The sequence below is a fragment of the Paraburkholderia phymatum genome, assembly GCF_038900715.1.
Classification (GTDB): Bacteria; Pseudomonadota; Gammaproteobacteria; order Burkholderiales; family Burkholderiaceae; genus Paraburkholderia; species Paraburkholderia phymatum_A.
In genome coordinates this window covers 282,526-337,683 of sequence record NZ_JAYMRZ010000007.1, presented here as the reverse complement: position 1 = coordinate 337,683, position 55,158 = coordinate 282,526, and the positions used below count along the sequence as shown (strand labels likewise).

General features: G+C 63.6%; 52 protein-coding genes and 1 pseudogene (1 of these 53 only partly in view). 36 read left to right on the top strand and 17 right to left on the bottom strand.

Annotated elements, in window-relative coordinates:
* Window positions 1-124: 124 nt before the first annotated feature.
* The 3 genes from VSR68_RS16255 to VSR68_RS16245 are packed head-to-tail and all read right to left on the bottom strand — an operon-like array spanning window position 125 to window position 3,107.
* Window positions 125-904 carry a class II aldolase/adducin family protein gene (locus VSR68_RS16255; protein WP_342940826.1) on the bottom strand — a complete coding sequence of 260 codons (780 nt, stop codon included), beginning with the start codon at window positions 902-904 and terminating at the stop codon, window positions 125-127.
* 32 nt (window positions 905-936) lie between these two features.
* Window positions 937-1,806: an amidohydrolase family protein gene (locus VSR68_RS16250; RefSeq protein ID WP_342940825.1), complete on the bottom strand. Its 870-nt coding sequence runs from the start codon at window positions 1,804-1,806 to the stop codon at window positions 937-939.
* A gap of 14 nt (window positions 1,807-1,820) precedes the next feature.
* Window positions 1,821-3,107, bottom strand: a complete 1,287-nt coding sequence (locus VSR68_RS16245) for an MFS transporter (protein ID WP_342940824.1) — start codon at window positions 3,105-3,107, stop codon at window positions 1,821-1,823.
* Between the two features lie 374 nt (window positions 3,108-3,481).
* Between VSR68_RS16245 and VSR68_RS16240 the strand changes: the two genes are divergently transcribed.
* The 10 genes from VSR68_RS16240 (at window position 3,482) to VSR68_RS16195 (ending at window position 13,865) form a co-directional block, all read left to right on the top strand.
* Window positions 3,482-4,213: an IclR family transcriptional regulator gene (locus tag VSR68_RS16240; RefSeq protein WP_342940823.1), complete on the top strand. Its 732-nt coding sequence runs from the start codon at window positions 3,482-3,484 to the stop codon at window positions 4,211-4,213.
* A 27-nt stretch (window positions 4,214-4,240) separates the two neighbouring features.
* Entirely contained in the window at window positions 4,241-5,086 is an 846-nt protein-coding gene (locus VSR68_RS16235; protein ID WP_342940822.1) for an enoyl-CoA hydratase/isomerase family protein, read from the top strand.
* 50 nt (window positions 5,087-5,136) lie between these two features.
* A complete protein-coding gene (locus tag VSR68_RS16230) occupies window positions 5,137-6,771 on the top strand; it encodes an acyl-CoA mutase large subunit family protein (protein ID WP_342940821.1) in 1,635 nt (544 codons plus the stop codon).
* Complete coding sequence (locus tag VSR68_RS16225) at window positions 6,768-7,232, top strand: cobalamin B12-binding domain-containing protein (protein ID WP_342940820.1); 465 nt, start codon at window positions 6,768-6,770, stop codon at window positions 7,230-7,232. The genes VSR68_RS16230 and VSR68_RS16225 overlap by 4 nt, the downstream gene beginning before the upstream one ends.
* Window positions 7,229-8,407 (top strand): CoA transferase, encoded by a 1,179-nt coding sequence (locus tag VSR68_RS16220; RefSeq protein WP_342940819.1) that lies wholly within the window; start codon window positions 7,229-7,231, stop codon window positions 8,405-8,407. Before VSR68_RS16225 ends, VSR68_RS16220 begins: the two co-directional genes overlap by 4 nt.
* Window positions 8,404-9,327 (top strand): GTP-binding protein, encoded by a 924-nt coding sequence (locus VSR68_RS16215; RefSeq protein WP_342940818.1) that lies wholly within the window; start codon window positions 8,404-8,406, stop codon window positions 9,325-9,327. The genes VSR68_RS16220 and VSR68_RS16215 overlap by 4 nt, the downstream gene beginning before the upstream one ends.
* A gap of 59 nt (window positions 9,328-9,386) precedes the next feature.
* Entirely contained in the window at window positions 9,387-10,406 is a 1,020-nt protein-coding gene (gene dctP / locus VSR68_RS16210) for a TRAP transporter substrate-binding protein DctP (RefSeq protein ID WP_342940817.1), read from the top strand.
* A 9-nt stretch (window positions 10,407-10,415) separates the two neighbouring features.
* Entirely contained in the window at window positions 10,416-10,964 is a 549-nt protein-coding gene (locus VSR68_RS16205) for a TRAP transporter small permease (RefSeq protein WP_342940816.1), read from the top strand.
* Window positions 10,961-12,268, top strand: a complete 1,308-nt coding sequence (locus VSR68_RS16200; protein ID WP_342940815.1) for a TRAP transporter large permease — start codon at window positions 10,961-10,963, stop codon at window positions 12,266-12,268. The genes VSR68_RS16205 and VSR68_RS16200 overlap by 4 nt, the downstream gene beginning before the upstream one ends.
* 247 nt (window positions 12,269-12,515) lie before the next feature.
* On the top strand, window positions 12,516-13,865 hold the full coding sequence (locus VSR68_RS16195; RefSeq protein ID WP_342940814.1) for an MFS transporter: 1,350 nt from the start codon (window positions 12,516-12,518) through the stop codon (window positions 13,863-13,865).
* A gap of 76 nt (window positions 13,866-13,941) precedes the next feature.
* On the opposite strand, the gene VSR68_RS16190 is transcribed toward VSR68_RS16195, so the two are convergent.
* Entirely contained in the window at window positions 13,942-14,829 is an 888-nt protein-coding gene (locus VSR68_RS16190) for a LysR family transcriptional regulator (protein WP_342940813.1), read from the bottom strand.
* Between the two features lie 181 nt (window positions 14,830-15,010).
* Here VSR68_RS16190 and VSR68_RS16185 point away from each other — a divergent pair, with 181 nt between their 5' ends.
* Entirely contained in the window at window positions 15,011-16,192 is a 1,182-nt protein-coding gene (locus VSR68_RS16185) for an MFS transporter (RefSeq protein ID WP_342940812.1), read from the top strand.
* A gap of 64 nt (window positions 16,193-16,256) precedes the next feature.
* On the opposite strand, the gene VSR68_RS16180 is transcribed toward VSR68_RS16185, so the two are convergent.
* The 4 genes from VSR68_RS16180 to VSR68_RS16165 all read right to left on the bottom strand — a co-directional run bounded on the left by VSR68_RS16180 (window position 16,257) and on the right by VSR68_RS16165 (window position 20,037).
* Window positions 16,257-16,526, bottom strand: coding sequence for a DUF1488 family protein (locus VSR68_RS16180; RefSeq protein ID WP_342940811.1), 270 nt, complete (start codon window positions 16,524-16,526; stop codon window positions 16,257-16,259).
* A 45-nt stretch (window positions 16,527-16,571) separates the two neighbouring features.
* Entirely contained in the window at window positions 16,572-16,751 is a 180-nt protein-coding gene (locus tag VSR68_RS16175) for a hypothetical protein (RefSeq protein WP_342940810.1), read from the bottom strand.
* 272 nt (window positions 16,752-17,023) lie between these two features.
* Window positions 17,024-17,263, bottom strand: coding sequence for a PfkB family carbohydrate kinase (locus tag VSR68_RS16170; RefSeq protein WP_342940809.1), 240 nt, complete (start codon window positions 17,261-17,263; stop codon window positions 17,024-17,026).
* 308 nt (window positions 17,264-17,571) lie between these two features.
* Window positions 17,572-20,037 carry a glucose/quinate/shikimate family membrane-bound PQQ-dependent dehydrogenase gene (locus VSR68_RS16165; protein WP_342940808.1) on the bottom strand — a complete coding sequence of 822 codons (2,466 nt, stop codon included), beginning with the start codon at window positions 20,035-20,037 and terminating at the stop codon, window positions 17,572-17,574.
* Between the two features lie 339 nt (window positions 20,038-20,376).
* On the opposite strand from VSR68_RS16165, the pseudogene VSR68_RS42825 reads away from it, so the two are divergent.
* The 4 genes and pseudogenes from VSR68_RS42825 to VSR68_RS16150 form a co-directional block, all read left to right on the top strand.
* A pseudogene (locus VSR68_RS42825) lies at window positions 20,377-20,748 on the top strand (glycoside hydrolase family 65 protein); the annotation flags it as partial.
* On the top strand, window positions 20,645-21,211 hold the full coding sequence (locus tag VSR68_RS16160) for a hypothetical protein (protein ID WP_342940807.1): 567 nt from the start codon (window positions 20,645-20,647) through the stop codon (window positions 21,209-21,211). The pseudogene VSR68_RS42825 and the gene VSR68_RS16160, both read left to right, overlap by 104 nt.
* A complete protein-coding gene (locus VSR68_RS16155; RefSeq protein WP_342940806.1) occupies window positions 21,154-21,384 on the top strand; it encodes a glycosyl hydrolase family 65 protein in 231 nt (76 codons plus the stop codon). The genes VSR68_RS16160 and VSR68_RS16155 overlap by 58 nt, the downstream gene beginning before the upstream one ends.
* Before the next feature lie 292 nt (window positions 21,385-21,676).
* On the top strand, window positions 21,677-21,901 hold the full coding sequence (locus tag VSR68_RS16150; protein WP_342940805.1) for a hypothetical protein: 225 nt from the start codon (window positions 21,677-21,679) through the stop codon (window positions 21,899-21,901).
* Between the two features lie 202 nt (window positions 21,902-22,103).
* Here the strand turns inward: VSR68_RS16150 and VSR68_RS16145 are convergent, their stop codons facing one another.
* On the bottom strand, window positions 22,104-22,376 hold the full coding sequence (locus VSR68_RS16145) for a hypothetical protein (RefSeq protein WP_152765604.1): 273 nt from the start codon (window positions 22,374-22,376) through the stop codon (window positions 22,104-22,106).
* 445 nt (window positions 22,377-22,821) lie between these two features.
* Here VSR68_RS16145 and mscL point away from each other — a divergent pair, with 445 nt between their 5' ends.
* From mscL to VSR68_RS16110, 7 genes are all read left to right on the top strand, one after another.
* The gene (gene mscL / locus VSR68_RS16140; protein WP_342940837.1) at window positions 22,822-23,268 is read left to right on the top strand and encodes a large conductance mechanosensitive channel protein MscL; all 447 of its coding nucleotides are present in this window, start codon (window positions 22,822-22,824) and stop codon (window positions 23,266-23,268) included.
* Window positions 23,269-23,408: 140 nt separating this feature from the next.
* A complete protein-coding gene (locus tag VSR68_RS16135) occupies window positions 23,409-23,549 on the top strand; it encodes a hypothetical protein (protein WP_342940804.1) in 141 nt (46 codons plus the stop codon).
* A gap of 546 nt (window positions 23,550-24,095) precedes the next feature.
* Window positions 24,096-24,503, top strand: coding sequence for a hypothetical protein (locus tag VSR68_RS16130; RefSeq protein WP_342940803.1), 408 nt, complete (start codon window positions 24,096-24,098; stop codon window positions 24,501-24,503).
* A gap of 70 nt (window positions 24,504-24,573) precedes the next feature.
* Window positions 24,574-25,272: a response regulator transcription factor gene (locus tag VSR68_RS16125; RefSeq protein WP_342940802.1), complete on the top strand. Its 699-nt coding sequence runs from the start codon at window positions 24,574-24,576 to the stop codon at window positions 25,270-25,272.
* 44 nt (window positions 25,273-25,316) lie between these two features.
* A complete protein-coding gene (locus tag VSR68_RS16120; RefSeq protein WP_428983519.1) occupies window positions 25,317-26,717 on the top strand; it encodes a FecR domain-containing protein in 1,401 nt (466 codons plus the stop codon).
* Window positions 26,717-29,167, top strand: a complete 2,451-nt coding sequence (locus VSR68_RS16115; protein WP_342940801.1) for a CHASE2 domain-containing protein — start codon at window positions 26,717-26,719, stop codon at window positions 29,165-29,167. Before VSR68_RS16120 ends, VSR68_RS16115 begins: the two co-directional genes overlap by 1 nt.
* A gap of 49 nt (window positions 29,168-29,216) precedes the next feature.
* Window positions 29,217-29,828: a DUF4136 domain-containing protein gene (locus VSR68_RS16110; protein WP_342940800.1), complete on the top strand. Its 612-nt coding sequence runs from the start codon at window positions 29,217-29,219 to the stop codon at window positions 29,826-29,828.
* Between the two features lie 33 nt (window positions 29,829-29,861).
* Here VSR68_RS16110 and VSR68_RS16105 read toward each other — a convergent pair whose 3' ends face one another.
* The 4 genes from VSR68_RS16105 to VSR68_RS16090 form a co-directional block, all read right to left on the bottom strand.
* The gene (locus VSR68_RS16105) at window positions 29,862-31,448 is read right to left on the bottom strand and encodes a Na+/H+ antiporter (protein WP_342940799.1); all 1,587 of its coding nucleotides are present in this window, start codon (window positions 31,446-31,448) and stop codon (window positions 29,862-29,864) included.
* A gap of 197 nt (window positions 31,449-31,645) precedes the next feature.
* The gene (locus VSR68_RS16100; protein WP_342940798.1) at window positions 31,646-32,527 is read right to left on the bottom strand and encodes a pirin family protein; all 882 of its coding nucleotides are present in this window, start codon (window positions 32,525-32,527) and stop codon (window positions 31,646-31,648) included.
* A gap of 163 nt (window positions 32,528-32,690) precedes the next feature.
* Window positions 32,691-34,577, bottom strand: a complete 1,887-nt coding sequence (locus tag VSR68_RS16095; RefSeq protein WP_342940797.1) for an amidohydrolase — start codon at window positions 34,575-34,577, stop codon at window positions 32,691-32,693.
* Entirely contained in the window at window positions 34,574-34,864 is a 291-nt protein-coding gene (locus VSR68_RS16090; RefSeq protein WP_342940796.1) for a XapX domain-containing protein, read from the bottom strand. Before VSR68_RS16090 ends, VSR68_RS16095 begins: the two co-directional genes overlap by 4 nt.
* Before the next feature lie 504 nt (window positions 34,865-35,368).
* Between VSR68_RS16090 and VSR68_RS16085 the strand changes: the two genes are divergently transcribed.
* The gene (locus VSR68_RS16085) at window positions 35,369-36,064 is read left to right on the top strand and encodes a hydrolase (RefSeq protein WP_342940795.1); all 696 of its coding nucleotides are present in this window, start codon (window positions 35,369-35,371) and stop codon (window positions 36,062-36,064) included.
* Between the two features lie 315 nt (window positions 36,065-36,379).
* Here VSR68_RS16085 and VSR68_RS16080 read toward each other — a convergent pair whose 3' ends face one another.
* Complete coding sequence (locus VSR68_RS16080) at window positions 36,380-37,300, bottom strand: LysR family transcriptional regulator (RefSeq protein WP_342940794.1); 921 nt, start codon at window positions 37,298-37,300, stop codon at window positions 36,380-36,382.
* Window positions 37,301-37,500: 200 nt separating this feature from the next.
* On the opposite strand from VSR68_RS16080, the gene VSR68_RS16075 reads away from it, so the two are divergent.
* The 9 genes from VSR68_RS16075 (at window position 37,501) to VSR68_RS16035 (ending at window position 45,170) form a co-directional block, all read left to right on the top strand.
* Complete coding sequence (locus VSR68_RS16075) at window positions 37,501-38,154, top strand: hydrolase (RefSeq protein WP_342940793.1); 654 nt, start codon at window positions 37,501-37,503, stop codon at window positions 38,152-38,154.
* A gap of 83 nt (window positions 38,155-38,237) precedes the next feature.
* Window positions 38,238-38,573, top strand: coding sequence for a XapX domain-containing protein (locus tag VSR68_RS16070; protein ID WP_342940792.1), 336 nt, complete (start codon window positions 38,238-38,240; stop codon window positions 38,571-38,573).
* Window positions 38,570-40,462 (top strand): amidohydrolase, encoded by a 1,893-nt coding sequence (locus VSR68_RS16065; protein ID WP_342940791.1) that lies wholly within the window; start codon window positions 38,570-38,572, stop codon window positions 40,460-40,462. Before VSR68_RS16070 ends, VSR68_RS16065 begins: the two co-directional genes overlap by 4 nt.
* Window position 40,463: 1 nt before the next feature.
* Window positions 40,464-40,910 carry a DoxX family protein gene (locus tag VSR68_RS16060; RefSeq protein ID WP_342940790.1) on the top strand — a complete coding sequence of 149 codons (447 nt, stop codon included), beginning with the start codon at window positions 40,464-40,466 and terminating at the stop codon, window positions 40,908-40,910.
* Window positions 40,911-40,964: 54 nt separating this feature from the next.
* Entirely contained in the window at window positions 40,965-41,843 is an 879-nt protein-coding gene (locus VSR68_RS16055; RefSeq protein WP_428983518.1) for a glyoxalase, read from the top strand.
* Window positions 41,844-41,944: 101 nt separating this feature from the next.
* Entirely contained in the window at window positions 41,945-42,652 is a 708-nt protein-coding gene (locus tag VSR68_RS16050; protein WP_342940788.1) for a YoaK family protein, read from the top strand.
* 138 nt (window positions 42,653-42,790) lie between these two features.
* Entirely contained in the window at window positions 42,791-44,260 is a 1,470-nt protein-coding gene (locus tag VSR68_RS16045; RefSeq protein ID WP_342940787.1) for an alginate export family protein, read from the top strand.
* A gap of 71 nt (window positions 44,261-44,331) precedes the next feature.
* Window positions 44,332-44,688 (top strand): BON domain-containing protein, encoded by a 357-nt coding sequence (locus VSR68_RS16040; RefSeq protein ID WP_342940786.1) that lies wholly within the window; start codon window positions 44,332-44,334, stop codon window positions 44,686-44,688.
* 41 nt (window positions 44,689-44,729) lie between these two features.
* Window positions 44,730-45,170, top strand: coding sequence for a DUF3331 domain-containing protein (locus tag VSR68_RS16035; RefSeq protein WP_342940785.1), 441 nt, complete (start codon window positions 44,730-44,732; stop codon window positions 45,168-45,170).
* Window positions 45,171-45,186: 16 nt separating this feature from the next.
* On the opposite strand, the gene VSR68_RS16030 is transcribed toward VSR68_RS16035, so the two are convergent.
* Entirely contained in the window at window positions 45,187-46,014 is an 828-nt protein-coding gene (locus VSR68_RS16030) for a DUF4148 domain-containing protein (protein WP_342940784.1), read from the bottom strand.
* A gap of 297 nt (window positions 46,015-46,311) precedes the next feature.
* Between VSR68_RS16030 and VSR68_RS16025 the strand changes: the two genes are divergently transcribed.
* From VSR68_RS16025 to VSR68_RS16010, 4 genes are all read left to right on the top strand, one after another.
* Window positions 46,312-47,094 (top strand): phosphocholine cytidylyltransferase family protein, encoded by a 783-nt coding sequence (locus tag VSR68_RS16025; RefSeq protein WP_342940783.1) that lies wholly within the window; start codon window positions 46,312-46,314, stop codon window positions 47,092-47,094.
* Window positions 47,095-47,221: 127 nt separating this feature from the next.
* Window positions 47,222-48,931 (top strand): phosphoenolpyruvate mutase, encoded by a 1,710-nt coding sequence (gene aepX, locus VSR68_RS16020; protein ID WP_342940782.1) that lies wholly within the window; start codon window positions 47,222-47,224, stop codon window positions 48,929-48,931.
* Window positions 48,928-50,112 (top strand): phosphonopyruvate decarboxylase, encoded by a 1,185-nt coding sequence (gene aepY / locus VSR68_RS16015; RefSeq protein ID WP_342940781.1) that lies wholly within the window; start codon window positions 48,928-48,930, stop codon window positions 50,110-50,112. Before aepX ends, aepY begins: the two co-directional genes overlap by 4 nt.
* The gene (locus VSR68_RS16010; protein ID WP_342940780.1) at window positions 50,112-51,179 is read left to right on the top strand and encodes a 2-aminoethylphosphonate aminotransferase; all 1,068 of its coding nucleotides are present in this window, start codon (window positions 50,112-50,114) and stop codon (window positions 51,177-51,179) included. Before aepY ends, VSR68_RS16010 begins: the two co-directional genes overlap by 1 nt.
* A gap of 490 nt (window positions 51,180-51,669) precedes the next feature.
* Here VSR68_RS16010 and VSR68_RS16005 read toward each other — a convergent pair whose 3' ends face one another.
* Window positions 51,670-52,899, bottom strand: coding sequence for a fimbrial protein (locus tag VSR68_RS16005; RefSeq protein WP_342940779.1), 1,230 nt, complete (start codon window positions 52,897-52,899; stop codon window positions 51,670-51,672).
* 21 nt (window positions 52,900-52,920) lie between these two features.
* Window positions 52,921-55,158: the 3' portion of a fimbria/pilus outer membrane usher protein gene (locus tag VSR68_RS16000; RefSeq protein WP_342940778.1), read on the bottom strand. 360 nt of this gene lie beyond the right edge of the window; the window shows 2,238 of its 2,598 coding nt (coding positions 361-2,598); its start codon lies off the right edge, out of view; it ends in the stop codon at window positions 52,921-52,923.

Sequence of the window (55,158 nt, the reverse complement as noted above, 5' to 3'; positions counted from 1 at the left end):
TGGCCTCCGTGCGGGAAATCGCCGGGTGTGGCGCCGTCCACACCGTGCGGCTCTGGCAGCAATGCTAACCCGCGTTTGATACCTCACGGCAGGCCAGCCTCTACCTCACGTGAAGTCATACTGCCTAGTTGCGATACGAAGGGTCACGCCGGTCGAGAAAGCGCAGCATCGCGGGCCATTCCATTTCGCCATATGGGCGGCGCGTTTCGGGCTTGTAGAGGTGCGCCGTCTTGTCGATCACACGCTGTGGCGGCAAATGAAGCTCCGTATTGCACGCCATCGCATCGACTTGCGCGCGGCACGCGTTTTCCAGCCAGTAGATCGCGTTGAAGGCTTGCGGTATCGATGCGCTTGCGACCAGCAGACCGTGATTGCGCAGGATCATCGCTTCGGCATTGCCCAGGTCTTCGGCGAGCATCTTGCGTTCTTCGAGGTCGATCGCCACGCCCTGATAGTCGTGATACGCGACGGGATTGAAGCGCATCGCCGTTTGCGTGAGCGGCAAGAGTCCGCACGATAGCGCCGACACAGCGAGTCCGCCGCGGCTATGCGTATGGATCACGCAATTCACGTCATGCCTCGCCGCATGCACTGCGCTGTGAATCACATAACCGGCTGCGTTCACGCCGTAGGCGCCATCGTTCGGATTGAAGAGTACGTTGCCGTCGATATCGATCGTGATGAGACTCGACGCCGTGATCTCCTCGTACATATAGCCATACGGATTGATCAGCAGGCGCGTGTCGTCGCCGGGAATGCGTGCCGTGATGTGGTTGTACACGAGATCGCTCAAGCCGAACCAGGGCATCAGCCGGTAGCATGCGGCCAGATCGACACGCGTATTCCACTCCACTTCGGAAACCATCGACTTCACGTCGGACGGCACGTTGTGTTCCATCAGCATGGTCGTCTCCAGAATTCATCGGATAGCGCGGCTCATTGCGGGTCGAACCCGTAGAGCGTGACAGGGTTGTCCACGAGGATGCGTTGCTGCGCCTGCGTCGACGGCGCCCAACGCATCAGCGCGTCGAGCAGTTCGCCGTCATCGGGCACCGTGCCTTCGAGATTCGGATGAGGCCAATCGGTGCCCCACACGCAACGTTCCGTCGCCACGCGCGCGAAGAGCGTCGCGAGCGCGTCGACATCGCGAAACGGATAGCCCTCGTTCGAGCAACGATACCCGCATAGCTTCAACCACGCACGGCCGCCGTCGAGCAGCGCGCGCAACGCCGTGACGGCGGGATGCGCGGTGCCCCACGCAGCGGGTATCTGCCCCATGTGATCGATGACGACGTCGGTGGGCAGGCGACGCAACATCGGCAGCAGATCGGGCAGGTCCGCGCCGTTCGCGTAGATCTGCGTGTGCCAGCCGAAGGGCGCGATCTTCTGCGAAAGTTGCGTCAGATGCTCGACGGGCGGACCGCCCGGCGTCAGGAGATTGACCCGCACGCCGCGCACGCCGGCTTCGTGCATCAGCCGCAACTGCGCATCGCCGATATGCGGATCGATCACGACGACCGCGCGGCTGCGCTGCGCGCCGAAGTGCGCCACGGCATCGAGCGTGCAGCGGTTGTCGGTGCCGTAGAAGCTGGGCTGCACGATGATGACGCGCTGCACGCCGAGCACGTCCTGCAGATGCTCGTACTGACGCAGCGACGCCTCGGGCGGCGTATACGCGCGGCCTTCGCTCAACGGAAAGCGCTCGAAGGGACCGGAGATATGAATATGGCAATCGCACGCGCCGGGCGGCGCCTTGTGCTCGGGCGTGCTGATCGTGGTGCGTGGTGCCTGGCAGCTTGCGGACATGTAGGGCATCGGTATCAGGAAGGGGTATAGCTCTTTGCGGCGCCGCCTTCGGACTGCCGGGACGGTTCGGCATCGTCGGGCAAGGGCCTGCCGAGCGTCTCGGGCAACAGCAGCACGGCGACGAACATGACGGCATAAGCCGCGATGCCGAACGCCGCGATCGCGTTGCCCAGTCCTATCACGCTTGTCAGCTTGCCGACGAGCGCCGGAAAGAGCGCGCCGATGCCACGGCCGAAGTTGTAGCAGAAGCCTTGCCCCGCAGCGCGGATGCGCGTCGGGAACAGCTCGGTCATGTACGGTCCCATCGGCGAGAACATCATGAACGCGCAGAGGCCGAGCGGAAAACCGAGCACGAGCATTGCGCCATTGCTGATCGGCATCAGCATGTAGGCGCCGAGTATGACTGCTGAGCCGATCGCGCTGAGCATGAAAGTCCGCTTGCGTCCGATCGAATCGGCCAGATAAGCGCCGAGGATGAAGCCGACAAACGCGCCGACGATCATCACCGTCGTATAGCCCGTCGTGCCGATCACCGAGAGGCCGCGCGTGGTCTTGAGGTATGTCGGCAGCCAGATCAGGAACGTGTACGAGCCGCCGATCGATCCCGTCGCGAGCGCGGACACCCTGAGCGTCGTCGCGAGATAGTCGGTGTGAAAGATCGCGAGCAACTGACGCAGCATTCCGCGATTGGGCCGCTCGCGTCGTCCCTTCGTGAAGACGCCCGACTCGGGTACGTGCCGGCGCACCCAGAACACCAGCAGCGCGGGCGCGAGGCCGATCCAGAAGAGCGCGCGCCACGCGAGATGCTCGGGCATGATCGAGAAGAACAGGCCGAACAGCAGCGCCGCCAGGCCCCAGCCGACGGCCCATCCGCTCTGCACGATGCCGACTGCGCGGCCGCGATAAACGCCTCGCACCGTTTCGCCGATCAGCACGGCGCCCGCCGCCCATTCGCCGCCAAAGCCGAAGCCCTGCAACGCGCGGCAGATGAACAGCTGCTCGTAGCTCTGCGTGAAGCCCGACGCGAACGTGAAGATCGCGTACCAGAGGATCGTGGCCTGCAATACGGCGACGCGGCCGAAACGGTCGGCGGCGAGCCCGCTGAGCCATCCGCCGATCGCCGATGCGAGCAGCGTCACCGTGCCGAGTACGCCGGCTTCGGCTGCCGTGATGTGCCAGCTGATCAGCAACGTCGGGATGACGAAGCTGTAGACCTGCACGTCGAGCGCATCGAGTGTCCAGCCCAGGAAACAGCCGGCCATGGTGTGCCGCTCAGTCTTGTCGAGCTCCGTCATCCACATCTCTGTCTCCTGATCGTGCGCCGGCTTGCGCCGCATCGCAAAACGTTCGTCATCCGAATCGTTTCGATGGCCTGTGCAACTTGGCGTGAGATCGCCGCTCCCGCCACGTCGACGCGTACTTTTCGCTATTTCGAAATTATTTTCGTATATTTGTATCGAAATATAGGAGTCGGTTTTTGACGTGTCAAGGAAAGCGCACGCCTCGCCGGACAGCGCCAAAGCCCTGTCGCGGCGCGTGATGCGATGTTTCGCGAGCGTCGGGAGACATTGAGAGGCACGCACCAGGGCTTTCCACTAGCACGCGACGCTGGCATAGGCGGGCGATTTCCCTATACTTGTTTTCGAAATACCAAATCATTTTTCGAACATACGAAATGAAACCAACCGATCGCGCGCTGGGAATTTTCGAAGCATTCGAGAACGAGGGGCGTCCGATGACGCTCAGCGAGCTCGCCGAAGCGGCAGGGCTGCCCGTGAGCACGAGTCACGGCATCGTCCGGGTGCTGCTCGAACGCGGCTATCTGTATCTGACGAGCCGCAGAAAGGACCTGTTTCCCACGCGCCGCCTGTATGACATGGCCGCGAAGATCATCGCGAACGATCCATACCTCGAACGCATCGAGCCTCAGCTTCAGACGCTGCGCGACGCCACGCAGGAAACCGTCATCGTCGGCAAGCGGCAGCACGATGAAATCGTCTATCTGCGCGTGCTGGAAGGGCCGCAGACGATTCGCTACAGCTCGGCGTCGGGCGCATTGAAGCCGCTGCATTCGACGTCGATCGGCAAGGCGATGCTGAGCCGGGTCGACGCAGGCGAGCTGCGGCGCTTCCTCGCGCAGGCCGTGCTGTCGAGCGTCACGGACAACACGATGACGACGGCCGATGCGCTGTTCGACGACATCGCGCTGTCGCGCGAGCAGGGCTACTTCGTGACGCGCGGCGAGAGCGTCAGCGATGTGTTCGCGGTCGCGGTGCCCGTCGAGGTGAACCGCGACGTGCTGGGCATCGCGATCGCGGGGCCGCGTCACCGGATGGAAGACCAGATCGAGCGGGTCGGCGCCGTGCTGCTCGAAGCGAAGCGCGCAATCGAAGCGGGCGGCCACTGAAGAAGCGCGCCGAGGAGACAGACAGCCATGACCGACCGGCAGGACGCCGAAGCTCATATGCAAGCGAACGCACAAGCAAACGCGCAAGCGAACGTGCTGACGGATGTGCGCGACGGCGTGCTTCACGTGACGATCAACCGCCCGGACAAGCGCAACGCGCTGAACCGGGCGACGCTCGACGCCTTGCGCGACGTTTTTGCGGATGCCGCACACGACACCGCATTGCACGCCGTCGTGCTGACGGCGGCAGGCGAGCGCAGCTTCGCGGCGGGCGGCGACTTGCGCGAGTTCGACGCGTTACGCAGCGCTGCCGATGCGGCCGCGCTGTTCGATCACGCGGCCGCCGCGCTCGACGCGATCCGCGCGGCGCCCGTGCCCGTGATCGCCGCGTTGAACGGCACGGCGCTGGGCGGCGGCGCGGAGCTGGCGATCGCATGCGACTACCGCGTCGCGGCGGCGCATGCGTGCATCGGCTTCGTGCAGGCGACGCTCGCCATTACGACGGGCTTCAGCGGTTCGGCCGATCTGTTCGCGCTGCTCGGCCCTGCGCGCGCGATGCGCGTGCTCGCCGAAGCACGTTTGATGGACGCGAAAGAATCGCTGGCGCTCGGCCTGATCGACGACGTGTGCGATCCGGCGCAGCCGCTCGCCGAACGCGTCGCGCAATTCGCGCAGCCGTTTGCCAGCCGCGCGCCGCATGTGGTTCGCGCAATGAAGCAGATCGCGGCCGCGCATCGCCTCGCCTTGGCGCAAGCGACGCGCGACGCTGAGCGCGCCGCCTTCGTCGCAACGTGGACCGCGCCCGCGCACTGGGAGCAGGCGCAAAAGTTTCTCGACCGGCAGCGCGCATCGACAACCGACCCGAAGGCGTAGCCGGTGCTGCATGCGCCGTCCCGCCATTGCATAGAAAGGAGCCTCCGAGCATGAAGTCAAGCGCAGCCGAACTCGACGAAGCGATGGCCATGCCGCATCCCGACCGCACGCCATCGGGACTGCATGTGCCCGTCGTCGTCGGTCGCGGCGAAGCAAGCGGCACGAACGTCGACGACGGAGTCGGCGCGCCGGGACAGTTTCCGTTCACGCGCGGCATCTTCGCGGACGGCTATCGCGGGCGCCTCTGGACGATGCGCCAGTATTCGGGATTCGGCACGGCCGAGGAATCGAACGAACGCTATCGCTTCCTGTTGCAGCAAGGGCAGACGGGCCTTTCCGTCGCGCTCGACCTGCCGACGCAATGCGGCCTCGACCCCGACGATCCGATGGCGCGCTCCGAGATCGGCAAGGTCGGCGTATCGCTTTCGAATCTCTCCGAGATGGAGTTGCTGTTTCAGGGCATCGACTTGAGCCGCATTTCGACATCGTTCACGATCAACGGCACGGCAGCGATGATCTACGCGATGTACGTCGCGTGCGCGGACAAGAAGGGCGTGCCGCGCGACAAGCTGACGGGCACGATCCAGAACGACATCCTGAAGGAGTACGTGGCGCGCGGCACATGGATCTTTCCCGTGCGTCCGTCGATGCGCCTGATCGCCGATTCGATCCTGTACTCGAACGAAGTGTCGCCGCGCTTCAATCCGATTTCGATTGCGGGCGCGCACATGCGCGACGCGGGCTGCACGGCCGTCGAGGAAATGGCGTACACGCTCGCCAACGGGCTTGCGTATGTCGATGCCGTTGTCGCGCGAGGCGGCGACGTTGCGAAGTTCGCGCGGCGCCTGAGCTTCTTCTTCTATGTGCACATGGACCTCTTTGAAGAGGTCGCGAAGTTTCGCGCGGGGCGGCGCGCGTGGGCGCGGCTCATCAAGGAGCGCTACGGCGTTGATGACGAGAAGGCGCAGATGTTTCGCTTCGGCGTCGTTTGCGGCGGCTCGTCGCTGACGTCCGCGCAGCCGTACAACAACGTCGTGCGCGTCGCGATCGAAGCGTGCGCGGCTGTGATGGGCGGCGCGCAATCCGTCTTCACGTGCGCCTACGACGAAGCATTCCAGATTCCAACCGAATTTTCCGCCGAGCTTGCGTTGCGCACGCAACAGATCATCGGCTACGAAAGCGGCATCGCGCGCACGGTCGATCCGCTCGGCGGCTCGTACTTCGTCGAGGAACTCACCGACCGCACGGAAGCGCGCATCCGCGAACTGATGGACGAGATCGACGCCTATGGCGGCGCGGTGAAAGCGATCGAAGACGGCTGGCTGCAACTGCGCATCGCGAAGAGCGCGTTGCAGCGCAAGCGCGAGACGGATGACCGCGAGCGGCTCGTCGTCGGGCAGAACTGTTTCCGGCGCGAGAACCAGGTCGAGCAGCCGGGCGAACTGTTCCATTTGAATCCGCAGGCGAGCGCGACCGTCGTCGAGCGTTTCGAGCGGCTGCGCGATACGCGCAATCAGACGGAAGCGCAGAAGTCGCTCGAAGCATTGAGCGCGGCGGCCGCGCGCGACGAGGGCAACCTGATGCCGTATCTCGTCGATTGCTGTCATGCGTACGCGACCGTCGGCGAAATGGTTGCGCGGTTGAAAGAGCAATGGGGCGAATTCGAGGAGCCGGTCCATCTATGAACAGCACGAGCAGCAGTTCCGCCAATCCGGCTGGCCATGCGGCCGCGACGCCCCGCAACGCGCACGCGCCGCTCAAGGGCAAGCGCATTCTCGTTGCGAAGCCGGGGCTCGACGGACACGATATCGGCGCCAAGGTGATCGCACTCGCATTCCGCGATGCCGGCGCGAGCGTGATCTACACGGGCCTGCGCAAGAGCCCCGAGTACATCGCGCGGATTGCCGTCGATGAAGACGTCGATGCAGTCGGCCTGTCCATTCTGTCGGGCAGCCACAACGAACTCGTCGCGCGCACGGTCGAGCTGCTCTCGGATCGCGGCGCGGGCGAGATCCCCGTGTTCGTCGGCGGCACGATACCCGCCGACGATCGCGCTGCGTTCCTGAAGGCGGGCATTCGAGGCGTGTTCACGAGCGACATGCCGCTCGTCGACGTGATCGACGCCGTTGCAAAGGTGCTCGGATGAACGCGCCCGGATTCGCCGTACCCGACGATCCGCCGAAGCGTGACGCGCGCGGCGGACCGCTCGCGGGCATCCGCGTGATCGAGATCGGGCACATGTTGATGGGCCCGTACTGCGGCATGCTGCTCGCCGACCTCGGCGCGGAAGTGATCAAGATCGAGCCGTCCGACGGCGACATCGGGCGCTCGATCAGTCCGCACGCGATTGGTCCGCACAACGCGTATTTCGCGAGCCTGAACCGCAACAAGCAGAGCGTCGTGCTCGATCTCGCGAGCGAGAGCGGCAAGCAGGCGCTCGCGACGATGGTGCGCGACGCACATGCGCTCGTGACGAATCTGCGGCCGTCCGCGATCCGCAAGCTCGGCCTGACCTACGACCGGCTGCGCGAGCACAACGAGCGGATCGTCTGCGTCGCGCTGACGGGTTTCGGCCTGGACAGCCCGAACGCCGAGCTGCCCGCCTACGATTACGTGATCCAGGCGCTCACGGGCATCATGCATCTGACGGGCGACCCCGATGGTCCGCCGACCAAGGCCGGCTTCTCCACCGTCGACAACTCGACGGGCATCATGGGCGCTGTCGGCTTGCTCGCGAAGATCGTCGAAGGGCGCGGCGGCCAGGTCGATATCGCGATGTTCGACGTGATGGTATCGCAGCTCAACTACGTCGCGGGTGCCGTGCTCAACGGCGGCGAGCAGCCTTCGCGGCACGCGCTGTCATCGCATCCGTACATCGTGCCGGCGCAACTGTTCAGAACGCGCGACGACTGGCTGATGCTCTTCATCACGCACGACAACTTCTGGCGCATCTTCGCGGAACGCGTCGGGCATCCCGAATGGATCACGCAAGCGGGCTTCGCGACGATGGCCGGGCGGCGCGCGCATCGCGCAACCGTGATCGATGCGCTGTCGGCGATGTTCGCGGGCGAGACCACGCAGCATTGGCTCGACAGGCTGGCGTCGTCGGGCGTGGTGGTGTCGCGGCTCGCGTCGATCGGCGAAGCGCTCGAAAGCGCGCAGGCGCAGGCGCGCGGACTCGTCGTGGAGATCGAATCCGAAGCGGGGCCGCTGAAGATGGTCGGCAACCCGATCCGTATGGACGGCGTGCGCACGTGCTACAGCCTGCCGCCGCTGCTCGGCGAGCACACGGCGGCGTGGTGCGGCGAGGTGCCGACATGAGCGGTCGGGATCGCGCATCGGCGGCGGCCAGTGTCGCGAGCAACGCACGCCGCCAGCTGGCGCGCGACCTGTCGAAGATCGCGCGCGCGAGCGTCGCCGAGTCGTTGCAGGTTCTGCGCGAGCGCGGCGCAAGGCCCGCGCGGCGCATCGGCTTTACGGGACCGCCGGGCGCGGGCAAGAGCACGCTGATCGGCCGCGTCGCGAAAGCGCGCGCCGCGCGCGGCGAGCCCATCGCGATCATCGCGATCGATCCGAGCAGCCCGGCGACCTCGGGCGCATTGCTCGGCGACCGTGTGCGGATGGACGCGGTGCTCGCCGACACCGACGTCTTTATCCGTTCGCTGCCGAGCGGCTGGTCCGCCGACGGCCTGTCCGACAACCTCGCCGACGTGCTCGCCGCCGTCGAAGGCGATGGCTTCGGCGAAATCCTGCTGGAAACGGTCGGCGTGGGGCAGGTCGAGAACGGTGCGCGCGCGCTCGTCGATACGCTCGTGCTGACGATGGGCCCGCAGTCGGGTGATCAGATTCAGGCGATGAAGGCGGGCGTGCTGGAGACAGCCGATATCGTCGTCATCAACAAGTGCGATCTGCCGGGCGCGGAGCGCATGGCGCAGGACATCCGCAACGTGCTCGAACGCAACCGCGCGAACGGACACCGCATCGCGCCCGTGCTGTTGACGCGGGCGAACGATGACGCGTCGATTGCGCAACTGTCGTCCGCGATCGACGAACACACGCAATGGCGTGCCGCACACGTGGATGCAGCCCACGCCGAAGAGTTGCGCAAGCGCTTTCACGTGCGCAGCCTGCTGACGCGCCGCGTGGCGGAACTCATCGATACATTGCCCGAGGACGCGCGGGCCGCATCGGTCGCGCAGCTTTATGCATGCATCGCGAAGCAGATAGGCGATACGGGATGATGCCGGCGTAGCAAGACATCGTTCCGCACAACGACAAACCTACATGGAAGGAGACGTGGATGAAACGACTTCGTTATCTGTTGACGACGCTGATGGCAGCCGCGGCGTGTACCGTCGCCGCGTTGCCCGTGGCGCATGCGGACGACACGATCACGCTGAAGATGGCCCACCAGTGGCCCGACGATCCGAATGACTACGTCGTGCAGACGGGCAAGAAGTTCGCGCAGGAAGTGATGCAGCGCTCGGGCGGCAAGATCCATATCGACATCTTTCCCGCCGAATCGCTGGTGAAGGCGCTGAACATGCATACGGCGCTGCGCAGCGGGAACGTCGATCTGGCGATCTATCCGTACATCTATGCAGCGGGCGCGATCCCGCAGATGAACCTGATCCTGTTGCCGGGCCTCTGGAAGACGCCCGACGACGTCTACCGCTTCCGCACGTCGGCGCCGTGGCGCGAACTCGAAGCGAAGATGGAAGCATACGGCTTCAAGACCTTGTGCTGGATACAGATATCGGGCGGCATGGCGTCGAAGGGAAAACCCGTCAACGTGCCCAACGATCTCTCGAAGACGAAGGTGCGCGGCGCCGGCAAGATGATGGAGGCGGCGTTGCAGAGCGCGGGTGCGAGCACGGTGTCGATGGCTTCGTCGGAGACGTACAACGCGATGCAACTGGGGCTGCTGGATGGCCTGTGGACGTCGTCGGGCACGTTCGGCTCGTACCGTCTCTATGAGGTGGCCAAGTACTACGACTCGCCCGAGCAATACAGCATCTATTACACGATCGAGCCGATCGCGATCAGCATGAAGACCTGGAACAAGCTGACGCCCGCGCAGCAGAAGATCATGACGGACGTCGGGCAGAGTCTCGAACAGAGCGCATTCGAAGGCGCGAAAGCCGACGACCGCCGGGTCGCGCAACTCTTTGCGAGCCACGGCGTGCAGATCCACAAGATGACGCTCGACGAATGGACGCAATGGCAGAAGCTGTTCCAGCAGGTCAGCTTCCCGAAGTTCCGCAATGAAGTGCCCGACGGCGCGCGGCTGCTCGACCAGAGCGTCGCGCTGTACAAGTAGGAGGCCGGCATGCGAGGGCCGCTCGATCGTTTCGTCCATCTGCTCGATGTCTTTTGCAAGGGCGTCGCGCTGTCGGCGGGTGTTGCCGTGATCGCGACGGTCGCGGTGATTTCATACGGCGTGATGGCGCGCGAGGTGTTGCATCTGTCGGACGTCTGGGTGACGGAAGTGACGACGTATCTGATGGCGTACATGACGTTCGTCGGCACGGCGGCGCTCGCATGGCAGTCGCGGCATCTGAAGATCGACGTGCTCGGGCATCATCTCGGCGAGGGCGGCAAGCGTGTGCTGGCGGCCTTCTCGACTATCGTGATGTCGGCTGTCGCCGTCGTGATCGCGGTGCTGGCGGCGCAGTTCTGGTGGGACGCGTACACGAGCGGCGAGCGTTCGTGGGGCATGTTCTCGCTGCCGCTGTGGATTCCCTATCTTTGCCTCGTCGCCGGCACGCTGCTGCTGACGCTCGTGCAACTGGTGCGGCTCGCGACGATCGTGTTCGCGCGCCGCGAGCTGACCCACGATCTGTCCGTCGAAGAACTCGTGCTCGGGAGAGACAAGTGACCCAGCTATTCATCGGCGCCGGCATGTTCGGCGGGCTGCTCGCGGTGCTGTCGTTCGGCGTGCCGATCGCGTTCGCGCTGTTGTTCGTCGCGCTCGTGTCGCTGTTCGTCACAGGCGGCGGGTGGGATGCGCTGAACCTGATTCCGAGCACGTACTGGGGATCGGTGGCGACATTCACGCTCACTTCCGTGCCGATGTTCATGTTCATGGGCGCGATCGTGTCGGCGTCGGGCATGGGCGCGCGGCTCTATAGCGCGCTCGCGACGATCCTCGACGGCGTGCCGGGCGGTCTCGCCGTCGCGACGACACTCGCGTGCGGCGTGATGGCGGCCGTATCGGGATCGAGTGTCGCGACGGCGGCGGCGATCGGCGGGTTCGCCGTCTCGGAGATGCGGCGGCATGGATTGCCCGCGTCACAGGCGTGCGGTTCCGTGGCGGCGGGGGGAACGCTTGGCATCCTGTTGCCGCCGAGCATCCCGCTGATCGTCTACAGCGTGATCGCCGAGCAGTCGATCGGCCGTCTGTTCGTCGCGACGCTGGTGCCGGGCGCGATCATGGCAGCGGCCTTCGGCGTCTATCAGATGGCGCTCGCGCTGCGCCGCAAGTCGCGGGGCGAACGCCGCACACGCCCGCTCGCGCCGCTCAGCGCGCGCATCGTCGCGCTGAAGGACATTGGGCCTTTCGCGCTGCTGATCCTGATCATTCTCGGCTCGCTGTATCGCGGGCTCGCCACGCCACAAGAAGCGGCGTCGCTCGGCATTATCGCGAGCCTGATTCTGGCGGGCGTCGTCTACCGCGAACTGAACTGGCGCAAGTTTCACGAGATCCTCATCAACGCGGCGCAAAGCAGCGTGATGATCCTGGCCGTGATTTCATCGGCGATCGTGTTCGGCTATGTGATGACGACGAGCCAGGTGGCCGCATCGCTGACACAGGCGGTCGCGGGCGCCCACGTCGAGCCGTGGGTGCTGTTCATCAGCATCAACCTGCTGCTGATCTTTCTCGGCTGCTTCATGGAGACCATTGCGATCATCGTCGTGACGATGCCCGTGCTCGTCCCCGTGGTGCAGGCGTATCACTGGAACCTGATCTGGTTCGGCGTCGTCGTCGTGATCAACATGGAGATGGCGCTGATCCATCCGCCCGTCGGGCTCAACCTCTTCGTCGTGCAAAGCGTGGCGCCCGACGTGCCGCTGCGGCGCATCGTGCTGGGGACGCTGCCCTATGTGTTCATCATGGCGGGCGTGCTTGCGCTGATCGGCATCTATCCGCAACTGACGACGTTGCTTTTCAATGGCGCGTGACGGGAAGCACGAGCATCGAAGCGAAGTGTTCCCGCGTGCAACTGTACGGCGATTCACGGTCGCATCTTCAGGAAGCTGTTGCTGATGAATGCTTCCGCAAGGAAATTCTTTCCGAACGTTTGCTCCCGGTACTTTGCAAGCGAGCCCAATCCTTTCAAACGGCCATAAACCGCTTTTGTGCGCGCGGCCTAAGGAGTAGTCTCGTGAAGCATTGATACCGGACCGATCAATTCGGAGGAGACAACCGATGGAGCTAGAAAACCGCACCATGCGGCGCGTGATGATGCGCCTCGTGCCATTCCTGATCGTTTGTTATTTCGTTGCCTATCTCGACCGCGTAAATGTCGGCTTTGCGGCATTGCAGATGAACAAGGCGCTGGGCTTTTCGGCAAGCCAGTTCGGTTTTGGTGCGGGCGTATTCTTCATCGCGTACTTCTTTTTCGAAGTACCGTCGAATCTTCTGCTGGAGCGGTTCGGCGCGCGGCGCTGGATCGCGCGGATCATGTTCACGTGGGGCATCCTCGCCGGCTTGATGGCCTTCATTCCGGATATTTCCCGATATACGGGAATGTCGTCGGTTCATGTGTTCTACGGGCTGCGCGTGCTGCTGGGCATTGCCGAAGCGGGATTCTTTCCCGGCATCATTTTCCTGCTGACGTTGTGGTTTCCCGCCGTGTATCGCGGGCGGGTCGTCGGCTATTTCATGGCGGCGATTCCGCTGTCGACGGTGATCGGCAGCCCGATATCGGGCGCGCTGCTGTCGCTCGATGGCCGCGGCCAGCTCGCGGGCTGGCAGTGGCTCTACCTCATCGAAGCGTTGCCTGCGCTGCTGCTCGCGTTCGTCGTGTACTTCTACCTGACGGACAAGCCGGCCGATGCACACTGGCTTTCGGTTGACGAGCGCGACTGGCTCGTCACTCGCCAGGCCGAGGAACGCAGGCAACGGGAGGCCGTGCGTGCATTCAGCGTGAAAGAGGCGCTCATCAATCCTCGCGTGCTCGCAATTGCGTTGATCTATTTCGGTGCCAATGCAACGAACTATGGCCTGAGCTTCTTTCTGCCGCAGATCGTCAAGTCGTTTGGCCTGACGAACGTGCAGACGGGTTTCGTGACATCGCTGCCTTATGTGGTCGGCGTGATCAGCATGATCGCGTGGGGCCGCCGCTCGGACCGCAAGCTGGAGCGCCGCTGGCATGTCGCGATTGCTTTGCTGGTCGCGGCGGGCGGCATTGCGGCGTCGGCCGGCCTCGACAATCCTGTGCTGAAGATGGCCGCGCTGTCGATCGCAGGGTTCGGCATCTTCGGTTGCCTGCCCGTGATCTGGACCTTGCCGGCCGCTTTCCTGTCAGGCGCGGCGGCTGCGGGCGGCATCGCTGCGATCAATTCGCTCGGCAACCTGGCGGGCTTCTTCGGACCCTACGCGATGGGCTGGATCAAGGACAGCACAGGCGGGTTCGGCGCGGGTCTGCTGTGTCTCGCGGGCGCGGGGCTGATCGGCGTGGCGGCCGTTCTGCTGCTGCATCACGATCCTTCGCTCGAAGCGGCATCGACGGACGATCTCGACGACGCCCGCCGCGCGAGCACCGTCGGATCGTAGGCGCATGGCGTGCGCGCGGCGACGGTGCAGTCGCCTCGCGCTGCCACGCGTTTTAGCGCTAGATGCGCGAAGTCCGTCAGCGGCCGGGCCATTGTTCGACGAGGTAATCGACGAACGTCCGGATCTTCGGCGATGACAGCTTCGCGCGTTCGAACAGCACATGAACAGGCGTCGCGGGCGGCGCGTATTTGTCGAGCACGGACCGCAGGCGTCCCGCCGCGATGTGCGCCGCGACCTGCCATCCGGGCGCGCGCACGATGCCCGCACCTTCGATCGACGCCGACACCAGCGCATCCAGGCTATTCATCCACAGACGCCCCGTCACACCGATGCGCGAGCGCGTCGCGCCCGACTGGAAGCGCCAGTCGACGGGGCCGGGCGCGTCCGAGAAAACGAGGCAATCGTGCTTGCGCAGATCATCGGGCGTGCGAGGCGTGCCGCGCCGCGCGAGATACGCGGGCGCCGCGCACACGACCATCTGGATGTCATCGAGCTTGCGCGCAACCAGACTCGAATCGGGCAGACGGCCCACGCGCACGGCAAGGTGCAGGCCCTCTTCGACGAGATTGACCACACGGTCGACGAGCATGAGATCGACGGCGACTTCCGGATGAAGTGCAAGAAAGCGCGGCAGCAGCGGCGCGATCACGAGCCGGCCAAGCAGATTCGGCGCGCTGATACGTAGACGCCCCGACAGCTTGCCGCGACCCGCCGACAGCGCACTGCCGAGTTCATCGACCTCGCCGAGTATCGCCTTCGCGCGGTCATACAGAATGCGTCCTTCGTCCGTCATCGCGAGATTGCGCGTGGTGCGCCGGAGCAACTGCGCGCCGAACTGCTCTTCGAGCGCAGAGATGTGCCTGCTCACCGATGTCAACGACATCGGAATCGCGCGCGCAGCGGCGGACAGGCTTCCCGCCTCCACGACCCGCACGTAGACGTTCATTGCTTCAAAGCGGTCCATGTTTCGAGCCTTCCGGATTTCGCAAGGGTGCTTGCCGACCGACAGGGATACCGGCGATTTCCGGAATAGTCTACATTCGTTGCGTGAGACGGCAAGAGCCGATGCCGGGCCTGTCGTCGATGGGATCGGGGGGGCCGATGGGGGCATGCGTCGGACTGCGTCAAAGCTTCGGAGCGCAAGGATGAAACGTTCGATCTACTGGGTGATGGCAGCTGCGGCCGGCATCGTGGTCGCGAACAACTACTACAACCAGCCGCTGCTGGCCGAATTCGCGCTTGCATTTCATGCGAGCGAGCGGCAGGCGGGAGCGGTGTCGGTGGCCGCGCAGACGGGTTACGCGCTCGGCCTGCTGCTGTTCGTGCCGCTCGGCGACAAGCTCGAGCGCCGCTCGATGCTGCGCACGTTGCTGTGCGTCGCGAGCCTCGCGCTGGTTGCCGTTGCGCTGTCTCCGACACTGAACTGGCTCGTCGCGGCCAGCTTCGTGACCGGCCTCGCGAGCGTCGCGCCGCAGTTGCTTACGCCCTTCGCGGCGCAACTGGCAGGGCCTCAGCAGCGCGGCGAAGCGGTCGGCATCGTGATGTTCGGGCTGTTGTGCGGCATCCTCGTGTCGCGCTCGATTTCCGGAACGATCGCCGGGCACTTCGGCTGGCGCACTGTCTATTGGCTCGCGGCGGCTGCGATGCTCGTCACGGCTGGCGTGCTGTCGCGCATGCTGCCGCGCGGCCAGCCGAGCTACACGGGCACCTATCGCCACCTGATGGGTTCACTATGGACGCTCCTTCGCGAAGAGCCGCTCGTGCGCCAAACGTCGGCCATCGCGGCGCTGCAGTTCGCTGCATTCAGCGCGTTCTGGGCGACGCTGGCGTTCCACTTGCGCAGCATGGATGCGAGTTACGGGAGCGAGGCGGCGGGGCTGTTCGGGCTCGTCGGCGTAGCGGGCGCGCTCGCATCGACGAGCGCCGGCAAGCTGATCGACACGCGCAATCCGCGTCTCGTTGTGCTGGCGAGCGGCGCAGTCTTCGTCGCGGCGTTCGCGATCCTCGCGCTGACGGGGTCCACCATTGCGGGACTCGTCGCCGGCGTGGTCGTTCTCGACCTGGGATTGCAGAGCGGCCATGTCGCGAACATGGCGCGCAACATGAGCATCAGAAGCGACGCCAGCAGCCGCATCAATACGCTTTATATGGCGATTCGCTTTGCGGGCGGCGCGCTCGGCTCGTCGTTGGGCATCTGGGCGTGGAGCGTATGGCGATGGCCGGGCGTCTGCGCGGTCGGACTGCTTCTCGGATGCGGATCGCTGATATTGCAGGCGGGACGGCAATCAGCGTATGAAACCGCGCATCGGCAGCGATCGCGCGGTTGATGCAGTTGATGCGGGCGGCGCGACGGCCGGCTGTGTCATGTAACGTATGTTCTCGCCGTTGGGTTCAACGACGCGCGAAATCGTCCGGCGTCAGTTCGATATGCGCGGCCCGATGTGCGAGCAGCTTGCGCTCCGCGATCGCGCGGATGCGGCCGTAGCCGTCGCGGAAGGTCTTCAACACACGCGCGTCGCTCGCCTTCGGATCGAGCCAGAAATGCGTTTCGAGCGCGGCAATGCTGATCACGCATTCGACGGTGCTGTTCTGGTGCACGAGGCCGAACGGCACGCCACGACCATTCGCGAGCACCTGCGGTTCCAGGTCAAGTGTTTCCATCGGAAGTGAGCGCATTCAAAGGCGCTTTCTGGTTGAGTGCCGGCTTCACAAATGGCTGTTCTTGATGCGCTCGACAGCCGCGAGCAGATACGGCACGTACTCTTGCGGAAACTCGTCGCGCTCGCCCAGCCGTTCGAGCACATGAACGAGCACATAAGGAAGAATGCGCCGCGCCGGTTGTTCGTCCGAATCCACTGGCAGCGGCAAATCACGAATGCTCGTCATCTGGTCACCTCTCTTCTCACGTCCTGGCGTCATTGCGCCGCGATCACCCGGCACAGCTTTTCGATCGCGGCTACGCGCCCTCAATTGTCAAACGGATTCTAGTCGCGTGGAAAGTGATTGCGGAGAAGTGGCCTGTGTCCGAAAGCGGAGTATTTCGAACATGCCTGTCGTTACTGGGTTTGACGCCGATGGATTCTCACGGCGTGCGGAGCGCGGCGGGAAAGGACAGGGACTGACAGGCCAGACATGTAACGCTGCGATGCGCTCAAATATCAACGTTCGATTCTTTCCGTGGTCAGCTTCGCAGACCATGCTTCGATTTCGTCGCGCCGTCCGTAGGCCGGTTGCGAACCCCATCGCGTGACGGCGAGATTCGCAGCGGCAGTCGCAAAGCGCAACGCAGCATCGAGCGGGCGCTGCTCGGCGAGCGCGGCAGCGAGCGCACCCGTGAACGCATCGCCTGCGCCCGTCGAATCGACGACATCCACCTCGCCGACGTTTACGGCAATCACGCCGTCATTCGAACGGCGATGCAGCCGCCATCGCGGCGCTTCACGACCGTGAGCGCGACGCCGCGATCGTGAAGGCAGCGAGCCGCGCGCACGACGCCTCACGCATCGCGAGCCGATCACGAATGCGATCGAAGCGTACCAGGCCTTCGACAAGCGCGAGTCCGGCTGGATCAAGGTCAAGCTGGAGCCTTGAGCGTTGGGCAGCACTGAGCGTTCTCCGCGCAATGCCGATCGCAGCGTTAGCGGGCTTCCTGCCGAGCCATGAAGCCCGCTAACGTCCACTCAACGCTTACGCTTGCGAACGCCCGTCACTTGTCGGGCAACGCATATGCGATCACATAGTCGCCGAGCTTCGTGCCGAACGAACCATGTCCGCCCGCGGCGATGACCACGTACTGTTTGCCGTTCATCTCGTAGGTCATCGGCGTGGCCTGTCCGCCTGCGGGCAGCCGCGCGCGCCATAGCTCTTCGCCGGTGTCCGTGCTGAACGCGCGCAGATAGTTGTCGGCCGTCGCGCCGATGAAGAACACATGGCCCGCCGTCGTGATCGGGCCGCCGAGCATCGGCATACCCATCTTGAACGGCAACGGAACGGGCGCGCTGTCGCGCACCGTGCCGATCCGCTTCTTCCACACGATCTGATTGGTCTTCAGATCGAGCGCCGCGACGTAGCCCCACGCGGGCTGCTTGCACGGCAGCCCGACGGGCGACAGGAACGGGTTCAGCGTCACGCCGAACGGCGTGCCGTATTGAGGCTGGATGCCGACCTCGGTGCCCGTACCGGCGGGACCGGCCTCCGCCGGCTCGATGGGGTTGCCTGGACCGCGCGGTATCAGCCGCGAGACGAACGGCAACGCAATCGGATTCGCGATCGCGATCTGCCGGTCCGTATCGACGGCGAGCCCGCCCCATTCGAACATGCCGAGATTGCCCGGGAACACCAGCGTTCCCTGTTCGGACGGCGGCGTGAACGTGCCTTCATAGCGCAACCGGTGAAACATCACGCGGCACGCGAGCTGGTCGTACATCGTTGCGCCCCACATGTCGGCGCCCGTCAGATTCTTCACTGGACGGAAGGTCAGTTGCGAGAACGGCTGTGTCGGCGACACGTGATCGCCCTTCGCAGCGCCTTGCGGCACGGGCTGTTCCGGCGCGGGCACGATCAGCTTGCCGGTGCGGCGATCGAGCACGAAGAGGTTGCCCGTCTTCGCCGGCACGTAGATCGCGGGCACGACGTTGCCGCTGCTGTCGGCGATATCCGCGAGGGTCGGTTGCGCGGGCACGTCCATGTCCCACAGATCGTGATGGACCGTCTGATAGAACCATGCGAGCTTGCCCGTCGATGCATGAAGCGCGAGCAGTCCGCTTGCATAGCGCTCGTTGTCGGGCGTGCGGTCGCCGCCCCAGATGTCGGGCGTCGTCACGCCCATCGGCAGATAGACGAGATCGAGCTTCGCGTCGTAGGCGGCGGGCGCCCACGAGTTCGGCGAGTTGTGCGTGAAGCTGTGCTGGTCGTCGGGAATCTCGTTCGGTGTTTTCGAGCCCGGATCGAAGGCCCATACGAGCTTGCCCGTTTCGACGTCGAAGCCGCGTATCACGCCCGAGGGTTCGCGCGTCGAATAGTTGTCGGTCACGGACCCCGCGACGACGATGATCTTGTCGGTGACGATGGGCGGCGATGTCGGCTCGTACTGGCCTGATGTGGTGACGGGCTGCAGATGCTGGAGATCGAGGTCGCCGTTGTTGCCGAAGCCGGCGCAGCGCTGACCCGTTGCCGCATCCACCTCGAACAGATGGCCGTTGTTGACAGGCAGGATGACGCGCCGCGCGCAAGCAGGCTGCGCACCTTGCGCAGCGCCGCTGCTGGCGGCAGCTGCCGTCTCGTGATACGACACGCCGCGGCAGGTCACGTGCTGGAAGCTCGGGTCGGGCTTCAGGCCAGGATCGAAGCGCCACTTTTCCTTGCCTGTCGCGGCATCGAGTGCGAACAGGATCTGGTGCGGCGAGCACAGATACAGCATGTCGCCCGCCTTGATCGGCGTCACTTCGTTTGTGATTTCGACGGGATCGTTCGGGCCTTTCTTGTCGCCTGTTTCGAAAGTCCACGCGACTTGCAGGTCCTTCACGTTGTGCTGGTCGATCTGCGTGAGCGGCGAATAGCGGGTGCCTGATTGCGTGCGGCCATACGCTGTCCAGTCATCGCGCGGGACATCCGTTTGCGCGGGCGTGGCCGCATTCGTCGTCGCATTCGTTGCAGCATTCGTCGCCGCGTTCGTTGCGATTGTGTCGTTGATCTGCTGCGGATCGTTGAACGCCGCATACGCGAGCGCGATGCCCGTGACGACGAGGCATGCGACGAGCGCGAGCGCGCCGGCTTTCGCGGACGTGCCGAACGCTTGAAAGACTAACGTCAGCAACAGCCACAGGCCGAACAGCACGAGGATGTCGGTGCGCGGCACGAGCGCCCAGAAGTCGAAGCCCGATTCGGCGATGGCCCACGCGAGCGTGCCGATCAGCAGCAGTGCGTAGAGCAGCAGCGCGAGCCCATTGCGTCGATACGCAAGCCACGCGACCACGAGCAGCACGATCCCGGCAACCACGTAGTAAGGCGACCCGCCGATCGCGACGAGCCACGCTCCGCCCGCGAGCAGATACAGCCCCGACAGCGCGGCAAAGAGCACGCTCAGCCAGCTTGCGATGTTCAATGGGGACCTGGGCTTTGACGCGTCGCCCGAAGAAGCCCTGGACGCGTCCGTTTTCTTTTCGTCGTTCATGCTGTAGCCCTCCGGATCGTCAGCGTGCCGATACGAAATGCATGTTCGGCCGATATGCGCAAAACATGCGCGCGAGAAATCTGGTCTGCAACCTCGCGGTCTAGCATCTTGCGCGCCCGGCGCGCATGCATCGCGGATCACAGGCGACGTTATAGGTAACGAAGCAGGCGACGCATGCCGGTGCGATCGATGATGGCTTGCTTTCGGGCATCGAGTCTTCGTGGTGAAGCCTGATTTTTCCTCACGCAGCGTGGGGAAAATTTTCAATCGAACGCATCGGGCGATGCGCCGGGTTCGCTGATTGCTCGCCGACCGCTCACGAATCCTGACACGCATCCGTTGCGTTTCGATGCATATGATCCGCGCGACGAACGGCGCCGCGAGTCGTTGCTCGGTCTCGGCAATGGCGTGCTGTTCGTGCGTGCAAGCGCGCCCGAACAACGCCTCGCGCGTGTGTCCGCGTACCCGACGGACTACGCGCCTAACCACGCGCCAGATGAAGCGCACGCGCACTATCCCGGCATCTATCGCGCGGGGCTCTACAACACGGTGACAGCATGCGCGAACGGCGAGACTTTGCGCGCGGCGTTTCTGCCGCGCTTGCCGGATGCGACGGTGCTTGCGGTACGGCGCAGCGGCGAGCCGTGGCTCGGTACGCACACGGCGCAACTCGTTCGCTACACGCATGCGCTCGACATGGAGACGGCGCAAGCAACGCGTACGCCGCTGCTGCGCTTCGCGGACAGCACGCCATATCGTCGATGTGATGCACGCGAAGCAGCCCGATGTCGTGATGCTGTTCTATCTGCTGGGCGAGACGAACTTGCGCGCGTTGCTCGCGCAGGCAGGCTATGCGTTCGACGCGGCCGCCGCGCGTCGCACGCTCGAGTATTACCTCGTTCGCATGACGCACGAATCGAGTCTGTCGCAGATGGTGTGCGCCGGCGCGCTCGCGCGCGGCCAGCCCGCGCGCTCGTGGCAGTACTTCTCCAATGCGCTGACAACCGATGTCACGCCGCGCGAGGGCAGCGCTCAGGAGGGATTGCATCTGGGCGCGCTGGCAGGGGCGCTCGATGTCGTCGTGCGTCATATGGCGGCGTCGACTTCGAAGACGACGTGTTGCAGTTCGATCCCGCATGGCCGCGCGAATTGCCGCCAACGCGCCTGTCGCTGATGTTCCGTCATAAGCAGTTGCAACTCGAAGGCAGCACGCAGGCCGTTGCGCTGCGCGCCACGCGCGACGACACACAAAGCATCGCTGTCGCTGCGCGTGGACGACGCTTCATACTCGCACCAGGCGCCGCGTTGACGATACGCGCGGGCAGCGGCGCCGTCGCGATCACATGACTGCACCATCGCTTCACACGATCGGCAAAAACTCATTCGACGAACAGATGCGCGGGCCACTCCGCCAGATGTTCAAAGATAGTTAAATCTGCACGATCGACGTTGATGACTGCGGGACAACGAACGAGAATGAAGACGCGGTGACCGTACCGCAAGTGGCATTGAGAGCCGCAGCCGTGGCTGCGGCTTCTTTTTTTGAGTTGTGAATGAAGAGGCCATTGGCGGCGTGTGACGGCAGCGCGTAAGTGGCATGGCTCGATGTGTGCAACGAATTCTTTTAAGGGAGCGTGATATGGGAATCCTCGACAAGGTGGGCGAAATTGCGGGCGCAGTAGCGGCAGTCGAAGCGCTCGAAAAGGTTGATCCCGATGCAGGTCTGCTGACCAAGGCGGCGGCCGCCGTGGCCGGCTTTGAAGGCGCGGGCGCGCTGGAGTCGCTGATCGAAAAGAAAAAGGATGACGCGCAAGAGGCAGCGGACGATCCGCAAACGGATGACGCTTCGGGCTCTCAGGCGTAACCGCGTACCACATGCCAGCCGGTGCGAGACGTGATCGAAGCGTCGAACTCCTCGATGTGCTGGCTGCCCTTATGAAGACTCACATCGCGGCAGAGTTGCAGCCGCGAAGTTTTTCACGATCATTCATATAGGCCGAAGAGATTTGCCTCGCAAATCCCTTTCGGCTTTCGACACATCCCCTGCATCGCAAGTCGAGATACCGCTATTGCGCGGCAGTGAGCCTGGGTCCCGGGCGCGTCGGCAGTGACACGTCCTGTTGTCCCTTGCGCTGGTCGGACACCGCCTCGATGCCCTTTCTCGTGACATCTTCGAGGAAGATCAGACGCGACCGGTAGTACTCGGCGCGCAACTGTGCGTCGAGTACCTGCTGTTCGGCACGGAACAATTCCATGCGCAGTTCATCCACCGCGCGCTCGGCCTGTTTCTCGGGCGTCGGCGCGTGGCGTGCCGCCCAGTTTGCAATCCACATCAGCATGATGAATCCCTCGCGTTATCGGACAACGTTGCGCAGGCTGCAAAGCTGTTGCACCGCTCGTTCACATACGACGATCGATTCCTGACGTCAAAAGACTACCAAAACCTGATGTGTTCGTTTTTTAAATAATGTTAGTGCAGCTTTCGCGCGGCGAGCATATGTCCGTCTTCTTCCGATATGTCATTGCATCAAAGGGGTACACCGGAGTTCTCATTCGTGTTTGTTGATCAACTTGACAATTGCTAAAAGAATTCGATTCGAGGATCTCATATAGTACCTACCGCAATTCGAATTTCTTCGAAAACGAGGGCAATCAGGGAGAACTACCAGACTGGACTATCCAGCGCCCCGATGATCGTTGAAGCGTGCGAATGACACGCCATGGTCATCAAGTTGTCACGCAGAAGTCATTGCAATGAGCTCGGAAAAAGACAAAGGAAAGTCGATGAGTATCGTTCAGGAATTCAAGGAATTTGCCCTCAAGGGCAACGTAATGGATCTTGCTGTCGGCGTCATCATTGGCGGTGCCTTTTCGGGCATCGTCAATTCGCTGGTGAAGGATCTGATCATGCCCGTGATCGGTGTCGCGACGGGCGGCCTCGACTTCTCGAACATGTTCGTACGCCTTGGCGACATACCGTCCACCTTCAAGGGCAACCCGGACTCCTATAAAGATCTGCAGGCTGCCGGCGTCGCGGCGTTTGGTTATGGCTCTTTTGTTACCGTGCTGATCAATTTCATCATCCTCGCTTTCATCATCTTCATGATGGTGAAGTTCATCAACCGTCTGCGCAGTCCGGACCCGGTCGCTGCACCCGCACCCGCCGCGCCATCCGAAGACGTGCTGCTGCTGCGTGAGATCCGCGATGCCGTAACGGGCCGCGTTTCTTGAAGGTCCACTCGAGGCGCAACTTACGGCGCAACTCGCCGCGTGCGAATTACGGCGCAACTCGCAGCGCAACTCACAGCATTACCGAGGCCTTTTCATTCGCAACGCGCGCCCATCGCACGCTGCTTTCAGGGATGGCGAAGATGAAGACCTGGAGAATCATCGGATTGTGCGGCATGGCGCTCATCGTCCTCGTCCTGTTCACGAGCATGTGCGTGATCCTGCAGGAAGGCGTGGCCGCGCGGGGCGCGGGTGGAACGCTGCCCCACGTCGTGCATCCGTAACTCATCTGCCGATCGGTTGCCGGTGCGAGCCGGCAACCATCCGGTAGCCTGCGTCCCGCGAGCGGCGAGTCGGCGGGAATGAGCGGGACCGCTGCGATCGACACGGCCGCGTCTGCTCGATTGTCAATTCATCTGGTTCGCGACCGTCGCCTTTTGTCAGTTCACGGTGACAACTGATCGCCACAACTGATGGATGGCGACAGTTCAGTGCCCACCCGACGCGATCCGCAGCGAGCGATCACGTCCCGCGACAGGCGAGCGGCAGGGCGAAAGGCGAGAGGCGGCCGAGAGGCGGGCACAAGGCGCGCCGCGCCACCGCCGACAGCGCCGCCTTGCGGGCGGCCCCGGCGGGTGAAAGCAATCGGTTAGGCGAACCGATCTAACAATCTTTAAATGATTTTATTGCGCCCTCTTTTTATACTGTGCGCAAAATTGTCAAAATCGGTCATCGCCGGATGACAATTTTTCGGGCTGCCAGGCCAGGCCAGGCCAGACCAGGCCGGCACAGAGAGGGACTCGAATCGTCGTCGTTCACCGAGGGATCGGATGTTTTTCAGACCAGGCACTACGAGGATTCCGTTCAGGACGGGCGAAGAGGCGCGCAAGGGCGGCAGCGACGGGCGGCGGATCGAGCTGGACCCGGCGAACGACTATCACGCTCGCGCGGCGATGGAAGCCTATGCGGATTCCTGTGCATTGGACATGCCGTGGCTCGCCGAGTGGCTGCGCGATTCCGCGGCCGGCGGCGATGCCGGTCTGACGAATTGCGCATCGACGGTTCGCCGTGTGTTCGACCTCGCGCAGGAGTGGGCGTCGCGCGAGCCCGACTACGCGCACGCCGCGTGGGAGCATGTGAGGATGGGTCTGGAGGCGGCGCTGGGCGCGCATCTGCGGCCGAAGGAAAGCATTGACGACAAGGTGGCGGCCCTGAGTGGCGCTGGAGCAAGGGCATGATGGACAGAGCGCGTCCCGCACGATGCGGTGCGTCCGTCTGCCCGATGAGTGATTTCGCGTGCGGGGTCTTATGAGAATTGCAGTGCTGGACGATGATGTGGCGCAAGCCGACTTCGTTTGTCAGTCGCTGGCGGTAGATGGACACGATTGCCATGCTTTCGCGGAAGGCCAGGCGCTCGTGAGGCATTTGCGCCGCCAGACATTCGATCTGCTGGTGCTCGACTGGAACGTGCCCGACATGTCGGGCGAAGAGGTGCTGCGCTGGGTGCGTCAGAGCCTGTCCGACCGTCTGCCCGTGCTGTTCATGACGAGCCGCAGCCGCGAGACGGACATCGCGGCGATGCTGAACAAGGGCGCCGACGACTATGTCGTCAAGCCCGTCGCGACGAGCGTGCTGCTCGCGCGCGTCAGATCGCTGCTGCGCCGAGCCTATCAGCTCAACCAGGCGGCGACGCGGGAAATCTTCGGTGAATTCGAATTCGAGCTCGGATCGAAGCAGGTGGTCGCGCGCGGCCGGCCCGTCACGCTCACGCAAAAGGAATTCGAACTCGCGTTGCTGCTGTTCCGGCATCTGAGCCAGCCGCTGTCGCGCGCGCACATTCTCGAAGCGATCTGGCGACAGGACATCGACATTCCGTCGCGCACGATGGACACGCACGTATCGATGCTGCGCGCAAAGCTCGGTCTTCGCCCCGAGAAGGGCTATCGGCTCACGCCCATCTATGGCTACGGCTACCGGCTCGAACGGCTCGAAAAGGGGGATGCGTGACGGTGGCCACAGCGGACATCGCATCGCGCGTGCCGTCGTCGCCGATGCCGCGCATTGCCGTCCGGATGGCGCCATTCGCGTTGCGCGGCATCGTTCCCTGCCTGATGGCGGCGCTGGCGCTGCTGCCCGCGTGCGCCGGCGCGCGGACACCGGCGAAGCGTGCGCCTGCTGCATCCACGGTCTATGTGACGCACGCCGGCGACACGCTGTACGACGTCGCCGATCGCTACCTGCGCGATCCGCGCGACTGGGTCGTGCTTCGTAAGCTCAACCACGTCGCGGACCCGCTTCATCTTCAGCCGGGCGCGAAGCTGATCCTGCCCGTCGCGTTGCTGAAGCAGGAGCCCAGGACCGCGCGCGTCGTCGCGATGAGCGGTCCCGCCGAACACGCGTTTCGTCAGAACGCATTCGTGCCCGTTACCGTCGGCATGACGCTCGTCGAAGGAGACCGCGTGCGCACGGGCCATGACGGCTTCGTCACGCTGGAACTCGACGACGGCTCGCATCTGTCGGTGCCCCAGGGCAGCACGATCGAGATCGGCACGCTGCGGCAGACCGTGCTGACGGGTTCGCAGGATCGCGTGATCGACCTGAGGCAGGGCGAGGTCGACAGCGAGGTCACGCATGCAACGAAGAAGGACGATCGCTTTCAGATCCGCTCGCCATCGGTGGTGGCGGGCGTGCGCGGCACCCGCTTTCGCGTGAGCTATGACGGCGGCGAGCAATCGACGGCTGTCGCCGTGCTCGATGGCGCCGTCGGCGTCGATGCCGCGCGCCTGCCGCCGCGTGCGCCGGGCGTGCCGCTGCAGGCGTCGACGCAACTGATCGGCGCGAAGTTCGGCAGCGTCACGCGCGCGACGGGCGGCGTCGGCGCGCCCGTGGCCCTGCTGCCGGCACCCGCGCTCGCGGAACCCGGCAAGGTGCAGGACGCGAAGGACGTCTCGTTCGATATCGTGCCGTCCGACAAAGCCCGCGCGTATCGCGTGCAGATCGCGCGCGACGCCGACCTGTTCGACCTGATCCGCGACCAGCGCGTGAACGCGCCGCACGCATCGTTCGAAGACTTGCCGGACGGCAACTACTTCGTGCGCATTGCGTCGATCGACGACATCGGCCTCGAAGGCCTGCCGCAGATCTATGCATTCGAGCGCCGCCAGTTCGCACTCGACGCGTCGGCGGGACAACGCGCCGGCAGCCGCGACTTCGAGTTCCGCTGGCTGTCGGCGAGCCGTCCTGGTGTCGAGACGCGGTTCCGCTTCGTGCTGGCCACCACCGACGATCTGCGCGAGCCGATCGTCGATCGCACGGATCTCGCTGCGGGACAGATCGTCGTGTCCGATTTGCCGCCGGGCGTCTACTACTGGACCGTGATCGCCGAGCAGTTCGAAAACGGCCGCTTCTATCAGAAGGGGAGTTCCGTCCGCTCGTTTACACTGGCCCGGTGATGACCACGGGCGGCCCGCGCATGAGCTTCGATCCGCGCATACGTCTTGGGCGGCCAGTCGGGCGCCGCTTCCTGTTCGAATGGCTGTGCATCGGCTGCCTCGGCGTCGTGGTCGTTCTGCTCGGCTCGCTCGGCAGGCTGACGGCGAGCGCCGATCACCTCGTCTATGACCGCTTTCTGCGCTGGCGCGCGCAACCCGTGCTGCCCGATATCGCCGTCATCGAAATCGACAACGCGAGCATCGCGCGGCTCGGGCGCTGGCCCTGGCCGCGCGCCGTGCATGCGCGGCTGCTGGACGAAATCGCGAAAGCGCATCCCGCTGCCGTGGTCTACGACGTGCTCTTCACCGAGCCGGCCGAAGACGATGCGCAACTCGCGCGATCGATCGCCGCGAGTCCGACGTGGCTGCCTGTTCTGCTGACACCCGAAGATGCGAGCGGCGAGCGCGTCGCGGTCAAGCCCGTCGAGCCGCTCGCCCAGGCTGCGGCGGGGCTCGGCCATATCAACCTCGAAGTGGATGGCGACGGCATCGTGCGCAGTGTCGCGCTGTTCGAAGGCGGCGCGCATATGCGCTGGCCGCAGCTGATGGTGCCCGTATGGCGCGCGATCAGGCAGGGTCAGTTGAAGCTCGCGGACGATCGCGGCGCTGCTGCGGCATCGCCGGATCGAACGAGAGTCGACGGCAATGGCGAAGGGCGCTATCTGATTCCGTTCAGCCCGCTCGCGCAGTCGTATCCGACGGTTTCGTTCGCGAGCGTGCTCGATGGCCACGTGCCGCAAGACATGCTGCGCGGAAAGATCGTCGTGATCGGCGTGACGGCATCGGGGCTCTACGACAGGTTCTCGACGCCCGTATCGGGTCGGCTCGGCCCGTTGCCGGGCGTCTATATCCACGCGAACGTGCTCGATATGCTCGTCACCGGACGCGAGATCGAGCCCGCGAGCCAGGGGCTCCTGTGCGCCGCGTCGCTCGTGCCGCTCGGCGTGCTGCTCGCGGGGCTGCTCGTGCTGTCGCCGTTGCGTTCGCTGCTGATGACGCTCGTGCTCTGCGCGGCGATGGTGGCGGGCAGCGCTGCGCTGCTGTACGGATTGCGGCTGTGGATCTCGCCCGTGCCCGCCATCGTCGGACTGATCGCCGTGTATCCGATATGGAACTGGCGTCGGCTCGAAATGACGATGTCGTATCTGCGCAAGGAACTGCAGCGTCTCGCCGACGAGCCCTATCTGCTGCCCGAGGCGCCGCATCGCAGCCGTGAGTTCGGCGGCGACGTGCTCGCACAGCACATGGCGCTGATGGCGCAGGCGGCGCGGCGCGTGCAGGACATGAAGCGCTTCGTGTGGGACAGCCTCGACAGCGTGCCGGAGCCGATCCTCGTGAGCGATGTGCGCGGCATCGTGCTGATCGCGAACCATGCGGCAAAGGCGCACTTCGCCGGGCTCGGCGCGCCGAGGCCCGAGGGGCGGCAGATGCGAGAAGTGCTCGGCAATCTCGTCTTCGTGAAGGCGATCGGTTCGAGCGCGGAGGCCGACAGCTTCGGGCACGCGCACTGGCCCGCGATACTCGACCCTGGCCGGATTGCGTTTGCCGGCATGATGGAGCAGGGCATCGAAGTGCGCGATCGCAACCAGCGCGATCACCTGTTGCGCTACGCGAGATGCACGAACGCACAGGGCGAGGCGATCGGCTGGATTGCGGGCCTCGTCGACGTGACGGCCCTGCATGCCGCCGAGCGATTGCGTGAGGACGCGCTGCGTCTGCTGTCGCATGACATGCGCTCGCCGCAGGCATCGATTCTGGCGCTCGTCGAGATCGAGCGGGCGCGCAAGCTCGAGTCGGACCGCATGCGCGATTTTCTGTGCCGCATCGAACGCTACGCGCAACGCGCGCTCACGCTGGCCGACGATTTCGTGCAGCTCGCGCGCGCCGAATCGCAGGCCTATGTGCTCGAACCCGTGAGCCTCGTCGAGCTGGTGATCGATGCAAGCGACGAGGTGTGGCCTCAGGCGCAAGCGAAGTGCATCCGCCTCGAAGCGTCATACGACGAGCAGGGCGACGGCCACTGGATCAACGCGGACCGCTCGCTGATGACGCGCGCGCTCGTGAACATCTTGAACAACGCTGTGAAATACAGTCCATCCGATACGCGCATCACGTGTACCGTCGCGCAGGAGAGCGGTGCTTCGGGCGCGTCGCCGGCGCGCGTGAGCTGTACGATCCGCGACGAGGGCTATGGCATTTCAACCGAAGATCAGGCGCATCTGTTCGAGCGTTTTCAGCGCTTTCATGAAGCCGAGCGGCCGGAAGTCGCCGGCACGGGACTCGGCATGGCCTTCGTGAAAGCGGTCGTGACGCGGCACGGCGGCGATGTATGCGTCGAGAGCGCGCCGGGCAAAGGGACGACCTTCACGATTTCCCTGCCGGTGCTCGACGAAGCCGACGCGCACGCATGAACGGCGCACGAACATGAACGGTACGCGAACTCTATTCAATCGAAGCGAGATGAAAGTGAAGAAAGTGACGTATAGCGCCGCGGTGGTCATTGCGAGTGTCGTCGGTCTCGCGGGCTGCGCCGATGTGACGACGGATGTGCGCGCAACGGGAGCACCCGTCGTGCTGCAGGGCGAGCGCACTTATTCGTTCGCGCGTGCTCCGTGGCCGCAAGCGCATCCCGCTAACGAGCAGTATGAAGCGCTGGTTCGAAGCGAACTTGCGAACTATGGGCTTGTGGATCGAACGGCGGGTCACGCGAGCTATCTCGTCTCGCTCGCATACGACACGCGGCCTGCCGCCGTCGGCGTCAGCACGGCCGAGTGCGGGAACGCATGCGATGGTGCCGAAGGCGCAGGCTTTTCGCTGTTCGGCCGCGTGTATCGGCATTCGATGACGTTGCGGCTCCTCGAAGCGACAAGCGGCAAGGAAGTCTACAAGGTCACGGCGACGAGCCGCGACCGCGATGCCGACACCGATCATCCGATTCCGTGGCTCGTGAAGAGCGCGCTCGCGCAGTTTCCGTTTGCCGAGTACGGCGCGTGGCGCGTGAAGTTGCGGCCCGGCGATGCAGCCGACAATCAGGTGCCGCGCGTGGTCACGGTGAAGCGCGTCGACCAGTGACCAATGGCGTGGCGGGGCTGGCTGCGCCGCCCGTCACGGTTCCAGCAGCCGATGCAGGCGCAGCTCTTCGAGATCGAGTTCGGCCTCCAGCCTGTGCAGCACGGAATCTTCAATCTTGCCTTCGCGATGCAGACGCAGCAGCGTTTGCCGCGAAGTCGCAACGAGATTGAGTTCGAGGCGCAGATGGCGCGCTCGCAGTTCGACGTGCTCGCTGCCTTCCGAATGCGCTTTTTCGTTGTTGCGCACTCTCACTTCGTATTCGTCGATGAGCCGTTGCACGAGGTTCTTGTCCTCGCCCCCGGCTGACTTGCTGATCTTCTTCAACTCGTTCAACGATGCGCGAAAGGTATGCGAGCGGGCTTCCAGCTCCGACATCGTCGAGCCTCGCATCGGCCGAAGACCGATGAGGCGGATCAGCACGCCGAGACTGCCGCCCTGTATCACGAGCGTCCCGAAGATCACGAGGAAGGTGCTGAACACGATGGCGTCGCGATCCGGAAACTGCTCGGGCAATGCCAGCGCCGCAGCGAGGCTGACGACGCCTCTGACGCCTGCCCAACCCAGCACGGCTATTTCGCCGGGACGCCAGGGGCGTCCTGCATTGCGACGTCCGGCCGCGATGCGCGCGGGCAGCCAGATGCCGATCGCTACCCATACGAGGCGCGACAGGATCACGGCGATGATGGCGGGCAATGCGACGCTTGCGCTCGTCGCCAGCATCGAGCGCGTGTCGCCCATCCGCTCGACGATTCCGTGCAGCGCGAGCCCGATCAGAATGAACACGAGCGCATCGAGCACGAACACGATTACTTCCCACGTCGCCGACGCCTTGATGCGTGTATGCGCATCGAACGCACGATGCTGACGCACGCCGAGCATCAGACCACACGTGACGACGGACAGCACGCCCGAGCCGCCGATCTCTTCCGCGATGCTGTAGCTGGCCCATGCCATCAGGAACGTGAGCACGATTCGAAGCATCGGATCAGGGACGCGCTTGATCAGCCACATCATGATCTGTCCACACGCGATACCGACGGCGATGCCGATGAACGTCAGCATCAGAAACACGCCCGTCGCGCGGCCTGCCGTGAATTGCCCGGTGAACGCGGCGGCAATGGACATCTGATAGAGGAGGAGACCTGTTGCGTCGTTGACGAGACTCTCGCCTTCGAGCACGGTGACGAGCCGCGATGGAAGCGGATTGCGATCGAGGATGGCTTTCGCGGCGACCGCATCCGGCGGCGAGACGATTGCGCCCAGAGCAAAGCAGGCGGGCCACGCCAATGCAGGCGCGAACGCATGCACGGTGACGGCGACCACGACCGTGGTGAACGCAACGGCTCCCAGCACGAGCGACAGGATGCTCAAGACCTCGCGACGGAAGTCCGACCACGCGGTGTAGAACGCGCTCGACATCAGCAGCGGAGGCAACACGGCTGTCAGCACCAGGTTGGGGTCCATGTCGACGGTCGTGTGCCGTCCCATCAGCGCGACGGCGACCCCGCCGAACAGCAGTACTACCGCGGGCGGAATGGCCACGCGTTCGGCAACCCATGTCAGTACGCCAGCACCGCAAACGAGCAGCAATATGTAATGGAATAGCTCGACGTTATTCATGCTGGACTTTTCCGGCAAACATTGGACGTTGTCAGAAACGGAGGCAATGTGTTCGCGCGCATCGTACTGACCGCGCGATGCGATGTTGCCGCCGATGTCTGGAATTGTTGTGTGAAGGATAGCCCGACCCTGATAGCCGACGCTACAGGGCCTGTTCATCCAGTCTGTGTCGCTTTGCGGATTTGCCGATTTGCCGCTCAGCGCGGCTTTCGTTCAGGCAGCGGTGTCCAGTCCGTTTCGCCCGGAACCGAACCGAATGTCTGTTGCGCCCATGCAGCCTTCGCTGCTTCGATCTTCTCGGGCGAACTCGATACGAAGTTCCATTCGATGTAGCGCTCACCTGGAAGATGCGCGCCGCCGAGCAGCATCACGCGCGCACCGTTCGGACTCGTCAGTCTCACGACCGCGCCAGGTTCGAGCACAGCCATCGTCGCGGGCGCGAGCGGTTCGCCGTCGATCGCCAGATCTCCGTCGACCAGATAGACACCGCGCTCTTCATGTTCGGGTTCGAGCACGAGCGTTCCGCCGACCGAAAAATCGGCGGCAACATAGAGCGTCGGCGAGAACGTCGAAACGGGCGACGTATAGCCGAATGCGCTGCCCGCAAGCACGCGCACCGTCACGCGATCGGTGTTGAACTGCGGCAGCGTCGCTGCCGCGTGGTGAGTGAAGTCGGGCTGCGCGTCCTCGTGCTCGAAGGGCAATGCGACCCACGTCTGAATGCCATGCATCGTCTGGCGCTCCGGACGATCTTCATCGGGCGTGCGTTCCGAATGCACGATGCCGCGCCCGGCTGTCATCCAGTTGACATCGCCGGGCACGATTTTTTGTTCGGAGCCGAGACTGTCGCGATGCATCAGCGAGCCTTTGAACAAAAACGTGACGGTCGCGAGCCCGATATGCGGATGCGGGCGCACGTCGACGCCCACGCCGGCCGGCAAGACGGTGGGACCCATGTGATCGAAGAAGATGAAGGGGCCCACGAGACGGGCAGCGCGCGCAGGCAGCACGCGCCGCACGACGAGATTGCCGATATCGCTTTCGCGTGGCGTGAGGATCGTTTTGATTGGAGTGGTCATGGTGCGATGAAGTCAAGCAGTAAAGCAGTAAAGCAAAGCGATGCCCGCATTCAGAACGCGGGCACGAATGTTGAAGCCGTGCATGTTGAAGAGCGTTTGATGCGATGCCGCGCGTCACGCATTCGCACGCGCGGCATCGCGCCCATATCAAACTGCCAGACGCCTAAACGGCCCAGCACGAGCAACCCAACGCGCCCCAGAAGCTCTTGAGGTCGGACGCGGGCACGCTCTTCGCCCATGCTCGCGCATGCGCGTGACCATGCACGCCACAGGCGCTCGCGCAACCGCAGGCCAGCGCGTTCTGGCTGCGCTGCAACGGCGTGCCTTGCGCCGCGCCCCATCCCGCATAGCCACCATATGCGCGCACGGGCGACCAGTCCGGCATCGCAGGCGGAATCGGCGCATCGTGATCCGCAAACGGACCGGCCGCATAGACGATCTTGCCGCCGACCACGGTCAGCACGGCGGTTGTATCGGCGATATCGGACTCGGGGCAACTCAGATAGTCGCGGTCCGGCACGATCAGGTCAGCGAGTTGTCCCGTCTGGATGCGGCCTTTCTTGCCTTCTTCATTCGAGAACCACGTGACGTTCTCGGTCCACATGCGCAGCGCAGTCTCACGATCCAGACAATTGCGTTGCGGATAGATCCGCAGTCCCGCGAGCGTCTTGCCCGTGACGAGCCATGAAAGCGCGACCCACGGGTTGTACGACGCGACACGCGTTGCATCGGTCCCCGCCGATGTCTTCACGCCTTTCTCGAGCATGCGCGCGACGGGTGGCGTCGCCTCGGCCGCTGCCGCGCCATAACGCTCGACGAAGTACTCGCCCTGATACGCCATCCGATGCTGCACGGCAATCCCGCCGCCGAGCGCCGCGATACGGTCGATCGACCGTTCGCTGATCGTCTCCGCGTGATCGAAGAACCAGTTGAGGCCCGCGAGCGGAATATCGCGGTTCACCTTTTCGAAGACATCGAGCGCGCGGCTGATCGTCTCGTCATAAGTCGCATGCATGCGCCAGGGCCAGCGGTTTTCCGCGAGCACGCGCACGACTTCTTCGAGATCGCCTTCCATCTCGGGGCTCATGTCGGGGCGCGGCTGGCGAAAGTCCTCGAAGTCCGCCGCCGAGAACACGAGCATTTCGCCCGCGCCGTTATGCCGGAAGTAATCGTTGCCCTGCTTGTATTTCGACGTGCGTGTCCAGTTCAGAAAGTCATCCTTTTCGCCTTTGGGCTTTTGCGTGAAGAGGTTATAAGCGAGCCGGATCGTCAGCAAGCCTTCGTCCGAGAGCTTCTGGATGACTTCATAGTCCTCGGGGTAATTCTGAAAGCCGCCGCCTGCATCGATCGCGCCCGTCACGCCGAGACGGTTCAGTTCGCGCATGAAGTGGCGCGTCGAGTTGATCTGATAGTCGAGCGGGAGCTTCGGCCCTTTTGCGAGCGTGGCATAGAGAATGCCGGCGTTGGGCTTCGCGAGCAGCAGGCCCGTCGGATTGCCCGCCGAGTCGCGCACGATTTCACCTCCGGGCGGCTCAGGCGTGTCTTTCGTATAGCCGACCACACGCAGTGCAGCCGCATTGAGCATTGCACGGTCGTACAGATGCAGAATGAACACGGGCGTATCGGGCGCAACGGCATTCAGTTCTTCGATCGTGGGAAGCCGCTTCTCCGCGAACTGATGTTCGGTGAAGCCGCCGACCACGCGCACCCATTGCGGCGCGGGCGTAATGGCCACCTGACGTTTGAGCATCTCCATCGCGACAGCAAGCGACGGAACGCCGTCCCAACGCAACTCCATATTGAAGTTGAGGCCGCCGCGAATAATGTGCAGATGATTGTCGATCAGCCCAGGCAAGACGCGGCGGCCCTGCAGGTCGATGACCTTCGTCGCGTTGCCGGCGAGCGGCAGGATCTCGGCGTCGTCGCCCACTGCGCTGAACACGCCTTCGCGTATCGCGACAGCCGTCGCTTCGGGATTGCTTCTGTCGAGCGTGGTAAAGCGGCCGTGATGCAGGATCAGATCAGGTGTATCGCCAGCGTGAGTGCTCATGAGCGTTTCTCCGATGAATTGGCAGCGGCAGTGCGCGACGTGTTGCCCGTCTGGCGGCCGGGCAGCGATCCGAACATATGCTGCGTGCACTTCGAGTCGGTCCACGCCGTGTGGAAGCCGCTGCCGGACAGCATCTGTTTCGCGACCGGGATGATCTGTTCGCCGCCGAGAATGCCGAGCAGGCCGACAAGGGCGACAAGTGGCGGAGCGGGTGAACGCACGTTGATGAGGCTGTAGATCACGCCAACCAGCACGCCAGCAAGCAAGGAGAAAAGATAGAGTTTCATTGGCTCGTATTCCTGTAGTTCACGCGTCGTGCGAGTGCTTCGCCAGCGCTGGGGTGATAGGAAACGGCGACAACGGGTCGCCACTCATGTTGGCGGACGGATGAAGGTGTGCGCGATGTACTGCGCGCAACACGCCGGCAGTGTGGAATGCACGATCGTCATCTGCCGGCACGCAAAAGAGTATCGGGTTTAAAGCACGATGAAAAGAGGGCATCACGTGCATGCACTTTTTGGAAATGAATCTATTCGATTTCTTTAGTGTTCTCTTTCCGTATCGCCTATAGTGCGCAAAAAGCAGAAGAACTTCCTGCGCAATTTCTTTCCTCTGTCATGTTCTTCAGGAACGTGCGAAATAGTTTTTATATCCGGCGCTCCGTGTCATACACTTCGAATCTCGTTGGCTATGTGGAAGACTACGCGGGCTGACGACAGCGATCCTGCCTTGCCTGAATCCTGGGGGCAGGGCGGTCCTTCTCTTCTATCGAAACGCGGATGGATCACACCATGAGTAATCCAAAGCTTGAAGTATTGACGCCCTCCAACTGTCAGATCATTTTCATCGATCAGCAACCGCAGATGGCATTTGGCGTCCAATCGATTGACCGCCAGGTACTGAAGAACAATGTTGTCGCGCTGGCAAAAGCGGCAAAGGTATTCAACATCCCCACCACGATCACGACGGTGGAATCCGAGAGCTTTTCTGGCTACACCTACCCTGAATTGCTGGACGTGTTCCCCGATCATCCGCTGCTCGAACGCACGTCGATGAACTCATGGGACGACCAGAAAGTGCGTGACGCACTGGCGAAGAACGGCCGCAAGAAAGTCGTCGTTTCGGGCCTGTGGACCGAGGTCTGCAACAACACGTTTGCGCTATGCGCGATGGGCGAAGGCGGATATGAGATCTACATGGTTGAAGATGCATCGGGCGGCACGTCGAAGGCCGCACACGACTTTGCGATGCAGCGCATGATCCAGGCGGGCGTGGTGCCCGTGACGTGGCAGCAGGTCTTGCTCGAATGGCAGCGCGACTGGGCGCACAAGGACACCTATGATGCCGTGATGGCGATCGTCAAGGAGCATTCGGGCGCATACGGCATGGGTGTGGATTATGCGTACACGATGGTCCATAAGGCGGCTCAGCGCGTGAAGGACAAACACGAAGTGCTCGCGCCGGTGCCGGCGCCTGTCGCGAAGTAAGCGCGCGAATCACACAACTGTGAAGTAGAGGGAAGTGGCGGGCCGCATTCGCTCGCCACTTTCTGTCTGCATGGCTGCGTGTCAATGAAGCTGCGTATCAACATCAATGCATCAATGCATCAATGCATCAATGCATCAATGCGTTTCAATGAAGCCGATGGGGCGACGCAACGATCGATTCATCACGGCGGCGTCTGATTAAAGCAGTTTCGATGAGGACGGAGGATAAGCCGGATGACTCGGCGGATCGTGTCGACGGATAAGCGCGTGCGAGGAGCGACAACTCGCGTTATCGGCTCCTGCAATCATGAGACGTCATTCTTCCGGGTACGCCCAAGGTGCGCTCGCAAGACATTCGACGAGATAGTCCAGCAGCGTCGTCACTCGCGCGGGCCTGAGAAGGCCGGGCGGTGTAATCAGGTTGAGGTGAACTCTCGCGATCTGCCAGTCGGGCAAGACTTCTTCGAGTTGGCCGCTCGACAGCGCATCCCAGACGACGAACTCCGGCTGCAATGCCAGACCCTGTCCCGCAAGCAGTGCGGGGCTGATGGCCTCCGCGTTGTTGCTGCTGATGCGCCCCTTCACTGGCACGACGTATTCCCCTTCCGACTCATGACGGAAGCGCCATTGGCCAGGCGTCGGCAGGTTCGTATAGATGAGGCACGTGTGATCCGTGAGTTCCTGCGGATGCTTCGGGCGGCCGTGTCGCGCCAGATAGTCGGGGCTTGCGACAAGCGGCCTGCGCACCGCGCACAGCTTGCGCGAGCGCAGCGAAGAGTCGGGCAGTTCGGCGATACGCAGCGCAACGTCGAAGCCTTCGGCGACGACATCGATCACCGTATCGGTGAGCGACAGGTCGATGTTGACGTGCGGATAGCGGTTGAGAAATTCGGGGATCAGCGGCGTCAGATATTTGAGGCCGAACGACATCGGCGCGGTGATGCGCACCGTGCCGTGCGGCGTGAGCGCTTGCGCGGACGCTTCGGCTTCGACGGCTTCGCCTTCGTTCAGGATGCGGGCTGCGCGTTCGAGAGCCATCACGCCTGTCGGTGTCAGTGACAGGCGGCGCGATGTCCGATACAGCAGTGCCGTGCCGAGCCGTTGTTCCAGCCGCGCAATCGCCTTCGATACCGTGGGCTGCGACATGCCGAGCGATTCGGCCGCTTTGGCAAATGAGCCGAGATCGGAAACGCGGGCGAATATCGCCCAGGCTTCAAGATCGGGTAGAGGTTGCATGAAAGAATTGGAATGGAATCTATTCATTCCATTCTATTTATTAGGTTGAGGAGGTCAAATATTATCGCTTCTCCGAAATCGACGTTGCGAAGGCGCTCATTGAAGTCGATGTGAAGTCGATGTGAAGCCGATGGCGCTCGCAGCGCGGGACGGTACTCATCACGCAACGTCACGTTTGTTGATTCAACCTGGAGAACACGATGCCTCAAGCTCAAGCCAAGCCCGGAAAACTGCTGCTTTCGCCGTCCGATCACACGCTGATCATGATCGACCATCAGTCGCAGATGGCCTTCGCGACGAAGTCGATCGATCCCGTGACGCTGCGCAATAACGCGGCGCTCGTGTCCAAGGCCGCGAAGGAGTTCGCGGTCTCGACCATTCTGACCACGGTGGCCTCGAAGACTTTCTCCGGCCCGATCTTCGACGAGATCAAGTCGGTGTTTCCGGAAGCGGACATCATCGACCGCACGTCGATGAACACATGGGAAGACCAGCGCATCGCCGATCGCGTCAACGCAATCGGCAAGCCGCGCATCGTGTTCGCGGGTCTGTGGACCAGCGTGTGCATCGTCGGCCCGGCGCTGTCGGCGCTCGATCAGGGTTTCGAAGTGTATGTGATCGCCGATGCATGCGGCGACGTGACCGACGAAGCGCATGAGCGCGCGATGGAACGCATGGTGCAGGCAGGCGCGCGTCCGATGACCTCGCTGCAATATCTGCTCGAACTGCAACGCGACTGGGCGCGCAGCGAGACGTACAACCAGACGGTGGCGACGTCGATCCAGCACGGCGGCGGCTACGGTCTCGGCCTGATCTACGCGAAGACCATGTTCGGCGGCAGCGAAGGTCACTGATCTCGCGCCGTAGTGGCAAGGCTGGCGCGCTCGCGCGCCGGCCGCTCTTTTAGATGATCCGATGATGCAAGCAAGGTGAGTCGATGAAAGCGTATGTGTTGTCACTGGGCGCCGGCATGCTGGTCGGCGTCATCTACAGCCTGTTGAATGTGCGTTCGCCGGCGCCGCCGCTCGTCGCGCTCGTGGGCCTGCTCGGCATTCTCGGTGGCGAGCAGATCGTACCCGTAGGCAAGCATCTTCTTTCGGGCTCGCCGCTGTCGACGGCATGGAACGAAGCACGCAGCGCAGCGCACGTGTTCGGCATGCTGCCGGGCCGTCATGCCGTCGGGCAGGCTGCCCGCGCGAATATCGATGGTGCAGAAGGCGCTAATCGTGCCGAAGGTGCCAATCGTGCCGATATCAAGGAAAACCGCTCATGACCGTATCTGCAACAGCCCCTGACCTCATCCTGCACAACGGCCGCTTCACGACGCTGAACCGCGCGAACCCGGGCGCGAGCGCAGTTGCGATCAAGGACGGCAAATTCGTGGCCGTCGGCGACAATGCCGACGTCATGTCGCGCGCGACTTCCGCGACGAAGGTGATCGACCTGAAGGGCCGTTCCGTGCTGCCGGGGCTCATCGACAATCACACGCACGTCGTGCGCGGCGGGCTGAACTTCAACATGGAGTTGCGCTGGGACGGCGTGCGCTCGCTCGCCGACGCGATGAACATGCTCAAGCGCCAGGTGGCCATTACGCCGCCGCCGCAATGGGTGCGCGTGGTCGGCGGCTTCACTGAGCAGCAGTTCGTCGAGAAGCGTCTTCCCACGATCGAAGAACTGAATGCGGTTGCGCCCGATACGCCCGTCTTCATCCTGCATCTCTATGACCGCGCATTGCTGAACGCCGCGGCGCTGCGTGTGGTCGGCTATACGAAGGACACGCCGGAGCCGCCGGGCGGACAGATCATGCGCGACGGCGACGGCAACCCGACGGGGCTGCTGCTGGCGAAGCCGAATGCGTCGATCCTGTACGCGACGCTCGCGAAAGGCCCGAAGCTGCCATTCGACTATCAGCTCAATTCGACGCGCCATTTCATGCGCGAGTTGAACCGGCTCGGCGTGACGGGTGTCATCGATGCAGGCGGCGGCTTCCAGAACTACCCCGAGGATTACGAAGTCATCCAGAAGCTCGCGGACGAAGGGCAGATGACCGTGCGTCTCGCGTACAACCTCTTCACGCAAAAGCCGAAGGCCGAGAAGCAGGACTTCCTGAACTGGACGAAGACTTCGAAGTACAAGCAGGGCGACGATTACTTCCGTCATAACGGCGCGGGCGAAATGCTCGTGTATTCGGCAGCGGACTTCGAAGACTTCCGCGAGCCGCGGCCCGACATGCCGTCGCAAATGGAAGACGAACTCGAAGAAGTCGTGCGCGTGCTCGCCGAAAACCGCTGGCCCTGGCGGCTTCACGCAACCTATGATGAGACCATCAGCCGCGCGCTCGATGTCTTCGAGAAGGTCAATCGGGACATTCCGCTCGACGGCATCCACTGGTTCTTCGATCACGCCGAGACGATCTCCGAGCGTTCGATGGACCGTATCGCAGCGCTTGGCGGAGGCGTGGCGGTGCAACACAGAATGGCCTACCAGGGCGAGTATTTCGTCGAACGTTATGGCGCAGCGGCAGCCGAGGCGACGCCGCCCGTCGCGCGCATGCTCGAGAAAGGCGTGCGCACATCGGCGGGCACCGATGCGACGCGTGTCGCGTCGTACAACCCGTGGGTGTCGCTTGCGTGGCTCGTGACGGGCAAGACGGTCGGCGGCCTGCGCCTCTATCCGCAGCGCAATCGCCTAGATCGCGATACCGCCTTGCGCATGTGGACCGAGAACGTCACGTGGTTCTCGAACGAAGAAGGCAAGAAAGGCCAGATCGCCGTGGGCCAGCTTGCGGATCTGATCGTTCCGGACCGCGACTTCTTCGCGTGCCCCGAAGACGACATCGCAAGCACCGTGTCGGATCTGACGATTGTCGGTGGCCGCGTCGTGTTTGGCGCGGGAGCGTTCGCCGGTCTCGACGACAATGCGCCGCCACCCGCGATGCCTGACTGGTCGCCCGTGCGCCGCTTCGGTGGCTTCGCTGCGTGGAAGGACTCGAAGGGGGAAGGCGAGGCCTTGTTGCGACAGATGGCGGCGGCATCGTGCGGCTGCTCGAACGGATGCGCGGTGCACGGCCACGATCACGCGCGCGCCTGGTCGAACAGCGCGCCCGCGTCCGACCTGCGTTCGTTCTGGGGCGCGCTCGGCTGTGCGTGCTGGGCGGTCTGAGATGAACGCGCGCGCACAGGGGAATCCGCACTGGATCGCCGCGATCCTCGCGCAGCCCTGGCTGCTGATGCTCATACGCACGGCGCTGGTGTCCGCCTATGTGATCGGCGGTCTTGCGAAACTCGCGAACTTTCATGGCGCCGTGCTCGAACAGGAGCATTTCGGGTTGCATCCGGGATGGTTGTGGGCGGCGTTTGCGATCGTCGTCGAGCTTGGCGGCTCGGCGTGCGTGATCGCGAACCGCTTCGTGTGGCTGGGCGCGGGCGCGCTCGCCGCGTTGACGGCCGTCGCGATGTTCGTCGCGAACGACTTCTGGAACCTGACGGGCGACGCGCATTTCTTTGCGTTGAACGCATTCTTCGAACACCTTGGACTCATCGCTGCGCTCGTCATGGCGACATGCCTCGCCGGCGTCCAACATTCTTCCGGCACTGCCGGTGTTCAATAAAGACCTTAGAGGACCTTCACCATCATGCGTAACCTCCGCTTCCTGATTGTGACGATGCTTGTTGCAGTCGGTCTTGCCGCATCGTCCGCTGCACCCGTTGCATACGCGAAGCCTGCTGCGGCTCCGCAGCTTTCCGTCGGACCGCAGTACGACACGACGCACGTCTACGTCGCGCCCGATGACTTCGACAGGTTCACCGACAGCTTCGTCGCGACCTTCGGCGGTCACAAGTCGCAGCAAGGCGTGTTTCAGGTGACGCCGACGCCGAGCCAGACGATGTCGCAACTCGTCTTCACACCCGTCGGCACGATCTCGGTGTTCGGCTTCAAGACGCCTGTTCCGTATCCGTTCGGCAATGAGCGCACGGGCTATCTCGTGACCGACATGGACGCAGCCGTGAAGTCGGCGAAGGCGCATGGTGCGGACGTCACGGTTGCGACGTTCCCTGATCCGATCGGACGCGATGCGATCGTCTCGTGGCCGGGCGGCGTCAACATGCAGCTCTACTGGCACACGCAGGCGCCGAAATACGATGCGCTGCAGACGGTGCCGGAGAACCGCGTGTACGTATCGCCGGAACGCGCCGATGCGCTGATCCGCAATTTCGTGGCCTTTTCGCACGGCAAGATCGTCTCCGACGATCGCAAGGCGCCGGGTGTCGAGATCGGCCGGCCCAACGATAGCTATCGTCGCGTGCGGATCGAGTCGGGCTTCGGCCGGATGACCGTGCTGGTGACGGACGGCCACTTGCCGTATCCGTACGGCCACGAGATGACGGGATACGAAGTGGCGAATCTCGGCGACACGCTGCAGAAAGCGAAGGCGGCAGGCGTCACGGTGCTGGTTGCGCCGTTCACTTCGGACAGGCGTGAAGCGGCTGTCGTGCAGTTCCCCGGCGGCTATATCGCCGAGATTCATGCAGCGGCGCAGTAACGCATGCGCGAACGCGGCATGCGTTGCGTGATGGACGCGGATACATGCGCGCGTGCATGCGCCGTTTGCTCAGGCGTCGTCCCAACGGCGGGAGAGGATCGATGAAATCCGAAGACAGCGTGCTCGCCGCTATCGCAGGCTATGTCGATACGCTTAGCTTCGTCGCGCTTTTCGGGCTGTTCACTGCGCACGTCACGGGGAACTTCGTGCTGATCGGCGCGGAGGCGGCAGGCTTCGGCCAGGGCGTGTTCATGAAGCTGATGGCGTTCCCGGCATTCGTTGCGGGCGTGGTCGTCAGCAGCCTGCTCGTGAAGAGCATGGAACCGGCGACGCCCAATCGCGCCGCGTGTCTTCTCTATGCGGTGCAAGCGGCGCTGATGCTGGTCTTTTGCGTTGCGGGTGTCGGCGTTTCGCCCGTCGTTCATTCGGACAGCACGCCCGTTATCATCTGCGGGATGGTCGGCGCGGCGGCGATGGGCGTGCAGAACGCGCACGGCCGCCTCGTCGCGCGTCCCGGCGTGCCGAACACCGTGATGACGGGCAACGTCACGCAAGCCGTGCTCGACGCGATCGACGTGCTTTCGCCGCGCGCGCCCGCCGATGTGCAGGCCGTCGCGCGAACGCGTCTGGCCAAGATGCTGCCCGCCATTCTCGCGTTCGCTGCGGGCGCGATCGCGGGCGCGCTCGCGTATCGGCATGTCGGGTTCTGGGCGCTGCTGCTGCCGTTCGTCGTGCTCGTGTGGCTCGCATTCAACGCACGCGGCGCATCCTCAACCGCTGCTACAACCGCAACAGATGCAAGAAAATAGTCGAAGCGGGTCCGGTCGGACTGCTCGTTGCGGCAGGTCGTGTTCGATTCGACGGCAACTGCGAACTGCATTTCGAAGAGGCGCTGATGAATGTCGCGGGCAAAAGTACCACACCCCTTTTCACAACACGGAGATGCTATGACGCGTGTGTGGCCCAGGCCGTTCGCAGGGACGAATGCTGTTGCGTACCTTGCTTTTTTCGTCGCTGGCCTGGCGTTGAGCGGCAGTGCGTGGGCGACGGAAGAAGCGGCACCCGCTGATACGGCACCCGCCGATACGGCATCCGCCGCGTGCACCGCGAAGCGGCCCGTCGTGCTGTTCAACCGCTGGCAGGAGGACTGGTCGGTGCTCGCGGACAAGTGCGTGCCACGTCAGCCGCTGGACAGCCTCAAATACATTCCGCTCGGCGGCGATCCGCATTCGTATCTGTCGCTCGGCGCGAATCTGCGCGAGCGCCTCGAAGTCAACGATGCGCCGCTCTTCGGCATCGGCACGGGTCATTCGGATACCTACGTGATCCAGCGCGCGCAGGTCAGCGCGGATGCGCGTATCGGTCCGTATCTCCAGTTCTTCGCGCAGCTCGAAGATGCGAGGCCGTTCGGCAAGGATACGGTGTCGCCCGTCGACAAGAATCCGCTCGACCTCGAGCAGGCCTTCGTCGCGTGGGTCAGCCCGCTGGGACCCGGCACCGTGAAGTTCCGCATCGGCCGTCAGGAGATGGCGTTCGACTTGCAGCGCTTCATTTCCGTTCGCGACGGCCCGAACGTGCGGCAGGCGTATGACGCGATCTGGGCGGATTACGAGTACGGCAAATGGCGCTTCATCGGCTATCTGACGCAGCCTGTGCAATACCGCGACGCGACGGATTTCGACGACGTGTCGAACCGGCATCTCACGTTCAGCGGCGTGCGCTTCGAGCGGCAAGGCGTCGGACCGGGTGATCTTTCAGGTTACTACTCGAAGTACAACCGCTCGAATGCACGCTTCCTCGATGCAACAGGCGACGAGCATCGCGACGTCTTCGATCTTCGATACACGGGCAAGATCGGCCGCGCCGACTGGGACGTGGAGTCGATGTATCAGTCGGGGCACGTCGGCAACAAGACGATCGGCGCGTGGGCCGTCGGCTCGCTCGCGGGCTATACGCTGGACCTTCCGTGGACGCCGCGCGTAGGCGTGCAGATCGACGCGGCATCGGGCGACCGGCATCCCGGCGACGGACGCGTCGAGACGTTCAATCCGCTGTTTCCGAACGGGTACTACTTCACGCTCGCGGGCTACACGGGCTATGCGAACCTGATCCACGTGAAGCCGTCGATCACGTTGAAGCCCACGAGCAAGGTCGCGCTGCTCGGCGCGCTCGGTTTCCAGTGGCGCGAGACGACAGCGGACGCCGTGTATCAGCAAGCCAATGCCGTCGTGCCGGGCACAGCGGGACACGGCAGCCGGTGGACGGGCATGTATGTGCAGGTGCGCGCCGACTGGACCATGGCGTCGAACCTGATCGGTTCCGTCGAAGCGGTGCACTTTCAGGTCGGCGATTCGATTCGCAATGCGGGCGGCAGTAATGCGGACTACGTGGGCGTCGAACTGAAGTACGGATGGTGAGTGCATCGGAAGCGCGGCATGCCGTGATGGCGCGTGTCGCCGGTTATCTTTGGATCGGATGGAGAACATCGATGAACGCAAAGATCGCAATGACAGGAGCTTGGGCAATCGCCGTGCTGACGCTATCGGCGAGCGTCTATGCGCAGACTGCGAACGCGCCGAATGGCGCAAGCGCCGCGGCATCCGCCGACAGCACGCAAACCGCCACGAAAGTGGACGACCGCCAACTGGAAAAGAACGTGCATCACGCGCTCGGCAAGACGAAGCATCTGACCAGCATCGGCATCAGGGTTCACGCCGACGCGGGCGTCGTCACGCTGACGGGAACGGTGCCCAACCGTGCCGCAGTGGACAGGGCGGCTAGCGCCGCAAAGGGTGTTCCGGGCGTCACGGAGGTCAGGAACAACCTGACGATTCAGAGCAATTGATGACTGCCGGATAGCGAAACGCTTCGTAGCGGAGGAATGTGATGGGCACTCTCGCGGAAGACGACATCGGGCGACGCGCGTTGCTGGACATCCTGACACCCGTTGCGCACGCATCGGAGTCGGCGACGGGCACTGCGCGCCGGAAGAAGCAACGGTTCCGTTTGAAGAAACGCCGCTTGCGGGAAGAGGGCACGCCTGACGTCGACGCGGAGCCTCGGCCGACGCGCATTTCGGTTGTCGAGCGGCTGTCATCGGAAACCGTGAGCGTTTGCTGGAGCGACGCGAGAATGGGCCGTTACTCGGAACAGACCTGGCGGCTCGGACGCGCGCGCACCGAATCGGTATGTCTGTTGACGGGCAGACAGATCCGATATGGCGACAGGATCTTTCGGCCGCGGACCGAGCAGGGCTATCTCACGTCCGATCACAACCGGATGATTCTCGCGTGTGCCGTCGACGACTTGTGCTGCGCGCAAGCATGACAGGCGCGTGCTCACGTCATCGTGTGGCGTGATACGTCGAGCTCGCCGATCCATACCGGGAAGGATTGCCGAAGCGAGGCATCGATCCGTTCGCGCGGGCGCGCTTCAGTTCGTTGACGACTTCCGCGCGCGTCTTGGGCCGTCCACTGGAGACATGCGCGGTCGAATGATGGCGCGAAGTCTGTCCGGCGTGCCGCGTTTTTACGGAAGTCTTGTCGGCCGACGCAGGCCGCTCGCGCCGCGTGCTGTGTTCCGGCCCGTCACCCGATTCACTCGATGTGCGCACGAGCGCCGACGGTTGAGCAGGCGGCTCCATTGCACGGTCTGATTTCTGGTCAACGGGACTCGGCGAAGCGTCGTGCGCGCCTTCGCTGTCTGATTTCTGGTCAACGGGACTCGGCGAAGCGTCGTGCGCGCCTTCGCTGACTGCGCCCGTAGCAACGACGGATGCCATCGCCTTCGCTTCTCTCGCCTCACGCACATTGAGTTCCTTCTGCAACTCCAATGCTTCAGGCAGACCCTTGCGAACGGAGAGCACGGCATTGAGCAACACCTTCGCGGACGTCAGATCGTTGCGGTGCAGACTCGCGCGTATGGACTGGAGGATGAATGCGATGTCGGCATCGGATGTGCCATCGGAGGTGGCCGCAAATTGCTCGGGGCGACGCGCGGATTCGTCCGCCACACTCGATGAACTTGCACTGCGCGAGGTCTCGTCGTTGCCATACACCGCCCGATAGGCAGCGAGCCTGTCGCTGTCCATCGGCAATGCAAGCGCCACCACGACCAGAACGACCATCACGACAAAGCCGGCAATGGCCATTCTGTCCGGTCGACGGATCATCGCGTCCCTCCTGACGAGTTGTGCGTCCCTGGGCCACCATTATGCTTTGCCCAGCAATGCGCGTGCCAATTCCTTAAAGCGACTGCTGCAAAGCCATCGCCGATAAAAACCTCCACATTTTTCACTCTTATTCCATCAATTGCCAAAAGCGGGTCAGTTGCTCTGCAATTCGTTCTCAGTTCCGATATAGTCGCCATTTTTGGCGATTCAGAATGCGCATGCGTACACGCGTTAAGGCCACTTTGAGCGCCGAATAAAAAAGCCAAAAGACCATTCACCCTTTTCCCTGGAACCCGAATGCGAGCGATCATTCTTGCCGCGGGCCTCGGCCTGCGACTCCAGCAACCCCCGGGGGAGCAGTTTCCAAAATGTCTGTTGCGATTCGATGGCGTCACGCTGCTCGAACGGCATCTGTCGATGCTCGAGGCGGCCGGTGTCGATGAAGTCGTGCTCGCGCTCGGTTTTCAGCCGGAACGCGTCGAAGCGGAATTGAAGCAGGCGGGCCGCAAGGTGCCCGAGATCAGGCTCAATCCGCGTTTCGATCTCGGCAGCGTGCTGACCGTACACACGGTCGCCGATGCGCTGACGCGCGGCGGCGATGTGCTGCTGATGGACGCAGATGTCCTTTACGACGAGCGCATGCTGGCCGCGCTCGTCGCCGGCGATCACGCGAACCGCCTGCTGATCGACCGCGATTACGAAGCAGGCGACGAGCCCGTGAAGCTGTGTTTGAAACACGGCGTGCCCGTCGAGTTGCGCAAGCAGCTGGCCGTCGGCCTCGAGTACGACACGATCGGCGAATCGGTCGGCTTTTTCCGCTTCACGCAAGCGGCGGCCGAGCGGTTCGCGCAGATCGTCGCGGGCTATATCGACAGCGGACGCGCAAACATGCCGCACGAAGAAGCCGTGCGCGACCTGCTGCTCGAACGCACTCACGCATTCGATACAGCCGACGTCACCGGCCTGCCCTGGATCGAAATCGACTTTCCCGACGACGTTGCGCGCGCAAGCCAGGAAGTGCTGCCTCAACTTCGGCGGCCGGCTTTGGATGGGACCCGGGCAAGCGCCGAAGCGCGCTAACGCGGGTCGACCGCTTTGCATGGCGCTGGAGTAAGTGCAAGTGAAGCACTCGCTCCAGCCGACAGCTCAAGCACTAAATCCAGCCGACAGCTAAAGCGCCAACTCAGTTCGACATTGGAGTTACACGATGAACGCACGCGAACTCTCTTTCGTCACCACGCTGTCGCGCACCGCGCGCCTGCGCCAGATGCTGACAAGCAACGAACTCGAATTCCTGATGGAAGCCCACAACGGCATCTCCGCGCGCATCGCACGCGAAGCCGGCTTCAAGGGCATCTGGGGCTCGGGCCTTGCGATCTCCGCGCAATACGGCGTGCGCGACAACAATGAAGCGAGCTGGACGCAAGTCGTCGATACGCTCGAATTCATGGCCGACGCAAGCGACCTGCCCATCCTGCTCGACGGCGACACCGGCTACGGCAACTTCAACAACGTGCGCCGCCTCGTGCGCAAGCTGGAGCAGCGCGGCATCGCGGGTGTGTGCATCGAGGACAAGCAGTTTCCGAAGACGAACAGCTTCATCAAGGGCGAAGCGCAGCCGCTCGCCGACATCGACGAGTTCTGCGGCAAGATCAAGGCGGGCAAGGATTCGCAGACGGACGAGCATTTCTCGATCGTCGCGCGCGTCGAAGCGCTGATCGCGGGCTGGAGCATGGACGAAGCGTTGAAGCGCGCGGAAGCGTATCGCCAGGCGGGCGCCGACGCGATCTTGATTCACAGCAAGCTCTCGCGTCCCGACGAAATTCTCGAGTTCGCGCGCGAGTGGGCAGGGCGCGGCCCGCTCGTCATCGTGCCGACCAAGTACTACAGCACGCCGACGGAAGTGTTCCGCAAGGCGGGCATCAGCACGGTGATCTGGGCGAACCATCAGATACGCGCGGCCACGTCGGCGATGCAGGCCGTCGTGAAGGAGATCTACGAGAGCCAGACGCTCGTGAACGTCGAAGACCGCATCGCGACCGTCAACGAGATTTTCCGTTTGCAGGACGCCGACGAGTACTCGGAAGCCGAAGAGCGCTATCTGTCGGCATCGCGCGCATCGGGCTCGGCCATCGTGCTCGCCGCGAGCCGCGGCAAGGGCCTCGAAGCGGTGACGACGGACCGTCCGAAAGTCATGCTGCCCATCGCGGGCAAGCCGCTGTTGCGCTGGCTCGTCGATGCGTTCAAGAAGCAGGGCGTCAACGACATCACCGTGGTCGGCGGCTATCGCGCCGATGCGATCGACACGGCGGGCATCAAGCTCGTCGTCAACGAGCGCCATGAAGGGACGGGCGAGCTGACGTCGCTCGCATGCGCTATCGACGGCTTGAACAACGACACCGTGATCTCGTACGGCGACCTGCTGTTCCGCAGCTACATCGTGCGCGATCTGGTCGAAAGCGAAGCGCCGTTCAGCGTGGTCGTCGATTCGTCGACGGTTGCGGAAGCGGGCGCGGCGAACCAGAGCGTGCGCGATTTCGCGTGGTGCTCGTCCTCCGACGATCGCGGCCTGTTCGGCAACAAGGTGCTGCTGCGCCGCGTGTCGAACAACGAAGCCGACGTGAAGGGCGAAGCGCCGCATGGCCGCTGGATCGGTTTGCTGAACGTGCGCGGCGAAGGACGCGAGCGCTTGCAGGCGGTGATGAACACGCTGCGCGCGCGCGCCGATTTCGATTCGCTTGACATGCCCGCGCTGCTGAACTCGCTGATCGAAGCCGGCGAAGAAATCGAAGTGCAGTACGTGCATGGCCACTGGCGCGGCGTGAACGATCTCGAAGACTTCCGTCGCGCGGGCGACTTCGCACACGAGCAGACGCCGCTCGCACAGGGCGACGCAGCGGGAGGCGCGGCGCAATGATCGAAGCTGCACAGTTCGTCGAAGCGGCGCGCGAGCGCGGCTTCGACTGGTATGCGGGCGTGCCGTGCTCGTACCTCACGCCGTTCATCAACTACGTGTTGCAAGACCCGAAGCTGCACTACGTGTCGGCGGCGAACGAGGGCGATGCCGTCGCGCTCATCGCGGGCGTCACGCTCGGCGCAAGGAATGGCCGCCGAGGCGTCACGATGATGCAGAACTCGGGCCTCGGCAACGCTGTGAGTCCGCTGACGTCGCTGACGTGGACGTTCCGTCTGCCGCAACTGCTGATCGTCACGTGGCGCGGCCAGCCGGGCGTACCCGACGAGCCGCAGCATCAACTGATGGGTCCCATCACGCCGGCGATGCTCGACACGATGGAGATTCCGTGGGAGACGTTCCCGACGGAAGCGGACGCGATCGGCCCCGCGCTCGATCGCGCGATCGCACATATGGATGCGACGGGCCGTCCGTACGCGCTCGTGATGCAGAAGGGCAGCGTCGCGCCGTATGAGCTGAAGGACGCGGGCCGCGCGTCGAAGCGCGAAAAGCGTGCGTCGCGCGACGTGTCGCGAGGCGTCTCATCCGATGCGCTGCCGACGCGCAACGAGGCGCTGCAACGCGTGATCGCGCACACGCCTTTGGATTCGACCGTCGTGCTCGCATCGACGGGTTTCTGCGGCCGCGAACTCTACGCCATCGACGACCGGCCGAACCAGTTGTACATGGTCGGCTCGATGGGCTGCCTCACGCCGTTCGCATTGGGTCTTGCGCTCGCGCGTCCCGATCTGCATGTCATCGCGCTCGATGGCGACGGCGCCGCGCTGATGCGCATGGGTGTGTTTGCGACGCTCGGCGCATACGGTCCCGCGAACCTCACGCACATTCTGCTCGACAACGGCGCACACGATTCGACGGGCGGCCAGTCGACGGTGTCGCCAGAAGTGTCGTTCGCGGGCGTCGCGGCGGCGTGCGGCTATGCATCGGCTGTCGAAGGCGATGACGTGAGCCTGATCGACGAACTGTTCGCGTCGCCGCAACTCGACGGACCGCGCTTCGTGCGCGTCGCGATTCGCCGCGGCACGCCCGATGGCTTGCCGCGCCCGACCATCACGCCACCCGATGCGAAGACGCGCCTGATGCGCCACATTGCCACTTCCGGCTCGAACGAAGGAGCACGCTGATGCTGCTGATGAACCCAGGCCCTGTCACGCTGACCGAGCGTGTGCGCAACAGCCTGCTGCAAACGGACCTGTGCCATCGCGAGAGCGAGTTCTTCGATTTGCAGGACGAAGCGCGCGCGCGTCTCGTGAAGCTATACGATCTCGACCCCGAGCAATGGAGCGCCGTGCTGATGACGGGCTCGGGCACGGCGGCCGTCGAGAGCATGATCGCGGCGCTCGTGCCGGAAGACGGCAAGCTGCTGATCGTCGAGAATGGCGTGTACGGCGAGCGCATCACGCAGATCGCGACGCAGTACCGCATCGCGCACAGCATCGTGAAGCACGAATGGATGCAGGCGCCTGATCTCTCACGCATCGCGGCTGCGCTCGACGCCGACACGTCGATCACGCATGTCGCCGTGATTCATCACGAGACGACGACGGGCCGTTTGAACGACCTGAAGGCGCTCGCCGAGGTTTGCCGCGCGCGCAACGTGAAGATGCTCGTCGATGGCGTGAGCAGCTTCGGCGCGGAAGAGATCGACTTCGCGCAAGGTTCGATCGCAGCCGTCGCGGCGACGGCGAACAAGTGCCTGCACGGCGTGCCGGGCGCGGCATTCGTGATCGTGCGGCGCGATGCGTTGGCGAGTGTCGCGAGCCGCACGTATTACCTCGGGCTTGCGCGTCTCGCGAGCTTGCAGGATCAGCGCAATACGCCGTTCACGCCGTCCGTGCATGCGTATTACGCGCTCGTCGAAGCGCTGCGCGAACTCGACGACGAAGGCGGCTGGCAGGCACGTCATGCGCGTTATGCGGCGCTCGCCGAGCAGGCGCGCGCGGGGCTTGCTGCGCGCGGGATCGACAGCGTGCTGCCGGCGCAGGCGAGTTCCGTGGTGCTGCGCGCGTATCGTCTGCCGAAGGGCATCGCGTATGAGCAGCTGCACGATGCGTTGAAGGCGCGTGGCTTCGTGATCTATGCGGGGCAGGGCGGCTTGTCGAAGGAACTGTTCCGCATCTCGACGATGGGGGCGATTCATGCGCCCGATATCGAGCGGTTGCTGGCGAGCTTTGATGAGTTGATGCGGTAGGTAGCGTTGTGTACGTTGCTACCCATGCCGAAGGGCAATACCTGCTTGCCGTGGTGTCTGTCGGATGTATCAGTTTGCGTCCGTCCTGGGACTGTCACGCAGTTGCATCCGACGAGGTTTTCGCCGGTTAGATCGAAGGACCATTCGACGAAGACTTGCTACGCGGTGCCGGCTGGCCGGCAGCTACAGATGCAGGGATGGGTGCTCTGGCGGGCCCGGCCGTACCTCCGCTGAGTGTGCCAGCATTGGCACCAGATACGCCTCGCCCGACGGGCCCCGCTGGAAAAGCGGCCCTGGCGTTCGCTGCTGGCACAATCGTGATTGGGCCGCCGGCGAACACAGGGGCAGACGCCAGGGCCGCGACGGCGGCGAGCATCAGAACACAGGTTTGGGTTTTCATCGCTAATCCTCTTCAAGTGTGCAATTCAAGGTGCGGGCATGTGCGCGCGATCGGTCCGCGTTTAGCAGATGATCGCGAGCAACCAGGCCTCTACTGATAGTTCATCGTGAAGGTCATCACCGTATTCGCCGAGCCCGCGAGTACGGGCGCCGTAGTCTGGTAGTACCGCGCCTTCAGGGGAATCGTGTAGTTGCCGCCGGCCGGGTCGTATCCGGGCAGCGTCTGCTGCGTGCCGATAGGCAGCGCATTGCCATTGGCGTCGAGCAGCTGAACGCCGACGCCACGCGCGGTCGAGGCGCTATCGAGCGCCATGACCGACTGACTGGCGTCGACGATCGTGGTCACGGCATCGATCTCGTACTTGATGCTGTTGATGCCGGCAGGGCAGTTGTTCAGGCTGATGTTGAACGACGCCGGTGCAGTCGAGATCGGCCCGACGCCGGAGAATTCGGTGTTGGCGTGCGTGCCCATCGGCACCGTGACGTCGGGCGTCGCGCAAGCCACGGGTGCGAAGGTCGGGCCGCCGACCAGCGTTACGTCGGCGAGATTCTGGGGCGGGGAGACGTAGTTGGTAAACGGAGCCGGCGCGGCGGTGACGGACACGCCCGCCTGCGCGACGACGCCCGGCAGGTTGATTGTGCCGCCCGTGACGGGTCCGATCTTGACGAACGCGAAATCCATCTTCATGCCGAAGGGCATCCCCGATTGCGCGTAGGTATGCCAGGTTACGTTATCGGCGGTATACAATTTGCTCCCGATCGCACCGCCGAGAGACCAGCTCGCGTCAACCGGATAGCCATAAGTTCTCCCGGAAAGTTCGTTCGTCCAGCCGGAATTGCCCCCTACGCTTGCCCATGACTCGTAGCCTGAACTGCCCATGACGATGCCGATTCCGGCCACATTCGTCTTGAACACGGGATACGTGACGCCGCCTTCCTTATAGGTGCCGACGGGCTGGCCCAGCAGTGAAATGAACGAAACGCCCCAGTAGTGGGTTGGCGAATCGACCACGCTTAAGGTATCGCACGTCCATACGTTTGTGCCTGTGCCTGCCGTGTAGAACTGCGTCCACGGTCCAATCCGGACGCCTGTAGCGGAGTTGTCCCGCGGCACCGGGTAGGTATCGGTAGGCAGCGTGATGACGAAGGTGCTGGGGTTCGGCCCGGCGCAGCTCGAAATGTACTGTGCCGATGCCTCACCGTGAGCCAGCGCACCCAGCCAGACGAACGCGACTATCCGCAGCCACCGCAACCAGTGCAGGGGTTCTCGTGAACGTTGAATGTCGATCGATACGTTGAATCTCATGACCTTTGCATCCATGGTGTCATATAAGAGGCGGCGTCAAAACGCGGCCTTCGCCATCTGCTCGAACCTGCATTCGGCGGGCACGCGCACGATAAGCCGGCTCTTCGCGTCGGCGAGTTTCGGCAGCGCATAGCCCAGCGTGCAGGTCTCGTTCGCACCCGTTCCCCACTTCGCCGTCAGCGTCCCGCTGTCGCTCTTCAGACCGCGCACGACGATGCGGCCGGCCTGCGCCACTGTCCCGACCATTTGACCCGTCGGGTCCATTACCTCCGCGCCGAACGGCAGCGGCTTGCCGTCAGGCATCCTGATCTGAAGCAGCGCGGCGCGGCCCGGATTGTCGGTCTCGAACTTCACCTTGACCACAGCGCCCGCTGTCGGCGCGACGTTCTGTATCGTCGACTTGAATTCGACATCGAGGGGCAGCCCCTTCGGATCGATTTCGATCTCGTTGCGCGAGAACGGCGTGAGATTGGACACCACGGCATGGCCCCAGCGGTCGACGCGCAGGCCGTTGCCGTTGAGCACGCGTGCACCCGCCGCGTCCTTCGCTTCGACGACGGCCAGGGTGTCGCCCATGCTCGCCATGAAGGCAACGCCGCCCGGGTACGCGACGCCGCCGCCCGACATGCCCGCGCCCACCTGGCTGTAGTTGCTGCCCTTGCTGACATTGCCGGTGAACGTAGCGGCCTGGGAAATGTAGCTGGCGCCCAGGCCCGCGCTGGTATTGCTGCCCATCCCGCCGCCGCCGCTGTAGCCTGCGCTCGCGGAATACGACAACGCGTTGTCCGTGCCGAGCGAACCCGATACGGATTCCTGCATATTCACGACGCCCGACGAATCCTTCGTCAGGCTGGTACTGGCGTAAGGCGCGTACGGTGATTTGCCCAGCGGGATGCCGAGCGTGAGCATCACGCGGTTGTCCCACTTCGCGCTGTTGATGTTGAGCTGGCGCGACGCCGAAATGCCGAAGTTGATGTTCCGGTAGCTGTTGCTGTAGCCGGCCTGGAACTGGGTATCGCGGCCATTGCGGTTCCAGTAGTCCTGCGTGGACCCCGACAGGTAGAAGCTGCCATAGCCGGCAGGCAGAACCTGATTGACCATCAGCTGCAAACGTCCGCGCACGGTCCCGCCCATCGCGAAGGCCATGCCTTGCCGATCGAGATCGTTCAGCGCCATTGCGTCGGACAGGCCAAGGAAGCCGCGCGTCGAGTAGCGGTAGGCCGCAAGCGTCAGATTGGTATGGGTAGGCGCGACGAGCTTGCTGTACGAAACGCGGATGCTCTGCCCGTTGCGGCCGGGTTCGTTGGCAAGGCCCGTCGTGGAATGCGTGATGTCGAGCCCGAACGCGCCGTAGGTCGTGTTCAATGCAACGCCCATCAGCGCGGAAGCGTAGTTCTGCGCCAGCAATACGCCGCCATAGCCCGTGAGCAGGTTGTTGAAACCGTGCTGGACCGTCGCCTGAAAAACGCCCGGAGCGATATGCACCGAGGGGCTGCGGTACTGACCAACGGTCACGTTGAAGCGTGTCGTTCCCGGGCGCAGCGCACTGACCATCGGCGCATACGGAACGCGTGAGATCCGCTGGCTGCCGTCGGCCTCCGTCACGATCACTTCAAGGTCGCCGCCATAGCCAGTCGGATAGAGATCGTTGATCTCGAACGCACCCGGCGACACCGTCGTTTCGTAGATGATGTTGCCGTTCTGCCGGATCTGCACGCGCGCATTGCTGTTGGCAATGCCATGAACGGTCGGTGCATAGCCGCGCTGCGACTCCGGGTACATCCGGTCGTCGCTGGCCAGTTGCACGCCGCGAAAGCCGAAGCTGTCGAACATCGAGCCGTCGGTAAACGCATCGCCGATGACGAGCTGACTCTTGAGCGGCGCTATCGAGCGCTGCACGTTCGTCTGCAGGGCCTGGTACTGCGTGCCCGCATGGTCGCTGTAGACGAGGCTGCCGTCGTGGTGAATGCGCCATGGGCCGATGTTCACGCCGGCATTCAGCCCCACATAGGCCTGCGTATAGGACACGCCCGCGCTGTCCGAGTGATAGGCGTTGGCGTTGTACTGCACGCGCGCGGCGGGCACCCCGTCGTCCCAATAGCGCGGATCGACATAGCCACGCGCTGCGCGGTTCATCGCGATCTGCGGCACGCTGATGTCGAGACGCTGCTCGCCGTTGTCGAACACGGCGGTGGCGTCGGGAATCAGCTTGGGTAGCGGCGCGCATGCGCTGCCCGCATTGTCCGCGAGAAGTGCAGTGGCCGCCGGCGACAG

Bases quoted from the DNA above. Each gene is read 5' to 3' on its own strand.
- VSR68_RS16255 (WP_342940826.1), bottom strand. From the start codon at position 904: ATGCTGATGGAACACAACGTGCCGTCCGACGTGAAGTCGATGGTTTCC.
- VSR68_RS16250 (WP_342940825.1), bottom strand. From the start codon at position 1,806: ATGTCCGCAAGCTGCCAGGCACCACGCACCACGATCAGCACGCCCGAG.
- VSR68_RS16245 (WP_342940824.1), bottom strand. From the start codon at position 3,107: ATGTGGATGACGGAGCTCGACAAGACTGAGCGGCACACCATGGCCGGC.
- VSR68_RS16240 (WP_342940823.1), top strand. From the start codon at position 3,482: ATGAAACCAACCGATCGCGCGCTGGGAATTTTCGAAGCATTCGAGAAC.
- VSR68_RS16235 (WP_342940822.1), top strand. From the start codon at position 4,241: ATGACCGACCGGCAGGACGCCGAAGCTCATATGCAAGCGAACGCACAA.
- VSR68_RS16230 (WP_342940821.1), top strand. From the start codon at position 5,137: ATGAAGTCAAGCGCAGCCGAACTCGACGAAGCGATGGCCATGCCGCAT.
- VSR68_RS16225 (WP_342940820.1), top strand. From the start codon at position 6,768: ATGAACAGCACGAGCAGCAGTTCCGCCAATCCGGCTGGCCATGCGGCC.
- VSR68_RS16220 (WP_342940819.1), top strand. From the start codon at position 7,229: ATGAACGCGCCCGGATTCGCCGTACCCGACGATCCGCCGAAGCGTGAC.
- VSR68_RS16215 (WP_342940818.1), top strand. From the start codon at position 8,404: ATGAGCGGTCGGGATCGCGCATCGGCGGCGGCCAGTGTCGCGAGCAAC.
- dctP (WP_342940817.1), top strand. From the start codon at position 9,387: ATGAAACGACTTCGTTATCTGTTGACGACGCTGATGGCAGCCGCGGCG.
- VSR68_RS16205 (WP_342940816.1), top strand. From the start codon at position 10,416: ATGCGAGGGCCGCTCGATCGTTTCGTCCATCTGCTCGATGTCTTTTGC.
- VSR68_RS16195 (WP_342940814.1), top strand. From the start codon at position 12,516: ATGGAGCTAGAAAACCGCACCATGCGGCGCGTGATGATGCGCCTCGTG.
- VSR68_RS16190 (WP_342940813.1), bottom strand. From the start codon at position 14,829: ATGGACCGCTTTGAAGCAATGAACGTCTACGTGCGGGTCGTGGAGGCG.
- VSR68_RS16185 (WP_342940812.1), top strand. From the start codon at position 15,011: ATGAAACGTTCGATCTACTGGGTGATGGCAGCTGCGGCCGGCATCGTG.
- VSR68_RS16180 (WP_342940811.1), bottom strand. From the start codon at position 16,526: ATGGAAACACTTGACCTGGAACCGCAGGTGCTCGCGAATGGTCGTGGC.
- VSR68_RS16175 (WP_342940810.1), bottom strand. From the start codon at position 16,751: ATGACGAGCATTCGTGATTTGCCGCTGCCAGTGGATTCGGACGAACAA.
- VSR68_RS16165 (WP_342940808.1), bottom strand. From the start codon at position 20,037: ATGAACGACGAAAAGAAAACGGACGCGTCCAGGGCTTCTTCGGGCGAC.
- VSR68_RS16160 (WP_342940807.1), top strand. From the start codon at position 20,645: ATGCGACGGTGCTTGCGGTACGGCGCAGCGGCGAGCCGTGGCTCGGTA.
- VSR68_RS16150 (WP_342940805.1), top strand. From the start codon at position 21,677: ATGGGAATCCTCGACAAGGTGGGCGAAATTGCGGGCGCAGTAGCGGCA.
- VSR68_RS16145 (WP_152765604.1), bottom strand. From the start codon at position 22,376: ATGCTGATGTGGATTGCAAACTGGGCGGCACGCCACGCGCCGACGCCC.
- mscL (WP_342940837.1), top strand. From the start codon at position 22,822: ATGAGTATCGTTCAGGAATTCAAGGAATTTGCCCTCAAGGGCAACGTA.
- VSR68_RS16135 (WP_342940804.1), top strand. From the start codon at position 23,409: ATGAAGACCTGGAGAATCATCGGATTGTGCGGCATGGCGCTCATCGTC.
- VSR68_RS16130 (WP_342940803.1), top strand. From the start codon at position 24,096: ATGTTTTTCAGACCAGGCACTACGAGGATTCCGTTCAGGACGGGCGAA.
- VSR68_RS16125 (WP_342940802.1), top strand. From the start codon at position 24,574: ATGAGAATTGCAGTGCTGGACGATGATGTGGCGCAAGCCGACTTCGTT.
- VSR68_RS16120 (WP_428983519.1), top strand. From the start codon at position 25,317: ATGCCGCGCATTGCCGTCCGGATGGCGCCATTCGCGTTGCGCGGCATC.
- VSR68_RS16115 (WP_342940801.1), top strand. From the start codon at position 26,717: ATGACCACGGGCGGCCCGCGCATGAGCTTCGATCCGCGCATACGTCTT.
- VSR68_RS16110 (WP_342940800.1), top strand. From the start codon at position 29,217: ATGAAAGTGAAGAAAGTGACGTATAGCGCCGCGGTGGTCATTGCGAGT.
- VSR68_RS16105 (WP_342940799.1), bottom strand. From the start codon at position 31,448: ATGAATAACGTCGAGCTATTCCATTACATATTGCTGCTCGTTTGCGGT.
- VSR68_RS16100 (WP_342940798.1), bottom strand. From the start codon at position 32,527: ATGACCACTCCAATCAAAACGATCCTCACGCCACGCGAAAGCGATATC.
- VSR68_RS16095 (WP_342940797.1), bottom strand. From the start codon at position 34,577: ATGAGCACTCACGCTGGCGATACACCTGATCTGATCCTGCATCACGGC.
- VSR68_RS16090 (WP_342940796.1), bottom strand. From the start codon at position 34,864: ATGAAACTCTATCTTTTCTCCTTGCTTGCTGGCGTGCTGGTTGGCGTG.
- VSR68_RS16085 (WP_342940795.1), top strand. From the start codon at position 35,369: ATGAGTAATCCAAAGCTTGAAGTATTGACGCCCTCCAACTGTCAGATC.
- VSR68_RS16080 (WP_342940794.1), bottom strand. From the start codon at position 37,300: ATGCAACCTCTACCCGATCTTGAAGCCTGGGCGATATTCGCCCGCGTT.
- VSR68_RS16075 (WP_342940793.1), top strand. From the start codon at position 37,501: ATGCCTCAAGCTCAAGCCAAGCCCGGAAAACTGCTGCTTTCGCCGTCC.
- VSR68_RS16070 (WP_342940792.1), top strand. From the start codon at position 38,238: ATGAAAGCGTATGTGTTGTCACTGGGCGCCGGCATGCTGGTCGGCGTC.
- VSR68_RS16065 (WP_342940791.1), top strand. From the start codon at position 38,570: ATGACCGTATCTGCAACAGCCCCTGACCTCATCCTGCACAACGGCCGC.
- VSR68_RS16060 (WP_342940790.1), top strand. From the start codon at position 40,464: ATGAACGCGCGCGCACAGGGGAATCCGCACTGGATCGCCGCGATCCTC.
- VSR68_RS16055 (WP_428983518.1), top strand. From the start codon at position 40,965: ATGCTTGTTGCAGTCGGTCTTGCCGCATCGTCCGCTGCACCCGTTGCA.
- VSR68_RS16050 (WP_342940788.1), top strand. From the start codon at position 41,945: ATGAAATCCGAAGACAGCGTGCTCGCCGCTATCGCAGGCTATGTCGAT.
- VSR68_RS16045 (WP_342940787.1), top strand. From the start codon at position 42,791: ATGACGCGTGTGTGGCCCAGGCCGTTCGCAGGGACGAATGCTGTTGCG.
- VSR68_RS16040 (WP_342940786.1), top strand. From the start codon at position 44,332: ATGAACGCAAAGATCGCAATGACAGGAGCTTGGGCAATCGCCGTGCTG.
- VSR68_RS16035 (WP_342940785.1), top strand. From the start codon at position 44,730: ATGGGCACTCTCGCGGAAGACGACATCGGGCGACGCGCGTTGCTGGAC.
- VSR68_RS16030 (WP_342940784.1), bottom strand. From the start codon at position 46,014: ATGATCCGTCGACCGGACAGAATGGCCATTGCCGGCTTTGTCGTGATG.
- VSR68_RS16025 (WP_342940783.1), top strand. From the start codon at position 46,312: ATGCGAGCGATCATTCTTGCCGCGGGCCTCGGCCTGCGACTCCAGCAA.
- aepX (WP_342940782.1), top strand. From the start codon at position 47,222: ATGAACGCACGCGAACTCTCTTTCGTCACCACGCTGTCGCGCACCGCG.
- aepY (WP_342940781.1), top strand. From the start codon at position 48,928: ATGATCGAAGCTGCACAGTTCGTCGAAGCGGCGCGCGAGCGCGGCTTC.
- VSR68_RS16010 (WP_342940780.1), top strand. From the start codon at position 50,112: ATGCTGCTGATGAACCCAGGCCCTGTCACGCTGACCGAGCGTGTGCGC.
- VSR68_RS16005 (WP_342940779.1), bottom strand. From the start codon at position 52,899: ATGGATGCAAAGGTCATGAGATTCAACGTATCGATCGACATTCAACGT.